The organism is Streptomyces sp. NPDC040622, from assembly GCF_055593965.1.
Map to the genome: position 1 here is coordinate 137,849 of NZ_JBVIXD010000008.1, position 57,671 is coordinate 195,519.

The window sequence follows — 57,671 nt, forward strand, 5'->3', positions numbered from 1 at the left end:
CCGGACCTGTCTGCCGTCCTCGACGAGCGCGCGGACGAACCGGGTGGTCCCTTCGAGGTAGCGCCGGTGGATCTCCTCGGCGCGGGCGCGGTCGTCGTCGCCGCCGTGGAAGGCCATGACGCCGACGCAGACCGGGCCCGGGGAGGCCGGGGGCGCGCTCGCCGAGGGCGCGGGCAGGGCGAAGGCGAGGTCCGGATAGACCTCGTCGCGCGCGGTGTCCACGCCCATCGCCCGCAGCGCGTCGCGGGACAGGGTGTCCCGGTACGAGCGGTACGTGGCGAGCCGCGCCGAGCGGCGCACCAGGGCCCGGGTCGCCCGGCTCCCGATCGGGGCGGCGCCGACACCGGCCAGCGCGACGCGGGTGCCGAACAGCCGGCCGGACGCGCAGAGCAGGAACAGCGCGTACGGGAAGCCCCACGGCCGCAGCGGCAGTGTGGCCTCCAGAACGCCCATGCCCGGCACGATCACCACGTCGTGCCGGCGCACCCAGGCGGCGGTGCGGAAGACGTCCACGAGTTTGCCGACGCCCTTGCCCGCGACGGCACCCGCACGGGACGCGGTCCGGTACTCGCCGCGGTACCAGTGCAGCCGCGTCGCGGGGATGCCGAACCGGGAGGTGACGGCCTCGGGTCCGCCGCACAGGGCGTCCACGACCGCCTCGGGGTGCTCGGCGCGGAGGTAGCCGAGCACGGCTTCGAGTGATCCGTCGTTGCCGAGGTTGCCGGAGCCGAGCAGGCCGAACACCCCGACGCGCACCGGGGTTTCGTCCGCTGACGTCATGCCCGCTCCCCTTCGCGGCCCGCGACGAGGGCGTCCACGGAGACGGTGAGGCGGTCCGGGTCGACCGGTGCGCGGTCCTCGACGCGCTCGCCGGCGCCCGGCCGGGCGCGGCTGGTCATCCAGGCCGCCAGGTGGCGGTAGCACGCGCCCCGGTCGGCCGCGGACAGCGGCGCCCGCCGGACCGCGGAGACGAAGCCCCAGACGTACTCGGCGAGCAGCCGGGGCGTCGGGTGCAGCACTCCCGCCCTGCGCGGGTCCAGGTTGACGCACCGGGAGCGCTTGGAGGGGTTCGCGCGCTCGGCGCGGGTGGGGTGGTCGCGGCGGAAGTACAGCAACTCCGGCACCTGGTGGAAGGGCCCGTGCAGGGTGATCTCGGCGACGAACGTGCGGTCCGCGTGGTGGTAGCTGTCGTGCGGCTTCACGCGGCGCAGCACGTCGGCCCGCATCACGCCGTAGAAGTCGTCGCCACCGGGCTCGAACAGCAGACTGCGGAAGCGCTCCGGCGCGCGCGGCGAGTCGGTGGCGAGCCCGTAGTCGTAGGGGACCTTCACCTTGCCGTCCTCGTCGATGACCGCCTGGTCGCTGTGGGCGAGGACCACGTCGGGCCGCTCGTCGAGCGCCTCCACGCAGCGCCGCAACAGGTCACGGGCGTACAGGTCGTCGTGCGACGCCCACTTGAAGAGCTCGCCGCGGCACTCGGTGAACACGTAGTTGTGGTTCGGCGCGGCGCCGATGTTCCGGGTCAGCCTGATGTACCGGATGCGCGCGTCCTTCGCGGCGTACGCGCGGCAGATGTCCTGGGTCCCGTCGGTCGAGGCGTTGTCGGAGATGACCAGCTCGAAGTCCTCGTAGGTCTGCCCGAGCAGGGCGTCGAGCGATTCGGCCAGGTACTCCTCGCCGTTGTAGACGGGCAGGCCGATGCTCAGCCGGGGTTGGGCGGTCATGACGTCCTCACTTCGGGAAGGGAATTCCGGTGGCGCTCGCGCAGGGCGGAGCGCAGTTGCAGCCACCACACGGCCGAGCCGCAGACGGTCGCGGCGGCGACGCCCCAGGCCGAGCCGACCGTGCCGGCCACGGCCGCCCCGCCGAGCCCGCCGCCGACGTAACAGGCCGAGGCGAACAGCTGGCAGCGCAGGCTGCGCCGGGCCGCGGCGAGCGCGCGCAGCCCGGCCGCCGCGCCGCTGCCGAGTCCGGCGCCCGCGACGCCGAGCGTGGCCGGCACGATGAGCTCCGAGGCAGCGCCCCAGACACCGCCGAGCACGAACTCGCCCGCCCGGTCCGGCATCAGCAGCAGCGCCGTGCCCCAGAGCAGGGCGGCGGCGGCCTGCCCGCCGCCCAGGAGGAGGCAGAACCTGGCGAGGCGGTGCGGGGAGCCCCGCAGCACTCGGGCCGCCTCCGCGACGGTGACCAGCGAGAGGCCCATCAGGACGGCGAGGAACGGGCCGAGGAGCAGCTCGGCGCCTCGGACCGCGCCCACCGCGCCGACCCCGACGATCGCGCCGAGCCCGTAGGCGCGCAGCTGGCTCGCTCCGCTGAGGCTGACGTTCTCGACGAGGTACCGGTAGCCGAGGTCGCGCTGCTCGCCCAACCACCCGCGGGCCCGGGTGAGCCGGGGCCGGAGACCGGACTGGAAGCAGCCGTAGCCCGCGGCCACCGCGGCGGACGCGCCCCAGGCGAGCACGAAGGCGCCGACGCTGCCCACGCGGGCCGCCACGACCATGGCGGGAATGAGCGCGACGCCCCACACCAGGTCGTTGGTGAACGCCTTGCGCCCGGCGCCCGCCGCGAAGAACGCGAAGCGCCAGGCGTCCTGCAGCAGCAGCGCGGGCAGGGCGATACCGAGGCAGACGAACGCGGGGCCCACCCGGCCGCCGAGACCGAGGCCGACCAGCAGGCACACGGCGCCGAGCACGGTACCGACGCCGAGCGCGGCACCCGACGAGCGGGCCGCGGCCGTGCGCCAGGAGGCCTCGGGCACGCCGCTGAAGCGCACCACGAGGGGGTCGGTGGCCAGGCCCCGGGCGACGTTGAGCACCACGCCGTAGGTCAGCCAGGCCAGGCTGAACACGCCGAACGCGGTGACGCCCAGCGAGCGGGCCACGTAGATCCCCACCGCGAAGTTGGTCATGCTGGAGGCCGCCTGGTCGGCGAGCCCCCAGGAGAGCCGGCCGGCCATGGCCCGCCTGGCCGTCCGCTTCTCCCCCTCGGCGGTCATCTGCGTCATGCCTTGATCAGCCCGGCGCCGTGCAGGGCGTCGGCCGCGCCGGCGACGGTGTGGAACGGCAGCCCGGAGCGCTCGGCGACGTCCAGCAGACTGTGCTCGCCGTCGGAGAGGTTGAGCACCCAGAGCATGGCCATCTGGGCCTGCTTGGTGTCGCTGCGGCCGCCGAGCGCCTCGTACAGCCCACGGCGGCCCAACTGGGGCTCGCCGTAGGGGCTGAGGTTGAGGTACCGGCGGTTGCGGTCGAGCACGGCGAACGCCTCGCGGCAGACCGCGAGGGTGTCCGTCATCGCCTCCGGGGAGACGAAGTCCGGGTTGTCCGCCGAGGTGTGGTACTCGGGGTAGCCGGCGTACGGGGTCCTGCTGAGCGAGCCCACGCCGAGGTCGAACCCGGGCGAGCAGTACTGCCGCTCGTCGTAGCCGTACGGGGTGAACTCGTTGACCTGGTGCGGGCGTTCGGAGGCGGCGAGGACGTGCCGCAGCACCCGGTCGATCTCCGCGTCGCCGCGCCTGCTCTGCTTGTACGTCAGGTGGCCCGAGTCACCGGCGCAGGCCAGCACGAGTCCGTGTTTGACCTGCTCGATGCGCTCCTTGTTGCGGGCGAGCCAGGTGATCGCCCCGATGGTGCCGGGCGCGTAGATGAACCGGTAGGTGTAGTACGGCGTCACCTCCGCGAGTGCCCGGGCCAGGAACGTCGCCACCGCGATGCCCGCCAGGTTGTCGTTGGCCAGCGACGGGTGGCAGACATGGCAGGAGACGATCACCTCGTCGGGGACCTGCCCGGGGACCACGTGCTCGGCGTAGGTGAGGTGGCCGTCGGCGAGGGTCGAGTCGATGCGCACCTCGTAGTCGCCGTCCGGCAGCGCGTCCAGGGTCTCCTGGGCCAGGCAGAATCCCCATTCCGGCTTGTAGTAGCTGGTGCGGTACGGCACCCAGCCCGGGTGGTCCGGCAGGGTGTGCAGGTGGCCGCGCAGCTCGGCAAGCGGCACGGTCGCCGACACCGGGACGCTGTAGCCGAGCACGTGCAGGCTGGACGCGGCGAAGTCGACGACCCGCTTGCCGGTGGCGTCGGCGACGTACGCGTCCCGGATGTTCCACTCCTGCGGCACCGTCCAGTCGAGCACCTGCGTGCCGGTCGCCACCTCGTGCACCTGGAGCGGGACGTACTCGTCGACGATCTCCAGGGTGGCGCGCACGCCGTCGCCCGTGATGCTCCGGCAGAGCGGGTACAGCCGCTCCACCAGCGCGTGCATCTCCTCGCCGACTGCGGTCATCCGCGCCACCGAAGGGTGTCGTCGACGGCGCCGGCCTCGGACGCCGCGCGCAGCACGGCGAGGCGAGTGAAGCGCTGCTCGAAGCCCTCGCGGGTCAGCCCGTGCTCGCGGTAGGCGTCGGCGAGTTCGACCGCGCCCCGCTTGACGGTCCACTCGCAGTCGAAGCCCTCCACCGCGGCGCGGAACCGTGCGAAGTCCACCCGGTAGGACCGCGGATCGGCACCGGTCTCCCCGGTGATCACCACCTTCGAGCCGGGCACCGCGTCGGCGACCTGTTCGGCGATCTCGGCGACCGTGACGTTGTTGGTCTCGCTGCCGATGTTGAACGCCCGGTCGTGCACCGCTTCCCTCGGCGCGGTCAGCGCGGCGGTGAAGGCCCGTGCGATGTCGGCGGCGTGCACCAGCGGGCGCCAGGGCGTGCCGTCGGACATCACGAGCACCTCGCCGGACAGCAGCGCGTGGCCCACCAGGTTGTTCAGCACGATGTCGGCGCGCAGCCGGGGCGAGTAGCCGAAGGCGGTGGCGTTGCGCATGAACACCGGGCTGAAGTCGCCGTCGGCGAGCGCGTGCAGGTCGTCCTCCACCCGCACCTTGGACTCCGCGTACGGCGTCACGGGGCGCAGCGGGGCGTCCTCGCCGACCAGGTCGCCCCCGCCGGCGGCGCCGTAGACGGAGCAGGTCGACGCGTACAGGAAGCGCCGCACCCCGGCCTCGCGGGCCAGTCGGGCCAGGCGCACGGACGCGTGGTGGTTGATGTCGTACGTGAGCTCGGGCGCCAGCGAACCCAGCGGGTCGTTGGAGAGCGCGGCGAGGTGGATCACGGCGTCCACCCCGGTCACGTGCTCGGCCGTGACGTCGCGCAGGTCCACCCGGTGCCCCGACGGGTCCGCGGGCGGCGGGCCGAGCACGCAGTCGGCGAACAGGCCGGCGTCAAGGCCGACGACCTCGTGCCCGGCGGCAGCGAGGACCGGGGCCATCACGGTGCCCAGGTAGCCCTGATGTCCGGTCAGCAGTACGCGCAAGGTTCATTCCCCCAGATCGAAAGTGCCGAGATTGAGCGTGAGTTTGGTGACGGCGAAGGCCTCGGCGTAGCGCGCGTGGCATTCGATGCCGCGGATGCGTGCGAGGCCGAGGAAGGCCTCCCGGTCGTACCAGGGACGGTGCCGCTGCGAGGGGTAGTGCTCCTGCAGCAGCCGCACCTTCTGTTCGGCGGTCTCCGGCGACAGCGGCTGGTACGCCGAGGGACGGCCGAGGTCGCCGTCCCACTTGACGATCTCGTAGCCGAGCACCAGGTGGTCGCGGAACGCGGTGGGCAGGAGCTGCGCCAGGCCGCGGTGGTCCTGGTGCGCGTCGTCGGTGCGCGGCGCGATGACCAGGTCCGGGTCGGTCCGCATGCGCAGCTCCTCGACCGCGGCCTTGGCCTCCTCCCAGTGCGCGGGCATCCGGCCGTCCGGCAGCTTGAGCACGGTCAGCCGCAGGTCGGCGCCGGGGCAGAAGGCGGCGAGCGCGGCCTGCTCCTCCTGCTCCCGTTCGCTGCCGCCGCCGGAGAGCACCAGCGCGTCGACGCGGAGGCCCGGGCGCGCCCGGCACATCGTCAGGAGCGTGCCGCCCGCGCCGATGGCGATGTCGTCGCAGTGCGCGCCCACCGCGACGATCCGTTCCAGGGGTCCTGTCCCGAGCCGGATCACGCGCGCGCTCCGGCGGTGTCCCGTTCCCACACGGCCCACGGGCGCTCGCCTCGGGCGTAGGCGGCGTCCAGCGCGGCCCGCTCCTTCACGGTGTCGGTCGGCTTCCAGAAGCCGCGGTGCTGGTGCGCCACGAGGCGGCCCCGCTTGGCGAGTTGGCCGCAGCCGTCGGCGACCAGGTCCCCGTTCTCGGGGATGTGGTCGAAGACTTCCTGGCGGAGCACGAAGTAGCCGCCGTTCTCCCACAGCGGCATGTCGCTGACCGCGGTGATGCCGCCGACCAGGCCGTCCTCGCCCAGCTCCACGCAGTGGAAGGAGGACTGCGGCGGCACGACCATCATCGACGCACCGGCGTCACGTGCGGCGAACCGGTCGATCATCTCCGGCAGCGGGGCGTCGGTGAGCACGTCGGCGTAGTTGGCGAGGAACATCTCGTCGCCGTCCAGGTGCTGTCGCACCCGGCGCAGCCGCTCCCCGATCGGCGACTCGATGCCGGTCTGCGCGAACGTGATCGTCCAGTCGGATATGTCGGTCGAAAGGAGCTCGGTCCGCCCGCCCCGCAGGACGAAGTCGTTGGACGTCGTCTCCTCGTAGTTGAGGAAGAAGTTCTTGATGTGGTGGGCGCCGTACCCGAGGCACAGGATGAACTCCGTGTGCCCGTAGTGCGCGTAGTAGCGCATGACGTGCCAGATCAGCGGCCGGGGGCCGACCATCGCCATCGGCTTGGGCACGTCGTCGGAGGCTCCGCTGCGCATCCGCATCCCGTAGCCGCCGCAGAACAGAACGACCTTCATGAGGTGACCTCGACAATACTCAGTTCCGGGATGGGGAAGACGAGCCGGCCGCCCCACTCGTGCACGAAGGACAGCTGCTCGACGAGCTCGGCCCGCAGGTTCCACGGGAGGACGAGGACGTAGTCCGGCCGGTCGGCCGCGATCTGCTCCGGCGCCAGGATCGGGATACGGGTGCCGGGGGTGAACCTGCCGTGCTTGTAGGGGTTGCGGTCGACCGTGTACGCGAGCAGGTCGGGCCGGATGCCGCAGTGGTTGAGCAGGGTGTTGCCCTTGCCGGGGGCGCCGTAGCCGACGACCGTCTCGCCGCGCTCGGCCGCCTCGATGAGGAACTTGAGCAGGTCCCTGCGCACCTTGGCCACGCGGGCGGAGAACTCGGTGTACCCGGACAGGTCCTGGAGGCCGGCGGCCTTCTCCCGGTCGAGGACCTCGGCCACGCGCCGGCTCGGCTCGCCCGCCACCTCGGCCGGCCGGGCCCACAGCCGGATGGAGCCGCCGTGCGTGGGCAGCAACTCGACGTCCACGAGGGCGAGTCCGCCGCTCGCGAGGGCTCGGATCGCGGATGCGACCGTGTAGTACTGGAAGTGCTCGTGGTAGATCGTGTCGTACTGGTTCTCCTCGATCAGGGTCAGCAGGTGCTGCACCTCGATGGAGACCCAGCCGTCGTCGGCGACCAGCGCGCGCAGCCCCTGCGTGAACCCGACCACGTCGGGGATGTGCGCGTACACGTTGTTGGCCACGACCAGGTTCGCCGGGCCGTGCTCGGCGCGGACGGCCGAGCCGGTGTCCGGGGAGAGGAACTCGGTGACCGTGGGCACGCCCGCGTCCCGTGCGGCCGCACCGACGTTCACCGACGGCTCGATGCCCAGGCAGCGGATTCCCCGGTCCACCACGTGCTTCAGCAGGTACCCGTCGTTGCTCGCGACCTCGACCACGAACGCGTCGGGGCCGAGTCCCACCCGTTGTGCCGCGTCGGCGACGAACGTGCGCGCGTGCTCCACCCAGGAGGTCGAGAAGGAGGAGAAGTACGCGTACTCCGTGAACGTCTCCTCCGGCTTGATCAGCGGCGGTATCTGCGCGAGCCAGCACTCGGTGCAGACCCGCAGGTGCAGCGGGTACGCGGGCTCGGGCAGGTCCAGTTGGTCCGCGGCGAGGAAGCTCTCGCACGGCGGTGTCGCCCCCAGATCGACGACGCTCCCCAGCGCCGCCGAGCCGCAGAGTCGGCATCGTGTCATCTAGTTCCCCCCATATCTGCTCGCGCGTGTCCCCCACCGCGAGCCAGTGCTTCCTTTTGCTGCCGGCGGCGGGCTGTCCCCGCCGCCGGACCGACCCGCGATCGCGGTGCGGTAGCCATCCACCAGACGCTCGAGCCCGACGGCCGGGCTGAACCCCTGTTCGTATCGGCGCCGGGCCGCCCGTCCCATCTCCCGGTTGAGGGCCTGCTCGGACGTGATCCGGCGCAGACAGGACGCCAGCGAGGCGGCCTCGCCCGGCTCGTGAAGCAGCCCGGTCACCCCCTCGTCGACGAGTTCGACGAAGGCGCCGTGAGCGGCGGCGACGGTCGGCACCCCGGCCGCCATCGCCTCCACGACCACGAGGCCGAACGCCTCGAGCCACGTCGAGGGCGCCACCACGGCGACCGAGCGTGCGATGGCCTCCTGGCACTGGGCCGTGTCGCACAGGCCGATGGAGCGCACGTCGTCACGGCCCGCCGCCCAGGCGGTCACCTCTTGCTCCAGCGGCCCCGTGCCGGCGATGACGAGCGGCACGCCCACACCGCCGCCCGCCGCGAGCTCGTCCCACGCGGCCATGAGCAGCCGCACGCCCTTGGCCTCCGCGAGGCGGCCGAGATAGAGCAGGTGCTCGCCATCGCCGGACCGGCGGGCCGGTGGGTCGGGCACGAAGTTGTGCTTCACCGCGAGCCGTTCGGCCGGCATCCCGGCTCGCACCAGGACGTCGCGCTGCGCCGCGGAGATGCAGAAGAACCGCTCCACGCCGGTCCACCAGCGGCGCCGGTTGGCCGACAGACTCACCGCGAGCGGCACCGTCGCCAGGCGGGAGTTCCGGTAGCAGCCGTGCCGCACGGCGGGCAGGGGCGTCGAGCCGACGCACTCGGTGCACGGCTTGCCGTCCCGCTGCAGGGTGCCTGGCGGGCAGATCTGCGTGTAGTTGTGCAGCGTGGCGACGGCGGGCACGCCCGCGTCCGCGCAGGCGGCGAGCACCGAGGGCGACAGGAGCGGGAAGACGTTGTGGACGTGCACCACGTCCGGCCGCTCGGTGCGGAGCCGGCCGGCGAGCTCCTTGCGGACCGCCGCGTTCCACGGCACCCGCAGCGGCACCGCGACCTTGCCCGGCAGGGACAGGGCGCCGATGTCGTCGCTGCGCCGCTCGAACAGCTCGACCCGGTGTCCTGCCGCGCGCAGCAGGGCCACCTCCTGGTCGACGACCTTGTTCTCGCCGCTCGGCTGGGCCGAGGCGTAGCGGTTGTGCACCACGAGGACGTGCATGCTCAGATCACTTCCGATCTCCGCGCCCAGCGCGGGACACGTCGTCGGGAGGCCGGGGGCGCCGGCAGCTGCGCCGCCGCGGCGGGTGCCGCCAGGAGCGAGGCGGCCACGGCCAGATGCAGCAGGTACGGCGAGGCGTCGCCCAGACCTGCCTCGGTGTACGACGCGATCGCGCAGTAGCTGATCAGGAAGATCGCGCAGGCCCGCTGCAGCGACGGCGGCCGCAGCAGCGCGACGCCGCCGAGCACCACGATGATCGCCGCCACGATCGCGGTGCCGGTCAGACCCTGCTCGTGGTAGACGGCGAGCCAGCTGTTGTCGATGGGCAGCCCGCCGAACGACTTGTCGCCCAGGCCCATGCCGAACAGTTGCTCCGTGGTCGAGCGGGGCGCCGCGAGGAGGGCGTCCCAGACCTTGGCCCGGCCGGTGAGGTTGGAGAAGTTCTCCTCGGTCTGCCCGCGCAGGAACCACGCCTGCAGCGCGGCACTGAACGCCACGGCGCCGACGACGGCGATCAGCACCGCCCAGGCGAAGAACCGCCGGGCGGCGGCGCTGGTCAGGACCAGCGAGCCGATCGCCAGCGCCAGGCCGATGAGCAGACCGAGCGTGGCCGTGCGGGTGTGGGTCAGGGCGAGCAGGACGAAGGACGGCACGATGACGACCGTCGCGCTGCGCCGGTCGGTCCTGCGGCCCAGGAGGAGCAGCACGGTGAGCCCGATGATCACTGCGGCGTACTGGCCGATCTGCGGCGGGGTGAGCGGCCACAGTGCGCCGACCAGGCGTCCGCCGTAGAGCTCGGGCATGGCCGCGCCCGGCGCGATGACCAGGCCGGCGGCCACCGACCCGAGGACCACGAAGTACAGCCGGATGTGGTGCCGTACGAACGTCAGGCCACCGTCCCACCAGCGGCTGAGCAGCCACAGTGTGCAGACGAAGAGAGCCAGTCTGCCGCAGCGGAACAGCGCGCCGAGCCCTCCCTCCAGGTCCGCGCTGGAGATGACGCTCGGCACGAGCAGCAGGGTGAGCAGGAACACGAAGGCGCTGGGCCGGATGCGCAGCCGGAGGTTGACCGCGAGGGCCAGCGCGAACGCGCCGACCAGCGCGCCCATGGTCGCCATCTGGATCAGGGAACGGGGCAGCGGAATGATGGTCTTCGCCCCGGCCGAGCCGAGGGTGTTGAGGATCAGCAGCCCCCAGGCCGTTCCGACGATCTTCGAGGTGTGGTCGGGGCGCTCCGTGTGATCCGTGTGAGCTGCGTGATCTGTGTGCGTCGTGCGAGCCGTGTGAGTCGTGTGCTCTGGGCGCATCTCACCCACCGTCCCGTGCGCGGAAGGTGCTGTCCGCGTCCTGCCGGTACGGCGTGGCCTGCCACTGCCCGGAGTCGAGCACCCGGCTCGGGTCGTGGGCCACGAACTTCCACGGTCCGACGTAGACGTTGTCGTGCCAGCGGTTGTGCTGCTCGCGGGTGATCGCCTCGGCCACCTGCTCGCCCTTGTACGGCGACCAGTCGGGATAGGTGCCGTAGTTGGCGAGTACCGCCATGCGGTCACACTTCGACGTGCAGTCGACGACGGACTTGTCCAGGGCGAAGCGGTTGTCGTGGATGTCCACCCGCTGGGTCTTCCACCGGCAGTCGGCGTACAGCGGTGCCTTGGCGATCGCCGGCTTCGCGCAGCGGTCGGTCTTCTTCACCAGCAGCGTGCAGTCGCCGGAGGAGGTGTTGGCCGGGCTGTTGCAGAACCGGTCGGCGTTCTCCCACAGGGTGATCCCCGACCAGTTGTTCTCCAGCACGTTCCGGTAGATCTCGATCTTGTCCGTGCGGGCCTCGACGCGTGGTTCACCACCGGACTCGGACAGGTAGACCGTCGCGAAGGGGAAGTTGTCACCGCGCTCGGCGTACTTGCGGCCCTCGACCCAGTTGTTCTTGCGGATCGTGTTCTTCCTGATGACCGCGTTGTAGCTGGTCTCGTAGATCAGCGCGGCACCGTCGTTGGACTCCAGCACGTTGCCCTCGATGCGGAAGTCGTTGTTGTTGGTGTCCGCCCACAGCCCGGTGCCCCGGTTGTCGTGCACCCAGTTGCCGCGCACGTCCGCGCCGTCGACGGCCCAGAACTTGATGCCGCCGGTACAGCCGCAGCCCTTGCGCTTGCGCTCCCAGTCGCCGGTGTTGTTGCCGACGATCTCGTTGCCCTCGACCACCAGATCGGTGATGCGGCCGTGGGCCTTGTAGGCGTTCATGCCGTACTGGCCGTTGTCGCGCAGGCAGCTGGCGCGAACCTGCTGGCGGGCGCCGGCCATCAGCCCGGCACCGGAATTGTGCTGGATCGTCGCGTGGTCGATCACCCACCCGTCGGCCGAGTCGTGGTTGACCACACCCTCGTCCGGCGGGGCCACGAACCGTTGCACCGTCAGGTGGCGGATGGCGACGTCGTGGGCCGCACCGCCGAACGCGTACTGGTTGGTCTTCCGGCCGTCGAGCACCGCGCCCGGCGCGCCGAGGTAGCGGTTGCCCTTCTTGGGGACGACCTGGGCGTAGCGGTCCGGGTCGAGCCTGTGCTTGCCGGGTGCGAGCCAGAACGTGGTGTTCGACGGGCTGCTCTTGGTCTTCGCCGCCAGGTCACCGACCACCTTGGGGTTGACCTTCACGGCGCCCGCCGGTGCCTTCGCGGGTCCGGCCCCGGGCTTGGCGCACACCCGGGCCACGGACCGGGTGGCTGACGTGGTCGGGGCGGTGGTCGGCTCCGCCGCCGGGGCGCCCGACGTGCTCTCACAGCCGGTCGCCGCCAGCAGGACCAGCGCCAGCGGTGCCGCCGGTATCGCCCAGTGCCGCCACTTGATCCCCACTCGTGCCCCCTAGCCCTGGAACCTGAGTACGGTGGTGAACCCCTGCGCGCCGTCGGCGAAGCCCGTGCCGACCAGCGTCGTGGTGGGTTCCTTGCGCCCGAATCCCTCGGAATACCAGCCGAGCGGCGGGTTGCTCTCGCCCCGGTGCGCCCGCCATGCCAGCTCCCCGGGCAGGTCGAGCACCGCGGAGCGGTCCTCGCCGTCCCGGGACCAGGTGAGCGCCGCCCGGTTGCCCGCCAGGTCCGCGGTGACCGCCGGACCGAGGTGGAACGCCAGGCGTACGGCGCCCCGCGAACCGTGCACCTCGTCGACCACCGTCAACTCCCGGCTTTCACGATCCAGTTCCACGCGTCGGCGGTGCACGGCGGGCTCGTATCCGTCGTGCTCGGCACACCAGCGGGCCGTCCCCCCGTCGGGGGCCTCGGACGCGTCGGAGGACTCGGACGGCTCCGCGACCAGGACCCTGGTGCGGGCATGCCGGGTCCACAGGAACGGGCCGCCGGAGACCGACTGGTCCCCGCCGTCCCATTCCAGGGTGTTGTGACCGAGGGTCGAACGGAAGTACTGCCGCCACTCGGGCTGCCCGTGGTAGCAGAACGTGCCCGGGTCGGCGAGCACGTCGACCCCGTCGTGCCGGACCTCCACGGACAGCGCGTCCGCGTGGGCGTGGGCGGCGATGGACAGGAATCCGTGCGGACCGCCGTCGCAGCGGCACCAGATCTCCCCCGGGCCGCGCAGGATGGTCATCCCGGCGTCGGCGAAGTGCGCGGGACGGCTCGCCGGGCGGGACACGGCCGGTGCGGACCCCTTCGTCGGGTAGGGCCGGATCAGCGCGGCGAGGAGCGGGGTGCGCACGTCGGTGCCGTTCACCGCGGGCCACCAGGCGAGCCTGCCGAACACGGCGTCCCCGGTGGCGAGGAGTGAGCCCCATCGGTCGGTGCCGGGGCCGTCGAGGACCAGACCGTGACCGTCGTCCGCGTCGCCCTGGCGCGGCGGCCGGAGCCGGCCGTCCACGACGGCGGCGAGCGCGTCGGTCATCCGCAGCAGCACGAGCCGGACCGTCGCGGGGACCGGCACGCCGGAGGCGTCCGCCTCCGCGACCGCGGCCAGGCCCAGCTCAAGGACGAGTCCGTGGTACTCCGTGGCCAGCTCGCGGTTGAGTCCGGACAGGTAGGTGTTGCCGCGCAGTTGGCGGTCGAGGGAGCGCAGCGCGTCGGCCCGCCAGCGGGGTGATGAGGGGAACCAGCCGAACGCGCAGGCCGCGGCGAACTGCCCGGCGGCCTCGGCGATGACGTGGTTGTTCGCCGAGGATCCCCTGCTGGGGAAGGCGGCCAGCCAGCGCTGGTGGTGCCAGATCTGGTTCACCGCCACCGGGTTGTCCTCGAAGAGGGCGGCCGCGCCCGGCCAGCCGTCGAGCAGCCGGCGGACCCAGACCCAGGACAGGAGCCGGATCCCCAGCTCGATGCCGCTGATCCAGTGCACGCCGCGCAGCGGCGCGTTGGCCGCCCACCACAGGCGCAGGTGCTCGGCCACCCGCTCGGCGTACCGCTCGTCTCCGGTGATCGCGTAGGCGGCGGCGAGCACGGTGAGGTAGTGGTGCCGGGAGAGCTCCCAGATCTGCTTGATGTCCCCGACGACTTCCTCGTTCCGGTACGGCACGTCGAAGGCGTAGCCCCACGGCGCCCGCCGTCCGGTCTTCGGGTCGAACCACCAGTCCGGGTCGGCCAGATCGTCGCGGACCACCCCGAAGTACTCGACGTGCCCGGCCATCAGCCGGTCCGCCTCGGCGACGAGCCGCTTCGCGGCGTCCTGCGGTATCGCGGCGATCGTCCCTGCGGGCAGGGTCGCGGTGAACCGGGCGCCGGTGACGCTCGGGCAGTGCGGCCGTGCCGAACGCCACCATCGTCTGCGCGCGGCGTCGGCCGCCCGGCCGCCGACCTCCCGCGGCCCCATCCGGGACAGCCGCCGCACGTACCAGCTCGGGCTCAAGGTCATCGCGCCCTCGCCAGGGTCACCGGCGCGCCGCCGGCCACGCCGGCCTGCACGGCGAGGGTGGCCGCCGTGGTGGCGACCAGTGACTCCAGCGGCACCGGCATCGGGCCGCCGGTCCGCACGGCCCTGATGAACGCGGCCAGTTCGGCGTTCTGGCCCTTGTCCCGGGCCTTGGGCAGCCGCGAGCTGACCCAGCGCTTGCGGCCGTACACCGAGGCGCGGACGAAGTCGTCGAGCCGGAGCACCTTGCCGTCCGCGACGAGGTCCAGCGTCTCCTTGGGGAAGGCGGCCGAGCCGGTGGTGACGTAGCTGAGGGTGGCGGTGGATCCGTCCGGGTAGCGCAGTACGACCTGGAGGTCCTCGTTGCCGGACGAGCCGACCGCGTACACCGAGACGGGGTCTGCGTCCAGGAGCCAGCTCGCGGTGTCGATGAAGTGCCCGCCCTCGCCGGCGAACCGCGTGCCCTCGGTGCCCTGTTGGAGGTACCAGCTGCCGTGCTGCAGCCGGCCCGCGTTGATCAGGTAACGGAGGTTCGCGGGTCCTGTGCGGGTGCCGAACTGCTTGCGTGCCTCGTGCAGCAGCGGCGCGAACCGGCGGTTGAAGCCCACCTGCAGCCGGTCGTTGCCGGTCTCCTCCACCGTGGCGAGCACGCCGGCCAGCTCGTCCTCGGTGAGAGCCAGCGGCTTCTCCACGAACACCGTCTTGCCGGCCCGCAGGGCCTTGCTGGTGAGTTCGGCGTGCGAGCTGTGCCGGGTGACCACGAACACCGCGTCCACGGACGAGTCGCCGAGCACGGCGTCGAGATCGGTGGTGGCGGCGGCGAAGCCGAACTTCCGCTTGGCGTTGGCCGCGGACAGCGCCGTCGTGGTGACGACCGTGGACAGCTCGACGCCGTCGCGCCCGGTCAGGTGGGGCAGCAGCATCGACGTCGCGTAGTTGCCCGCGCCGACGAACGCCAGGCGCACCGGCGTCCTGGCGGCCCGGGCCGGCGCGGACGCGCCGCCTCGGCGCACCGCGGGCACGGCCACCGACGGCGCCCGCGTCTCCTTCTCCGCCGTCTGTTCGGGGTAGCGGAACAGCACGGCGACCGCCTTCAGATCGCCGTCCTTGAGCCGCTGGTAGGTGTCGACGGCGTCGTCGAAGTCGGCTATGTGGGAGACCAGGGGCTCCACGTCGACGCGGCCGCGGGCGACCAGGTCGAGGAAGCATGCCAGATTGCGGCGCTCGGTCCAGCGCACGTACCCGATCGGGTAGTCGCGCCCCTCCAGCTCGTACGCGGGGTCGTAGCGCCCGGGACCGTAGGAGCGCGAGAACCGGACGTCCAGCTCTTTCTCGTAGTACGCGTTCCACGGCAGGTCGAGGCGGCACTTGCCGATGTCGACGACCCGGCCGCGGTCCCTGCACAGCCGGGCGGCCAGCTCGACGGGCTGGTTGCTGCCGCCGCCGGCGGCCAGATACACCTGGTCCACGCCGTGACCGCCGGTGAGTTCGACGACGGCGGCCTGCACGGCGGCGGACTCGGGATCGCCGCAGGCCGCGGCGCCCAGGCGCTCGGCGAGCTCGCAGCGCGCCGGATCGGGGTCGACCCCGACGACGCGGACGCCCGATGCGGTGAGGAGCTGCACGACCAACTGACCGATCAGACCGAGGCCGATGACGAGGGCCACCTCGCCGAGCTGCGGCTCGCCCTGGCGTACGCCCTGCATCGCGATCGACCCGACGGTGCCGAAGGCCGCGTGCCGCGGCGCGAGGCCGTCCGGCACCGGGGTGTAGAGGTTCTTCGGCACCCAGTTCAGCTCGGCGTGCAGCGCGTGCTCGTTGCCCGCGCAGGCCACGAGGTCGCCGACCTTCACGTCGTCGATCCCGATGCCGACCTGCTCGACCACTCCGCACAGCGAGTAGCCGAGCGGTGTGTACGAGTCCAGCTTGCCCATCACCTTGCGGTAGGTGGCGGGCACCCCGTTGGTGGCCACGCTCTGCATGACCTTGGCCACCTGGTCGGGCCGGGAGCGGGCCTTGCCCACCATCGACATCCCGGCCTCGGACACCTTCATGAGCTCGGTCCCGGTGGAGATCAGCGAATAGGCGCTGCGCACCAGCACGCCGTCCGGCTTGCACCCCGGCACCGGCACGTCGAGCAGCGCCAGTTCGCCGCTCTTGTAGTTCTGCACAACTTGTTTCACCCGAGCTCCTCTTGATTTTCTACGCTGTCAAGCTGCCCGGCTCCGGCCGGAGCCGGAGGTCGCGCCGCGATACCAGTACTCCAAGGTCAGGACATGCCAGAGGTGCTTGGAGAAGTCCCGTTGCCCCGCGGCGTCCTCGGCGACCATCCGGGCCAGGGCGTCGCGCCGCAGGAACCCGGAGTTGACGAGCACGCCGTCGTTCACCACCTCACGCACCAGCGGCGCCAGATCCCGGCTCATCCAGGCCCGCAGCGGGGCGCTGAACAGGCCCTTGGGCCGGTACACGATCTCCCGGGGCAGGATCGAGGTGGCCGCCTCCTTGAGGACGGCCTTGCCCTGCCGTCCGACGATCTTGCGGTCGCCGGGCACCGCGAACGCCGCCCTGACCACCTCGACGTCCACGTACGGCACCCGCACCTCGGTGGACGCGGCCATGCTGGAGCGGTCCGTGTAGGCGAGGTTCAGGCCCGGCAGGAACATCCGGGCGTCGCCGAGGCACATGCGGTTGACGAAGTCGTCGAGTTCGTTGTCCTCATAGATGTCCGCGTGCTCGGTCAGCACGTCGTCGACCGTCCCCGCCAGGTCCGGATTGATCAGGGCGAGCAGCTCGTCCTGGTCGTACATGGTGTAGCTGCGCCGGAACGCGGTCTCCTCCGGCAGGTCGGCGAAGGAGAGGAACCGCTTCGCGAAGCGCACCGACCGGTACCCCCGGCGGGCCGTGGCGACCGGCAGCCGGTCCACGGCGCTCGACAGACCGCGCCGCAGGGGCCGCGGGACGCGCTGGTAGCGCAGCGCGAGCAGGTTGGCCAGGTGCTTTCGGTACCCGGCGAACAACTCGTCGGCGCCCATGCCCGAGAGCATCACCTTGACCCCGGCCTCCCGGGCGGCCTGGCAGATCAGGAACGTGTTGATCGCGGCGGGGTCGCCGATCGGCTCGTCCAGGCTGTACGTCATCTGCGGCAGCAGGTCGAGCACGTTGGGCGCGATCTCGATCTCGTGCAGGTCGACGCCGAACCGCTCGGCCACCTGCCGCGCGTAGCGCAGGTCGTCGGGCATCGCCTCGAACTTGGCGTCCTCCGCGCGGAATCCGATCGTGTAGGCGGAGATCCCGGGCCGGTCGCGGGCCGCGAGGGCGGTCAGATAGCTGGAGTCGAGACCACCGGAGAGGAAGGTCGCCACCGGTACGTCGGAGAGCAGGTGGCGCCGGGTCGACTCCTCGACGACGGCGGCGATGTCCGGCAGCTCGCCGCTGAGGGCCCGCTCCCGGCCCTCGCTGGCGACGTCCTTCAGGTTCCAGAACCGGCCGCTCTCCACCCGGCCGTCGGGCCGGCACCTCAGCCAGCTCCCCGGCGGCACCTTCTCGGCCTCGCGGAACGCGCAGCGCGAGTCCGGCACCCAGTAGTACAGCAGTGAGGCCACCAGCGCCGCGTGGTCCACCTCCAGCGAGCCGCCGGTGACGGCGGCGAGTGCCTTGAGCTCGGAGGCGAACACCAGGCCGCCGCCGCGCCGGACCACGAACAGCGGCTTGATGCCCAACTGGTCGCGGACGAGCACCAGTTCACCGGTCCGCTCGTCGAAGATCCCGAACGCGAACATGCCGCGCAGCCGGGACAGGCAGTCGGTGCCCCAGCGGCGCCAGGCCTCAAGGACCACCTCGGTGTCGGAGGTGCCGCGGAAGCGCACCCCGGCGGAGGCCAGCTCGGCGCGGAGCTCGGGCGCGTTGTACAGCTCGCCGTTGTACGTCAGGGCGAGGCCGTCCGAGACCATCGGCTGGGCGCCGGTCTCGGACAGGTCGATGATGGCGAGACGGCGGTGCCCGAGGTGTACTTCGCCGTCACCGGCGGGGTGGCCGTACCGGCCTGCCCCGTCCGGTCCGCGATGGGCGAGGGTCTCGGTGAGCCGGTCGGTCACGACCTTCCCGTCCGGCCATCGGTAGGTGCCTGCGATGCCACACACGTCTTACCGCGCCTCCTGGTCGGTGTCCGGGACTCGTACGGCCCAGGTCGGCCGTTCCGTTTGCGACTGGCCCCTGTCGTTCTGCCGGGCCAGCCGCTCGCTGTGGCCCCTCAGCGCGATGTGCAGCCCGTCCCACAGCGTGCCGTCGGTCCTGTCCCGCGGGTCGGGGTCGATCAGCACCACGCCGATCACCGGTATGCGCTGGTCGGCGAGTTGCCGTGCCACGGTGTGCAGCCAGGAGGCGCTGCCGTGCCCGGCACGCACGACGAGCACGGTCTGCCCGCCGAGGTACTGGAGGTCGGTCCATGCCGTGCCGGGCGCGACCGAGCCGACGCCGATCCTGCGCGTCTGGTGCGGCAGGGCCGCGGCGCGCTCGCCGCTGACCACGTCCGGGTCCCCCGGCCCCCGCCGGACGTTGGCGAGCTGGGGCCCCGGCAGACCGTCTATGACGGCGACCGGCTCCTGCTCCGCCAGCGCCCTGGCGACGCTCAGCGCGAGCACGCTCGTGCTGCGCGCACAGCCCAGTTCCAGCAGTGACACCGCCTCCGCGGAGCCGCGCACGCTGCGGGTCAGGGTCGTGACGAGCCGTTCGTGTGCCGCCCTGGTCCGTCTGCGCCGCCACGGCACGGTCGGCAGCCGGGATGCCCGGCGCAGCTCGGCGATGACCGAGGCGCCGAGGTTCGACGCGATCTCCCGGCGCAGCACGGGGCGGTCCGCCACCACCGCGCCGACCGCGGCCACCGCGAGCCCGAGGACGAGCCCGAGGAGGAGCCCGATCCCGGCGTTGGTGACGACGGCCTTGGGCAGCGAGTGCCGCACCGCGCGCGGGGCGTCCACGATCTGTGTGCCGGTGATGAGCTTGGGCGTGCCGATGCGCGCCTCCTCGGCGCGCTGGTCGAAGTCGGCGATCCGCGAGTTGAGCTCGGCCCGGCGGGCGAAGAGCGACTCGATGCTCGCCGCCTCCTTCGAGTCGCTCTCGGGGGACCGTCCGCCGATCGACTCGTTGACCTTGGCGAGCTCGTCGCGCATGCGGTCACGCTGGTCGCGCAGGGCCTTGGCCTCGGCCTTCGCCGCCTCCTGCATCCGCCGCACGTGGTCGGCGACGAACGCGTCGGCCAGCGCCTTCGCGCGGGCCACCGCCTGCGCGTCGCTCTCGCCCGTCACGTCGATCTGCAGCAGGTTGTTCGTCAGGCCGGTTCCCCGGTAGTCCCGCAGGAAGTCTTCGGGCTTCTCGGTGGACTTGAGGGACCGCAGGGCCTGGTCGGCGATCCGCGTGGTCCCCAGCAGCTCGACGTCGGTACGGATCAGCGTTCCGGTGTCGTTCGGCTGGTCGTCCTGGTGCGCGATCAGCACCTTGGTCACGGCTGCGGGCGGCGGGGGCCGAAGGACCGCCACCGCGGCGCCGAGGAACAGACCCAGCAGCGCCAGGGAGCACCAGAGGCGACGGCGTCTGCGGACCGCCACCACCAGTGCGTGCAGGTCGAAGAGCGGAGTGGCGGCAGTCGACTCCGACGCCTTGCTCGTCGTCACGCTGAACCTCCCCTCGCGTCGTCGCCGATGGCCATCGCCGGTGTGGCGTGGCGTGCGGGCCGGTCGGCGGACCGCGTCTCACGGGCCCGTACCGGTCCCGCGACGACGATGCCGACGACCTCGTGCCCCGCGTCCGCGCACGCCTCGGCGACGCCGGTCAGCTCCTGCGCGGTCCAGGTGCCCGCGCTGAGGACGACCAGGGCGCCGGATTCGGCGCCGCGGTCCGGCACCAGCGGCCGGGACACCAGGACGTCCACCACGCGCATCGTGAGGTGTCCCCTGCTCGACGAACTCGGTGAAGGGTCGTTCTCGGCCTCGGTGACGAGCCGCTCCGCGGCCCGGCGGGCGATCTCGTCGCCGTCCGGGACGACGACCACCAGCGGGCGCGGGGAGGGCAGTTGGGTCCGCAGGCGGGCGCACACCCGCCGGTAGCGGATCTGTCGGCCGGCCTCTCCGCCGGACGGCTGCGGGCTCGGCAGGTCCCACCGGGTGTCGAGGCCCAGGAACCGGCGGACCAGAGCCCTCGGGCCACTGCCCTTGGGCCGGTGCGCGGACCGTTCGCCCGGCACGTCGACGGTGCCGAGGAGCGTCGAGCCCAGCGCCGCAGCGATCTCCGGTTCGGTGCGCAGTCGGCGGCTCATCCGTGCGGACGTGAGGTGGCCGATGACCGCGAGCAGGAAGAACAGCACGGCTCCCGCGACGACGAGTTGGGTCTTCGTCGGCGGAGCCTCGCCGGTCGGCCGGGCCGCCGGGCCCATGACGACCATGCCGGCCTTGTTGGTCGCCGGGTCGGCCTCGTCCAGCTTCTTCATGGCCTCCTGCAGCGCGGTGCGCAGCTTCTCCAGCTCGGTGCGGGCCTGCACGCCCTCCACGGTCTGGCCGGGGTCGGCAGCGTCGGCGAGGTCGCTGATGCGCCGGTTGGTCTGCACCACCTTCTGCCGCAGCGCCTCGGGCCCGGTCTCCGCGTCGTCGGGGTCGGTGTCCTCGCCCGCGATGCGTGCGGCGAACGTGACGAATTGCTGGGCCACTTCGTCGGAGAGCCGCTGGGCGCGCTCCGGAGTGTCGGCCGTGCCCGAGATCTTGATGATGTTCCCGTCGGCGGCCTTGGCCGTCACGTCCTCCCGCAGCTCGGCCGCGCTGACGCCGGACCAGTCGAGCGCGCCGGCCGTGCGGTCGACCACCGCGGAACTGGCCGCGATCTCCGCCTGGGTCAGCAGCTCGCGCTCCTCCCACTGCCCCGCGAGCAGCACCGATGTCGACGTGGTGTAGCTCGGCGGGAACAGCAGGGAGGCGCCGTAGCCGACGAGGGCGCCGAGCACCGCGACGATGGCGAGCAGCCGCCAGCGCCGACGGAAGATCCGCCCGATCGTGACCAGGCGTATCGTGTCGTCACTCAATGGTGCTGCCTCCTCCGTGCCCGGGCCGTGCCGCCCGTGGACACCGGAGCGTGGTCACGGCAGGCAGCGGTGTAGGCGGCGAGCAGCGAGCGCTGGGAGTTCTGCCAGGAGAGCGGTCCGCTGATCCGCTCCTGGCCGACCTTGCCCATCCGGGCCCGCTGCTCGGGATCGTCCAGGAGCAGCGCGATGAGCCGGGCGAACTCGGCCTCGTCGTTGGCGGGCGCGTAGACGGCGGCGTCGCCGGCGGAGACGCGCGCCTCGCGGAGGTCGAAGGAGACGATCGGCCGGCCCATCACCATGTACTCGAGGACCTTGTTCATGGTCGACACGTCGTTGAGCGGGTTGTGCGGGTCGGGAGACAGGCACACGTCCGCGGTGGAGAGGTAGCGCACCAGGTCGGCGTCCGGGATGCGCCCGGTGAACTGCACCTGCTCCGCAAGCCCCAGCTGCCGGGACAGCTCCACCATCGCGTCGAAGGTGTCGCCGCCGCCGACGAACACCGCATGCCAGTCGGTGCGTCCGACCTCGTCGCGCAGCTTCGCCAGGGCCCGCAGGGCGTAGTCGACGCCGTCCTGAGGGCCCATGACACCGAGGTAGCACAGCAGGTGGGGCTTGCCGCGCTTCAACTCCGGCTCGGGGGCGACCGGTTGGAACCGGTCGACCTGCGGTGCGCTGCGCACCACGAAGACGTCCTGAGGCCGCTGACCGCCGCGGATGACCGCGACGTCCCGGTAGCTCTCGTTCGTGGCGAGCACGACGTCCGCGGCCCGGTAGGTCCGCCGTTCCAGCGCGCACACGGCGCGGTAGAGCAGGTCCTTGCCGCGGTCGAACCGGGAGAGGTACAGCTCGGGCACCAGGTCGTGCTGGTCGAAGACGAACCGGGCGCCGCTTCTCTTCATCCACAGCGCCGGCAGGAAGAGCAGGTCGGGCGGATTGCAGGCGTGCACCACGTCGACCGGGCCGACCTTGCGGGCGAGGCGGACCGTGTGCCACAGCGCCGATCCGTACTCCCGCAGGTAGCCGGCCGGACCGCCGGTGGCGGCGCTCAGCGGGTAGCGGTGTATTCGCACCCCGTCGATCACCGCCTCCGGCTCCGTGTCCCGCTTCTCCCCCCGGGGGCAGATGACGTGGACCTCCCAGCCCGCGTCGCGCAGGGTCGTGCACTCCTGCCAGACCCGCCGGTCGAAGGGCACCGACAGGTTCTCCACGAGGATCAGCGCGCGTCGGCCCGGCCGGTCGGCGCCGGCCGTGTCGTCAAACGATGTGTTACCAAGCAAGGCCCATGTACCCCGGTTCGGTTCGTCGCGCATCTGCGTCGGGAAGGTGGATGAGGTCGATCAGTGCGGGTCCTTCGCCGTGGGGCAGCGCCGCGAGAACGGCCGGGTCCCTCGTCCCGACCAGGCACACCTCGGCGTGGTCGAGCACCTCGTCGACGGAGTCCGCGAGCAGCTGCGCGAGGTGCGGCAGCCGGGTCTCGATGTACTCGCGGTTCGCGCCGAGCAGCCGGGAGAGGCTCACGTTGGCGTCGTAGATCCGCAGGTCGTATCCCTTGCCGAAGAGCTTCTCCGCCAGCTCGACGAGCGGGCTCTCGCGGAGGTCGTCGGTGCCGGGCTTGAAGGAGAGGCCGAACAGGCCCACGCGGCGCTTGCCGGTGCGCTCGACCAGATCCACCGCGCGCTGCAGGTGGTCGGAGTTCGAGGGCAGCACGTGGGACAGGATGGGCACCGAGATGTCCGCCCGCTGCGCCGCGTGGACGAGGCTGCGCAGGTCCTTGGGCAGGCAGGAGCCACCGAAGGCGAAGCCGGGCCGCAGATAGGCGGGGCTGATGTTCAGCTTGCGGTCGGCCAGGAACACGTCCATCACCTGGTGCGAGTCCACCCCGAGCGCCTGGCACACCGCGCCCAGTTCGTTCGCGAAGCCGATCTTGAGTCCGTGGAAGGCGTTGTCCGCGTACTTGATCGCCTCGGCCGTCGGGACCGGTACCCGGAACACCTCGCCGGGCAGTCCCTCGTACAGCGCCGACACCACGTCGCCGCTCGCCGGGTCGAGCTCGCCGATGACGGTCTTGGGCGGGTCGAAGAAGTCCCGCACGCTCGTTCCCTCGCGCAGGAACTCCGGGTTGACCGCGACCCCGAAGTCGACGCCTGCCGTGCCGCCGACGTACTTCTCCAGGATCGGTACGAGGAGGTTCAGGCAGGTGCCCGGCAGCATGGTGCTGCGGAAGACGACGGTCTGCCGCCCGCCCCGCTCGGCCACCACGGCACCGATCTCCTCGGTGACCCGCTCCAAGTACGTGGTGCACAGGCTGCCGTTGGGCTCCGAGGGCGTGCCCACGCAGACGAGGGACACGTCACTGTCCATGATCGCCTCACGGACGTCGGCGGTGGCGCGTAACGCCCCGGTCCGCACGACCTCGGCGATGAGTTCGCCGATCCGCTCCTCGACCACCGGGGCCTTGCCGTCGTTGACCAGGTCGACCTTCACCTGGTTGACGTCCACGCCGATGACCTCGTGGCCCATGCTGGCCAGGCACGCGGCCGACACGCAGCCCACGTAGCCGAGCCCGAAAACGCTGACTCTCATGCCCCGTCACTCCCCCCAAGCAGGCCCTCACGGCCTGCGGTCCGCGCGTCGGCCGGTCGCCGAACACCGCGCATCAGTAGGCCCCCTGGCCGTAGAACACCGCACGCAGCGTCTTCCACAAGATCACTGAGTCCAGGGCGAGCGACCAGTCCTCCACGTACCGCAGGTCGAGACGGACGGCCTCTTCCCACGGCAGGTCGCTGCGCCCGCTGATCTGCCACAGGCCGGTGAGGCCCGGCTTCACGAGCAGCCGCCGCCGGATGTCCGGGCCGTAGGCCGCGGACTCCTCGGGCAACGGGGGCCGCGGGCCGACGAGCGACATCGATCCGGTGAGTACGTTGAACAGCTGCGGGAGCTCGTCGATCGAGTACCGGCGCAGTACCGCTCCCACCCGGGTCACCCTCGGATCCCTGCGGAGCTTGAACAGCAGCCCCGCGCCTTCGTTGCTGTCGGCCAGCGCGGCTCGTACCCCGTGGGCCCCGGAGACCATCGTGCGGAACTTGAAGATGGTGAACTCGCGGCCGTCCTTGCCGACTCTGCGCTGGCGGTAGACCGCGCCGCCGCGGCTGTCCACCATCACGAGCAGCGCGACGATCACCATCAGCGGCGCGAACAGCATCACGAGCAACGCCGCGCCCAGCCGGTCGACGACCTCTTTGACGGCCCGGCGGCCCCCGGTGAACGCCGGCATGCTGACTCTCAGGAGAGGGATCCCGAGCACCGCGTCGACGTGCAACCTCGGTCCGGCCACCTCCATCAGGACGGGGGCGACGACCATTTCGGCCTCGCTGCCCTCGAGGTTCCAGGCCAGCCGCTGCAACCGGTCAGGGGACCAGTGGGCGTCCGGGGTGACCGCGACGACGCGGTACCCGTCGCGGCGCACGTGGTTGGCCACGTCCGCCAGCCGGCCGACGACCGGCACTCCGTCCAGGTGGTCACCGTCGAGCACGAGGCCTTCGGCCGTGCACACCGCCTCCACCCGCCAGCCAAGGTGCGGGAACTTGCGGGCCCGGGTGATCAGGTCGCGCACGGTGTCCGGGCTGCCCGCGGCGAGCACCGGACGCAGGCATCGTCCCTCTTTCCGCTGTTTGTGCAGCCAGAGGCGCAGCAGATACCGCGCGGTCATGGTGACGAGCGCGATCGCGGGGATCGCGACGAAGATCCAGAGTTTGATGTTGCGCGAGGTGAGGGCGATCCCGCCGAGTGCCAGGACGACGGCCGCCGCGAACAGCGAACGGCCGAGCCGACGGAACTCCTCGGCGCCCTGGCCGAGTACGGCCGGAGCCCAGGACCGGCTCACTCCCAGTGCTCCCAGCACCAGCAGTTCGGTGCCGAAGGCGAGGATGACCCATTTCTCGTGCCAGTTGGCCGCGTCGCGGGCGCCGAAGAAGTTGCCGATGGAGGCCACCACGAAGGCGGTGGCCACGGTATCGCTGGCTATGACGGTACGTCGGTACCGCTGCTCCCAGTCGATTGCAGGCTTGCCGATGGACCCGTTCGCCAAACGCTCGCGCGCCGACGGAAACGGGCTGACTAATCCCCCCTGCCGCACAGAACCCCCCAGGTCCCCAGTGGTACGACGTGGTCGCCTAACACTGCCCCTCCCCCCGGGAGACCCCCGTCTCCCGCACTGTTTCTCCCCCCGGAGGGCCCCGCCCTCCGCGCCGCGCTGTTCCTCGCCACGGAAGGCCCCCGCCTTCCGCGCATGACGTACCGGTTGATTCGACGCTGGTTGAACAGCCCACCCTGCGGCAATGCACTCACATGTCCTGCCGGACCCTCGACGTACGCGGGAACCCGTGGAAACCCCGGATGCTCCCCGCACCCGAGGCCCCTGCCGGGGCCCTGGAACCGATCACCCCCACGCCTCGCGCCGGGGACGCAAATGATGGCTTTCCGTGGCGCCGAACCCATAGATCATTAATGGTCGCGTTGTGCACGAACAGCTGAAGCACGGTCAATCTAGACCATCGGAGCCAGCGTGAAGAGGGTATGTGTGTAATTTGTGCTCAAGCTTTGAAGCATGTGCACCGGCGGGGTATTGCACACGGGCGCCGCGACGGCGAGAGCATGCCGTGTGACCTGCGACGACGGGAGTTCTCGCGGTGACGGGCACGGGCGACCGCGAGGTGTCCCGGCACCGTGAATTCGGCCGCTCTCCGGCCTTGTTCGGCTGATTTTGACCCCTGCGGAGTCGCGGAGTCCCGTGCCGGACGCCGGGGCGCACGCCGTAGTGCGCGGGAACTCCCGAGAACTCACGGGAACTCGCGTGAAGAAGGGAAACATTCGGCGCCACTCCGCGGATTCGCCACTCTGTTCTACCCGCGTCCGGAGCACGCAGGTCCGACGCCCCCCTGCCCCCGGGCTAGCCCCCAGAGCTCACGGAGGAAAGCCGCGTTCCGGACGCGTGCCCCGCCGACCCGGTGCGAAGTCCGGTTCGCGTCCGATAAGCGACGACGGGAGAGCGACTCCGGACAGGAGCCAATTCGCGCCGTTCTGAAGGCCGGACAGGCCGTGCGAGCGGGGGATTTCGCGTCCGCACACACCCCGGGTGACGGACAGGAATCGCCTCGGGACCCCCGTTGTCGCCCACGATCAGGTACCTGACCTCCACTCACCCCCGCCCCCTCCACCGGACCACCACATTCCGCCCCGATGCCTTACTCTTTCCTCACCATTCACCTCTGGACTCCCAACGCCGGTCCGCGTATCCGCAGGACAAAGGCATATGCCAGAAGCACCACCGCATCGTGTGTTGCCAAATCCCTTACGGGCCACCATCGGCTGTGCGAAAGTCATTAGCGGTCCACCACCCGTCAAGTTGGTCGCACCGCACCTTCACCGGAGCACCTCATGCCGCCCCATGTCTTCGCGGACCACGCAGCCGCCCAGCCGCCCGAGCGCGGCCCGGTCGACGCGCTGATCTCGCAGACGCGCCGGCTCCGCGGCGAAGTCGACGCCGTCCGGCGCGACGCCGTGACCATTGACCACGCGGACCCCGCGGGACGCTGGCAGCGAGCCCTGTGCGACCTGGCGGTGCACCAGCTCAACGACCTCGACGACCACCTCGCCCAGCTGCGGGACGGGCCGCCGCGGGCGGACGAGGAGTGCGCCGCACCGGCCGCCGCGGCGTCCGACGAACCGCGCAGGGGGTCGCTCCTGAGCCGGGTGGGCAGCGCCGAGTGGAACCTCCTCACCGACGAGGCCAACTGGTCCGGCGAGCTCTACGAGATCCTCGGACGCGACCCCGCCGCTCCCCCGCTCTCCCTGGACGAACTCCCCTCCCTGGTGCACTGCGACGACCAGCCCCTGCTGACCACGATGGTCACGGACTGCCTCATCGACGGAAAGCCCATCGACGGCGAGTTCCGCGTCCAGCGCCCCGACGGGCGGCTGCGGCAGGTCCACATGATGGGCGAGCCCGTGCTCGCCACCGACGGCTCCACCGCCTCCATGTGGGCGGTCCTGCGCGACGTCAGCGAACTGCGCCGCAGCCAGCGCGTGGTGCACGAGAGCCGCGACTCGCTCCGGCGCCACCGCGACATCGCACAGACCGAGCACCGCCTCGCGGTCGAGCTCCAGGAGGCCGTCCTGCCGCCGTGGCGCGACTCGCTGCGGTTTCCGGACGGCGGCCCCGGCCGACTCGACCTGGCCGCCCAGTACCTCCCCTCCGCCACCAGCTCCCTCATCGGCGGCGACTGGTACGACGCGATGGAACTGCCCGAGGGCCAGACCCTGTTGAGCGTCGGGGACCTCACCGGGCACGGCGTCGCCGTCACCTCCGGCATGGCGATGCTGATCGGCGCGCTGCGCGGCATGGCGGTCGCCGGCGCCCCGCCGGGCCGGCTCATGGGCTGGCTCAACCACTTGCTGGACGCCACGGTCCAGCCCGCGCTGGGCAGCGCCGTCTGCTGCCACTACGACCCCGCCACGCACCGCCTCACCTGGGCGCAGGCCGGACACCCCGCCCCGCTGCTGTTCCGCGACGGGGCGGGGCGCACGCTGAAGCCGCCGCGCGGCGTGCTCCTCGGCGCCACCTCCGGGGCCACCTACGAGCAGACCGAAGAGCAACTGCGGCCCGGCGACCTGCTGTTGCTGCACACCGACGGTCTGGTGCCGCGGCGCGACAGGGACACCGCGACCAGCCTGCTGCTCTCCCTCGCCCCTCACTTCACCGGGGCGCGTACGGCACAGGAGTGCGTGCGGACCATCGTCGAGGAGTTCGGCGAGGCTCCGCGCGAGGACGACGCCTGCCTGCTCGTCGCACGGGTCTGAGAACACCGGGCCCCTGGGCGCACCCACACCGCCCTGCACGCCCCGGCGCCCCTGAGGGCCGCGCGGTACTGGATCTCGTGCTCCGATGCGTTACGCCCTGGCGGTCCTCCCCGCTCCCTTGCCCTTCGGCAGCGCGAGCTTGATCTCCTCGCGGAGCTCCTGGATCCCCGGGTAGCCGGAGAACTGTGAGGTCAGCCGGTACATCTCGCGCAGCCGGTCCCAGGTGCGGTGCGAGGAGTTGGCCCGCATCGACACCAGCGCCAGGCGCGCGTACCGGTCCGCCTGCTCGGGATCGTTGGCGATGAAGCAGGCCGAGGCCAGCGAGATGTAGTCGAAGATCTGCGACCGGTCACGGTTCTTGGCCCGCAGCTCGATCGCCTCCTTGGCGTGCCGCTGCGCGTCGTTCGCCGCGGACGCCTCGTGGTCGGCCAGGGTGCGATAGGCCAGGGCCTGCATGCCGTGCAGGTCCGCCTCGTCGAACATCTGCATCCAGCTCGGCGGCGGCACGTCCCCCTTGTCGGACACGAAGAGATCCTCGGCGATCCCGAGGGTGCGCCGCATGGCCTGGCCGCGTCCCATCGACGCGTGTGCCCAGGCCTCGATGGTGTACAGCATCGCCTGGGTGCGCGGCAGCGCTTCGTCGCCGGCGCCGGACTTGGCGAGCTTCATCAGGTCCAGGGCGTCGTCCGGCTTGCCGAGATGCACCATCTGGCGCGCGGCTCGGGACAGTGCCTCCCCCGCGCGCGGGCGGTCGCCGCCCTCGCGGGCCGCGTGCGCGGCGATGACGAAGTACTTCTGGGCCGTGGGCTCCAGGCCGACGTCGTGGGACATCCAGCCGGCGAGCACGGCGAGGTTGGCAGCGACGCCCCACAGGCGCCGCTGAAGATGGTCGGGGTGCCGGTAGGAGAGCATGCCACCCACCTCGTTGAGCTGGCCCACCACCGCCTTGCGCTGCAGCCCGCCGCCGCGGGCCGCGTCCCAGGCGCGGAACACTTCGACCGAGCGCTCCAGTTCCTCGATCTCCTGGGACCCGATGGGGGCGGCCTCGTAGCGGTCGAACCCGGCGGGGTCGGCGTGCAGGGGATCTTCGAAACGGGGTGCGTCGGCCGCGAGGGCCGGGTCGGCGTGCAGCCAGTCGTGCATGGCGCTGCTGAGTGCGGAGCCTGCGGCAAGCGCAGCGCCCGCGCCCACCAAGCCGCGTCGGTTGAGCATGAGGTCCATTCCCGTGAATTCGGTGAGGACCGCGGCTGTCCGCTCGGGCGCCCACGGCACGCCGTCGGGGTGCTCCACACTCCCGTCGCCACGCCGCTTCCCTGCGCGCCCGTGCCGGACCAGACCAAGATCCTCAGTGGTCACGACACGGCCGAGACGCTCGGTGAACAGGACCGCAAGCACCCGTGGCACCGGATCGCGCGGGATCTCTCCCATGTCGATCCACCGCCGCACCCGCGAGGTGTCGGTGGCCAGTTGGGGGTGGCCCATGGCCGCCGCCTGCCTGTTCACCAGTCTCGCGAGCTCCCCCTTGGACCAGCCGGCCAGGCCGAACAGGTCCGACAGGCGGGTGTTGGGTTGTCCGTTCACGTCAAGCCCCCAGGTTCTCGGCTGAGTTGACAGTAACCCTCTGTCAGTTGCTGAGCGACTATTCGCCAGGGTTCGCCAGGGTGCGCCACATGGTGTGCCAGGGGACACCGGGTGTCAGGTAGGAATGCGCCACCCCGACCCGGTCGCCGCAAGGCACTCCCCAGGGTGCACCCGAAGTGATCGGGCCGGGAGGCGCACGCAACTCACAGGCACACGAAGGGATCTGTATCGCCCATGTACGCAGCATCGTCCTCCGTGTCCGCCCCGCCCCGGCCGCTGCACCCGCGCCCCCCGGTCCACCGGGGACGCGAGGTGTCCCCCTCCTCGGGGACCGGCCCGTATCTGGAGCCGGTGCGTCCCCCGGGCGCCCCGCTCAGTGCCGGTCGTACGCCTCGCGGGCCGGGACCGGGCTCGCAACCGCTCAGCGGGAGACTCGACTTGTCCGGCCCCCAGGGGGCGCAACTGCGCACCGCGATCGCTTCGGTGCACCGCATCTGTCCGGAGTTCAACCCCGTACAGGTACTCCGCCGGAGCGGGCGCACGGTGCTGCTCGTCGGCACCACGGGCCGCAGTACCGCCGTCGCCAAGTGCCTGCTCGATCCTTCGCCCCTCTGGGCCGAGCGGATCCGGCACGAGATAGCGGCCTACCGCTCGTTCGTCCGGCACCGCCCGCCGGTCCGGGCGCCGCGGCTCATCGCCGCCGACCCCGCCGACTGCACGCTGGTGATCGAGCGCATGCCGGGACGGGTGGCGGCCCTGCACCGGCACCCCATCGAGGCGCCGCCGCGTGCCGACATCCGCACGGCACTCGGCGCCGTCTGCCGCCTCAACCAGTGGCGGCCGCCGGCCGAGATGTTCGGCAGGCCGATGGAGTACGGCAGGAAGATCTCCCGCTTCCACGAGCTGGGCCTGCTGACCGACCGCGACATGGGCGACCTGCAGAAGCTGCTGCACGGCATCGCGCACTCGGTCACGCACCAGGGCAACGGGACCCAGGCCATGTGGCAGTTCTGCCACGGCGACGCCCTGCTGTCGAACATCCTGCTCTCGCCCGCGGGACCCGTCATGGTCGACTGGGAGCACGCCGGCTGGTACCTGCCGGGGTACGACCTGGCGACGCTGTGGGCCGTCCTCGGCGACGCACCGGTGGCGCGACGCGAGATCAGTCAGCTGGCGCAGTCCGCGGGTCCGGCCGCGCGCGACGCGTTCCTGGTGAACCTGATGCTGGTCCTGACCCGCGAGATCCGGACGTACGAGTCGGCCGTGCAGCGTTCGATGCACGACTCGGCCCCGACGGCCTCCGGCCCGGCCCATCCCGGTGCCGTGCCGTCCGGTGAGGAGCAGCGGCTCCTGCTGAGGCGGCTGCACGACGACTGCCAGCTGGCCCGCCGAGCCGTGCGCGCGGCGGTCGGTACCCGCTGACGGGGGAAGGTCCGCGGTGCGCTCGGGACAGTGGCGCACCGCGGACTTCCGTATGCCTGCGGCTACTGCCTCGGGTCTGTGTCCCGGTGGACTATGACGTGGAGAACTGCACGGCGTCCACGTCGAAGGAGTTGTCCTGGGGCGAGGTGAAGACCAGGTACAGCTTGTGCGTTCCGGCCAGCGCCTCGACCGGGACGGCGGGGGTGGACTGGTAGGTGTCCCAGCCTCCGGTGTTGGGCACGGGCGTCGTGGCGAGCAGCTTGCCGTCGGGCGCGTCCGCGCGCAGCTCCACGGATCCGACGCCGTAGGGCGAGGACAGCTTGTAGGTGACCTTGCCGATGCCCTCCACGCTCATCGGGCTGTACGCGATCCAGTCGCCGTTGCTGATGTCGCCGATGCGCTTGCCGTTCTCGGCTCCCTCCTGCGACACGATGCGGGTCCCCGACTGGTCGTCCCGGTACTCGGCCTGCTTGTGCTTGGGCTGCAGCACCGAACGGCCGTACCCGCTCAGGGCTCCGACGCCGTCGCCGCCCTTGTCGGTGTACTTCGCGTTGAGGACGTAGGTGAGGTCGGCGCCCTCGGGGTGGCCGCCGAGGTCCCCGGTGTCGACCGTGCCTTCGCAGCCGGGGATGTCGGTGGTGGGGTGCTCGTGGTCGTCGTGGCCGAGTGCGGGGTTGACCGTCACCTTGGAGCAGTCGACGGTGCCGTCCTCCGGATCGGTCACGGTGACCTTGTACGGGATCTTGTCGCCGAAGTCGATGAGCTTGCCGTCGACCGGCGTCTCGATGGTCACCTTGGGCGCGGTGTTGCCCGCGGTGACGGGGACGTTGGCGTAGCCGGACTTGCCCGAGGAATCGGTGACCTTCAGCTGGGCGTTGAAGTCCCCCTTGGCGGTGTAGGTGTGCGAGGGACCGGCGTCGGTGGAGTCGTAGGTGCCGTCGCCGTCGAAGTCCCAGGCGTAGGTGAGGGGGTCGCCGTCGGGGTCGGTGCTGCCCGCGCTGGAGAAGTCGACCCTCAGCGGGACGGGACCGTTGGTGGCGGACGCCTTGGCCTTGGCGAGCGGGATGCGCTGTCCCTGGGCGTAGTCGATGCGGTAGAGCCCCGAGTCGTTGTTGCCGCCGCCGAACTCGCTGCCCCACTCCAGGACGTACAGCGATCCGTCGGGCCCGAAGGTCATGTCCATGGGTTTGGCGAACTTCGCCGTCTTCAGGAAGTCGTTGATCTTCAGGAGCTTGCCGTCCCGGTCGAAGCGGACCTCCTTGACCGAGTCCCGCGCCCACTCGTAGAAGAAGCTCGCGCCCTCGAAGTAGGCCGGGAACTTCGTCGTGGAGGGGTTCTTCGCGTCGTAGTGGTAGACGGGGCCGCTCATGGGGGCGGATCCGCCGGCGCCCATCTCGGGGAACTCCTCGGACTCCCCGTAGCCGTACCAGATCTCGGGCTGCTGGATCGTCGGCAGGTCCTTCAGACCGGTGTTGTTGGGCGAGGGGTTGGCGGGCCTGGCGCAGTCGAACTTGGCGCCGGCCTTCTGGGTGTCGGGGTCGTAGGGCGCATACGCCTGGTTGTTGCCGTGGCAGAACGGCCAGCCGTAGTTGCCCGCCTTCTTGATGACGTTGTACTCGACCAGGCCCTCGGGGCCGCGCTCGGTCGTGGGGCCGCCGCGGTCGGGACCGTAGTCGGAGGCGTGCACGTATCCCGTCTTGGGGTCGACGGTGAAGCGGAACGGGTTGCGGAAACCCATCGCGTAGATCTCGGGGCGGGTCTTGGCCTTGCCCTTGGCGAAGAGGTTGCCCTGGGGGACGGTGTAGCCGCCGGAGTCCTTGGGCTTGATGCGCAGGATCTTGCCGCGCAGGTCGTTGGTGTTGCCGGCGGTGCGGGCCGCGTCCAGCATCTGCTTGCCGGGGCGCCAGTCGAGCGGGGCGTAACCCTGCCACGCCGGGTCGAGGTTGGGCGGGGTGTCGTCGCCGACGCCGAGGTAGAGGGTGCGGTCGGGGCCGAACTCGACGGCGCCGCCGGTGTGTCCGGGCTCGGGGAAGGTGCGGTCGCGGTAGGCGGGGACGTCCAGGAGCTTCTTCTCGCTCGCGAGGTCGAGGGTGTTGTCCTTCTTGACCGTGAAGCGCGAGAGGCGGTTGACGTCGTCCTTGGCGGAGGAGGGCGCGTAGTAGAGGTAGATCCAGCGGTTGTCGGCGAATGTGGGGTCGAGCTCCATGCCGACCAGGCCGTCCTCACCGCCGGTGTACACGTCGAGCTTGCCCGCGGTGGAGGTGGCGTGGGTCTTCGGGTCGAAGATCTTCACCTCGCCGCTGCGCTGGATGTAGAAGACCTTGCCGTCCTTGGCGACGTCGAGCTCCATGGGGTCGGCGGTGTTGTCGTCCAGGGCGGTCTTCTCGTAGCCGGACCAGACGGTGCCGCCGCAGTCGCCGGGCCGGTCGCCCGCGGCCCACTTGATGCCGCCGAGGACGTGCTCGCGGAAGGCGGGTTCGGTGTAGGAGGCCTTGTCGTGGCCCATGGCGGTGGCCCAGACCTTGCCGCCCTCGGCGTTGCGGCACCAGGAGATGGGGTGGTCGGCGCCCATCTTGGAGCCGCCCGGGTCGTACGTGGTCTCGTCGGCGGTGACCAGCACGTGGACGTCGCCGCGGGGGTTCTTGTCGAAGTTGTACCACTCCTCGGAGCGCTCCCAGCGCTCGGGCAGGCCCTTGGTGGAGGGGTGGGCGCGGTCGGCGACCTTGGCGGTGCCCTTGAGGACGCCGGGCGAGTGCGCGGGCATGTGGGCACCGGCGTTGATGAGGTCGTCCCACCAGGGGAAGGAGTCCTCGACGCCCATGTCGAGGGTGTTGTGCAGGGCGACGACGCCCTTGCCGCTCTTCACGTACTTCTTCAGGGCGTCGCGCTGGGCGTCGGTGTCCCAGACCATGCCGGAGTTCTGCAGCATGATGATGACGTCGAAGTCCTTGAGCCTGGCGTCGTCGAAGACGGTGGCGTCGTCGCTCTGGACGACCTCGAAGTTCTCCGCGGCGGCCTGCTCCTGGACCATCGTGACGCCGGCCGGGATGGAGTCGTGGACGTAGCCCACGGCCTTGGTGAAGAGCAGGGCACGGAAGGCGGGGGCCTTGCCGGCCGCCGTGGCTCCGGTGCCGGGCAGGAAGGCCACGGTGAGGAGGAGCGCCGCGACCAGGGCGACGGCTCCTCTTCGTAGACCTCCGAGACCCTTTATGTCACGAGCATGACAGCCCATGAGGTGGTCCTCTCTGTGGGGCGCTGGGTGGACGGGCGTGCGGGTGCCGGTTGCCGGAAACTCAGAGGGCCGCGAGGGTGCGGCGCAAGAAGCCGAGGCCGTCCGTGGCGAGCGCGTCCTGACTGCCGGCCAGCGGCCGCCAGACGGAGGCGGCCACGGCGATGGCGTCGTTGTGGGCCGTGAACGACTCGATGCACAGGGTGCCCCGGTACTCCGCCGCGCGCAGGGCGGTCAGGAACCCGGGCCAGTCGAGGTGGTCGGCGCCGGGCGCGCCCCGGTCGTTGGCGCACACCTGCACGTGGACGATGCGGCCCGCCGCCGCACGCACGGCCGCGGGCAGGGAGTGCTCCTCGATGTTCTGGTGGTACGTGTCCAGGGCGATGCCGATCGACTCCTCGGGGAGGCCTTCGAGGGCCGCCAGGGTCTGGTCGACGGTGTTGAGCAGGCTCGTCTCGTAGCGGTTGAGGGGCTCGACGGCGATGCGGACTCCGGCACGGGCCGCGTACGCGACGACCGGGGCCAGGTGGTCCCGCCACTCCTCGTAGGCCGCCGCGCGCGCGGCCCTGTCGATGGGCCAGGTGCGGCCGACCGGCGCGTACACGGGGCCCGCCAGCACGGGGGCGCCCACCGCGTGGGCCGCGTCGACGCAGCGGCGGAGGTAGTCCTGTGTGGTGCGGGCGGTGACCGGGTCCGCGCGCACGAGGTTGCGTCCGTCGGACATGACCGCGACGACGGCGGCGGGGGTGATTCCCGTGGCGTCCAGGAGTTTGCCGACGGCCGCCGGGTTCCAGTCGTCGGGGCTCTCCAGGGGGAGCTCGGCGCAGTCGAAGCCCCAGTCGGCGAGCCGCGGGAGGGTCTCGGCGAGGGCGTCGGTGGTCACGGGCGAGTGCCAGATCCACGGGTTGGCGCCGACCTGCCAGTCGTACGGCTGCTGTCGCGCGGAGACGGCGGTCACTTCTTGCCTCCCCAGTCGCCGGGGAATCCCGGCAGCCGCGCGCACCCGCACATGGCGTAGTGCAGGGGCGGCATGCCGTCCTTCAGGTAGGTGTCGAGGTTGTCCTGGGTCACGGTGGGCTGGGGCAGCTTCCACTCCTTGGGGACGTCCTGGCCGGCCAGGACGCGCAGCGCGGCGATGACCGGGGTGCGCCACTGGAAGGTCGGGTAGGTGGGCGCGATGGCGGTGAGCTTCTTGTCCTTCCAGGCCTGCAGGAAGTCCTGCTGGTCCTCGCCGGTGATGGGCGGCACGTCGACGCCCGCGTCCTCGAAGGCCTCCACGGCAGCGACGGCGGTGGCGCCGGAGTCCATCCACACGCCGTCGATGGAACCGTGCCGGGAGATCGCGTCGGCCACGACGGACTTGGTCCTGGCGGGGTCGCCGTCGGTGAACTTCACGTCCGCCACGTCGAGTTCGCTCTTGTCGAAGGCGAGCTTCGCCGCCGACCAGCGGGTCTCCAGGACGTCGACGCCGGGCGAGATGCGCAGCGCGAGGATCTTGCCCTTGGGCCGGACCTCGTCGACGAGGAAGTCGGCGGCCACCGCACCGTAGCCGTACCCGCCGATCGGGTTGACGAAGGTGACCGCGCAGTCGCTCTCCACACCGCGGTCGAAGACGATGACGGGCAGCTTGCCGCAGGCCTCCCGCACGGCGGGGGTGAGGGTGGCTGTGGTGTTCGGCGAGACGATGAGCGCGTCGCAGTCCTTGTTCCCGGCGAGCTCCTGGATGTCGGAGATCTGCTTGTCGTCCTTGCCCTGCGCGTCCAGGACGGTGAAGTCGGAGATCTCCTCATGGAGTGTGACCTCGGCCTTCATGTTCTTCAGGCCGACCTGTCGCCAGGGGTTGAACACCCCGGCGTTGGAGAAGCAGAGGTGGACGCCGCCCGAGTCCTTCTTCTTGTACTGGGCGGTGCTGGTCATCTGCGGTTCGAGCATCTGCTCCCAGGGTTTGCCCGCCGGGCCCTTCGGGGTCTCCTCGGCGAGCGCCAACTGCCGTTTGTACTCACCCTCGTCGAAGAACTTCGACGGCTTGCCGCCGCCGGATTCCTCGTTCGCGCTCGCCGCGGCGGGCGCGTCGGGCGGGGTGTCGCTGGAGCACGAGGCGAGCAGGGCGCCCGTCAGCAGGACGGCGGCCGACGCGAGGATGCGTCTGCGGATCATGAGGGTGTCCCTCCGGAGGAGTGGGTACGGCGGCGGCGCGGCCGGGACCGGTCGGCGGCCCCGATGCCGACGGCTGCGATGACGATGACGCCCTGGACGGTGGACTCCAGGGCGCCGGAGACGCCCCGCAGGTTGAGCAGTGTGAACAGCGCCTGCAGGGAGAAGGCGCCGGCCATCGCGGCGACGACACTGCCGCGCCCGCCGCCGAGGGCGACACCGCCGAGCACCACGGCGGTGATCGCCTCGAACTCGTAGCCCCGGCCGGCCTGCGCGGACACCCCGGAGAAGCCGCCGACCAGGACCGCGGCGAGCGCCGCGGCCGCGCCCGAGAGGACGAAGGCGATGATGCGGGCACGGTGCACCCGCACGCCCGCGAGGGCGGCGGCGCGTTCGCTGTCGCCGGTGGCGATCAGGGTCCGGCCGAAGTCGGACCGCATGAGCAGGACGGCGAGGAGACCCGCCGCCAGGCAGGCGAGGACGGCCCAGGGCAGCCAGCCCATCGCGGTGCCGCGCCCGAGCTGCCGGAAGTCCTGCGGGAGCTGACCGTGCGGGGAGCCGCCGGTCCAGTAGAAGACGGCGCCCTCGAGGATCAGCATCATGCCGAGCGTGGTGATGAACGAGGGGACCCGCAGCCGGGTGGTGATCAGTCCGTTGACCAGCCCGGCCAGAGCGCCCGCGAGGAGCATCCCGGCCGCGATCAGCACCCAGGGCGCGTCCGGGAACGAGCCGTAGACCTCGGCCGCCGCGACGACCCCGGCGGTCACGATCGCCCCGACGGACAGGTCGAACTCGCCGCAGACGATGACCAGGTACTGGCCGGCGGCGAGGATCACCAGGGGCGCCGCCCGCTTGACGAAGGCGAGGAAGCGGTCGGGTTCGTAGAAGCCCACATCGGTGAGGGCCAGCAGGACGAGCAGCGCCGCGAGGAGTGCGTAGACCGGCGCGCCGGTGCCGAGGGAGCGGACGGCGCGCTGGTACGTGCCGCGGGTGGCCGTGGCCGTGGTCATGCGGGCCTCCTGCTGCCCCGCCGGGCGTAGAGGGCCACGGCGGCGATGATGACGACGCCGCGGACGACGTTCTTGAAGAACGGGTCGACGCCGAGCTGGTTGAAGACGGAGTCGAGGACGGCGAGCACGAGGACGCCGCCGAGGGTGCCCACCACTCCCCCGCGTCCTCCCGCGAGTGCGGTGCCGCCGAGGACGACGGCGGCGATCGACTCCAGGTCGTAGCGCGCCTCGGTGCCGGCCCAGGGGGCGCCGGCGCCGAGCCGCGCGGCCAGGAACAGTGCGGCGGCGCCCACGCACAGCGAGCACAGGACGTGCGCGGCGATGACGGTGCGCCGGGTGCGCACTCCGGAGAGGCGGGCCGCGTGTTCGTCGCCGCCGGTGGCGTACAGGTGATGGCCGAAGCGGGTGCGGCGGGTGATCAGCCAGAGGGCCGCGGCGACGGTGAGCAGCAGGAAGAGGGAGACGGGGACGGGACCGACGCGGTCGTAGCCCACGTGCTGGAAGGAGGCGGGGACCTTGCCCGCGGGTCCGGTGTAGTTGTCCTCGATCCAGCCGCGCAGGATGAACGCGACGCCGAGCGTGGCGATGAAGGCGTTGACCTTGAGACCGGTGACGATCAGGCCGTTGGCGAGGCCGACGACCGCCGAGAGGGCGAGGACGGCGAGGACGGCGGTGACGACGCCGCCGTCCTCCATGGTGGTGGCGGCGACCAGCGTGCCGAGGCTGATGAGGTAGGCCACCGACAGGTCGAGGGAGCCGGTCAGGATGACGGCTGTCTGGCCGACGGCGACCAGGCCGAGGGCGACGCAGTTCTGCAGGATGCCGACGACGTTGGCGAGGGTGAGGAAGTCCCCGCCGCGGGCGGCGACGACGATCCAGCCGAGTGCGGTGACGACGGCCGCGGCGAGCCAGATGCCGACCGCGGGGTCGGTGAGGCGGCTGCGGCGGCGGGTGTGCTGCTTCAGGGTGGGCGGCGGCGCGACGGCGGTGCCGGTCATGCGGCTCCTTCCTCTGCGGTCGGGTCGGGCGCCGGACGGGTCCGCGGGGATCCGGTGGCGAGGCGCATGACGTCCTCCTCGGCGGCGCCCGGCGGGAGTTCGCCGGCGATCCGCCCCCCGGACATGACGAGGATCCGGTCGCTCATGCCGAGGAGTTCGGGCAGCTCGGAGGAGACGATGAGGACGGCGAGGCCCTCGCGGGCCAGGTCCCGGACGAGGGTGTGGACGGCGGCCTTGGCGCCGACGTCGACACCCCGGGTCGGCTCGTCGAAGAGCAGCACGCGCGGCCGTGCGGCGAGCCATTTGGCGATGACGACCTTCTGCTGGTTGCCGCCGGAGAGGTACTGGGTCTGCTGGTCCTCGCCGCGCGCGTGCAGGCGGACCCGTTCCAGGAGCGCGGTCAGGTCGCGGGCGGCGGGCGGGCGGTCCCGGGCGGGGACGGCGCGGGTGACGAGGAGGGCGTTGTCGCGCACGGACTGGCGCAGGGCGAGCCCCTCGGCCCTGCGGTCCTCGGTGACCAGGGCGATGCCCGCGCGGATGGCTTGGCGCGGGGAACTCGGGCGCAGCGCGGCGCCGTCCACGGTCATGGCGCCGTCGGTGAAGGGTGCCGCCCCGAACAGGGCCCGTGCCAGGGAGGTGCGGCCGGATCCCTGCAGGCCCGCGATGCCGGTGACCTCTCCCGCGCGCAGGGTCAGGTCGATGCCGGCCAGGTGTCCGTTGCCGCCGTCGCGCACGGTGAGGCGGACGTCGCCGATGTCCTCGGGGCGGGCGCGGGGCGGGTAGTAGGCGTTCAGTTCCCTGCCGACCATGGCGCGAACGACGGCATCGGTGTCGGTCTGCGCGGTGGGCACGGTCATCACGTGGCGGCCGTCCTTGAGCACGGTGACGCGCCGGGACAGGTCGAAGACCTCGCGCAGGCGGTGCGAGATGTACAGGATGCCGAGCCCCCGGTCCGCGAGGCGGCGCACGAGGGCGTGCAGGAGGCCCGCCTCGTGGTCGGCGAGCGGCGCGGTCGGTTCGTCCATGACCAGCACGCGCACGTCGGAGGCGAGCGCCTTGACGATCTCGACGGTCTGCCGGCGGGCGACGGAGAGGTCGCGGACGTACGTGCGCGGCGTGATGCCGGACACGCCGACCTCGCCGAGGAGTTCGGCGGTACGGGCCTCCATCGCGCGGCGGTCGACGAGGCCGCGGCGGGTCGGTTCCCGGCCGAGGAAGACGTTCTCGGCGACGGTGCGGTGCTCCAGGAGCGCGAACTCCTGGTGGATGATGCCGATCCCGGCGGCCTGGGCCTGCGCGGGATGGCTGAACGCGTGCTCCGTGCCGTCGAGCGTGATGGTGCCCTCGTCCGGGACGTGTTCGCCGGCGAGGACCTTCATCAGCGTCGACTTTCCCGCCCCGTTCTCACCGACGAGCGCGTGCACCTCGCCCGCGGCCAGATCGAGTGAGACCCCGTGCAGCACCCGTACCCCGAGAAAACTCTTGGAGACACCGCGCATCGTCAGCATCGTCCGGTTCACCTGGCTCGCCTGCATCGCCTGCACCCTCGGCTCCATCGGCAGCGGTCTGCAGAGCAATGTGATGAGCGGGCTTTGACCTGTCAAGGGCTCAAGCACGTTTACTTGGCAGCGAGTTGACGGGTACTTAGGTCGATCGTCGAACAGCATCGGCCTTGTGAGCAGTAAAAGTCGTCCCTAGGGTGGCGTCATGCCTGGAGCGCCGGATCACCTCCCCGCAACCGTGCCGTCCTCTCCCGGAGAGGTGCTCGCGCTGCTGCGCACCGGGGCGGCGGCGACACGTGCGGACATCGCCCGTCTGACGGGGCTCGCGCGCTCGACCGTGTCGCAGCGCGTGGACGCCCTCATCGCGCACGGCTTCCTCGCGGAGGAGGCCGACGGCAACTCGACCGGCGGCCGCCCGCCGCGCAGGCTCCGGCTGCGCACCCGTGAACACGCCGTGGCGGGCGTCGACCTGGGCGCCTCGCACTGCCGGGTGGCGCTGATGGACATCGGCGGCGAGACGCTGGCGCTGCGCGAGGACCCGCTGTCCATCGCGGACGGCCCGCAGGCGGTTCTCGGCCACGTGGAGCGGACCCTGCACGCCCTCCTCGAGGAGTCGGGGCGGGACGCGGGCGGGCTGCAGGCGATCGGCGTCGGTGTGCCGGGGCCCGTCGAGTTCTCCACGGGCCGGCCGGTGGATCCCCCGATCATGCCGGGCTGGCACCAGTACCCCATCCCCGAGTTCTTCGCGGACCGCTTCGGCGCCCGCGCCCTCGTCGACAACGACGTGAACGTGATGGCGCTCGCCGAACAGCGCCGCGCCTTCCCCGACACCCGCTACCTCCTCTACATCAAGGTCGGCACGGGCATCGGCTGCGGGATCGTGGCCGACAGCCGCCTGCACCGGGGCGCGCAGGGCAGCGCGGGCGACATCGGGCACATCCGCGTCGGCGAGGGGGACGACCCGTGCCGGTGCGGCAACACCGGGTGCCTGGAGGCGGTCGCGGGCGGCGCGGCACTCGCCCGCAGGCTGTCGGCGCTGGGCCTGGAGGCGACCTCGGGGAGCGACGTCGTACGCCTGGTCAAGTCCGGCAACCGCGACGCGGTGCGCATGGTGCGCGAGGCCGGCCGATCGGTCGGCGAGGTCCTCGCGGGCCTGGTCAACTTCTTCAACCCGGACACGGTGGTGGTCGGCGGGGCGCTCGCCGCCGTCCACGACCAACTGCTCGCGGGCGTGCGGGAAGCGGTGTACCGCCGCTCGCACCCGCTGGCCACGCATGTGCTGCGCATCGAGCCGAGCCGGACCGGGGAGAACGCGGCGGCGATCGGCGCGGGCATCCTCGCCGTCGAGCACGCGCTGTCGCCGCGCCAGGTGGACCGGGTCCTGTCGGGCGCCGCCCGCTGACGCACAAGCGCCGCCCGCTGACACCCGAGCGGCGCTCACTGCCCCAAGGGTCCCGTCGGCACCGGGGTTCACACGCGGGCAGCACCCCGAGGGCACGATCCGGAAGCGCGGGCGGCAGTATCGGCCACACCGTCATCTTGCCCTGCCGCTCGCCGACTTGTGACCGTAGCGTCAGGGTATGTCCGCAACCGATACTGAGCAGATCGACCGGGCCAACGCCTCCGGACGCACGCCTGCCGTGTTCGTGCACGGCCTGTGGATGCTGGCGGGCAGCTGGGACCACTGGCTCCCGCACTTCGAGGCCGCGGGGTTCTCTCCGGTCGCGCTGACGTGGCCCGGCGAGCCGCCGACGGTGGCCGATGCCCGGCAGCGGCCCGAGGCCGTCGCGGGCAGGAGCGTCGGGCAGATCGCCGACCATCTGGCGGGCCGCATCGGCCTGCTGGAGCAGCGGCCCGTCGTGATCGGGCACTCCGTGGGTGGTCTCCTCACCCAGATCCTCGCCGGGCGCGGCCTCGCGGCCGCCTCGGTGGCGATCGACCCCGCCCCCTTCCGCGGTGTCCTCGCGATGCCCCTTTCGACCGTGCGCTCCCTGATCCCGATGATCGCCAACCCCGCCAACCGGAAGCGCGCCAAGCCACTGACCTACGAGCAGTTCCGCTACGCCTACGCCAACGCCGTCAGCGAGGAGGAGGCCCGGTCCATCTACGACCGGTACGCCGTGCCCGCGCCGTGCGCCCCGCCCATGCAGGCGGCCCTCGCCAACCTCAATCCGCGTACCGAGGTCAGGGTGGACTGCCGCAGCCCGGAGCGCGGGCCCCTGCTGATCGTCTCGGGCGGCGAGGACAACGCCATCCCCTGGGCGCTGGCCAGCGGCGCGTACAAACGGCAGAAGCGGAATGCGTGTGTGACGGAGATCGTCGAACTGCACGGCCGGGACCATGCGCTGACCCTCGACAGCAGGTGGCAGGAGGTCGCCGACGCGGCGCTGCGGTTCGTACGGCGTTTCGTCTGAGGCGCGCCGTCCTTGCGTCGCCGCGCCCTGCGCTCGCGCCGCCTACCCGTTCCTGAGCGCCCCGGCAATCAGCGTCGTCACCGATGACAGGTGCTCCGGCGGGCACGAGCAGTCGCCGGTGAGAACGAGCGTGGCGTCCGGGGGCACGGGGATGCGGACGCGGTGCGGGGTGCGCCTCACGGGGGTGAGGTGCAGGTCGGCCCGCGCGCAGCCGAGGACGGGCGGCACGTGCTTGGCGACCACTTGGACCACGGCTGCCGCTGTGGCGGCCGCGGCGCAGGCCGCCACGAGCGCGTGCAGGTGATCGAGCCTGGCGTGCGCGGCGGCCAGGGACGCGGTGAGGGCGAGTCGGTCCTCGGTGGCGCGGAAGCGGAGCGTGCGCTCGCGTTCGTAGGCGTTGACGCTCTCCTTGACGGTGAGAAAGCGGTCGCCGGGGTCGATGCGGACGGCCCGCACATGGACGGTCGGGGCGGGCATCCACTGGGCCCGCGCGCCGAAGCAGCGACAGCGCACCCGGGAGCCGTCGTAGCCGCGCAGGGTCAGGCCCGCAGGTGTGGGGTGGCCGGTGCGCAGCCACTGTCGGACGAACTTGGCTACGTCATCGGCCGATTCGGAGACGAGGTCGTTCAAGGACGTGCCGTCCTCGACGCCCGGCAGCAGTCTGACCGCCGGCTGATTCGCGGCGAGGACCTCGGTGTCGGCGGCGACGAGCAGCACGGGTTCTGTCAGCAGAGCGGTGATCTTGCGGAAGAGGACCAGTGCCTCATCGCGGATCACGGAAGGTCGCCGTAGTACTCACGCCCGGTGCTCTGCTCGGTGTCGGCCGGTGGCCGCAGGTGGATGACGACGCGGCAGCCGACGTCCCAGCGGGCGATCGTCTTCTCCAGCTCCACGCGGGCGTAGCCGAGGTTCTCCGCGGCGATGGCGCCGAAGACGTTCGACGTCATCATGCACATCGAGGGGCGGCCCACGACCTTTTCCCCGAAGGGACACACCCGGTTGCCCAGGATGATGCGCGTGTCGTCCTCGTCCACGACGAAGAAGTCACCGCCGAGGCGTCTCTTGAGGTCGACCATCACCTGGGCGACCTGACCTCGGTCGAGGCGGTCGACCGAAAGCGCCTTGGTGTACTGGCGGTTGATGTCACCGCCGATGGTCTGGCCGACGAGGCTGACGTACCCCGCCGCCTCCTCCAGACCGACGACGTCCTCGAGCACGCGTGCCAACTCACGAATGAGACTGCGCATGAACACATCGCGGTCGAGGGCGACAGTTGCTTCGGACGGTTCCATGGTGCCCCCTCGCGGTGCGGCCGCCGGCGAACGGACCTCACCTTGTGTCACGCCATGATTGCGTGAGGTCATGAGCGCTGTCGACCGGTTTCGTCACGTCGGTGCGGATCACGGCGTTTCAGGGTTTGCGGTTTGCCGGGTTTTCGGCGGTTCGATCCGCGGGGCAGCCCGTTCTCCGCGCCGCCGGGCGTCATCCTTCCGGGCCCCTCTCGTACGCGGGGCGTTCGCCCAGCGGTCGGCCGCACACCGGCCGCCATGAGTGCGGCCATGAGATCGGGTCCGCGCGGGAAGACTCGGGCGCAGCCCCGGACCCCGCCTTCGACGGCGGCCCCAACCGGCAGTCCCGTCGGAGACCGGCGCCCCGCGCCGCTAGGGTTAGGCAGTGCTGCGGTCCGGTCCGGTCGCACGCAGCCGATTTCCCCAGTGCAGAGGTGACGTGACCGCATGAAGCGACCTGGACAGCTGTGGAACATACCGCGCACGGTGAACCGGCTGACCGCATCCCTCGCCACCGCGCGCCACGCGCGGGAGGCCGCCGCGCCGCGCCTGCTGCGCAAGGCCGCCCAGAGTGAAGCCGTGTGGCTGGGCGTCGCGGCCGTGCTCGGGGCGTCGGGCGGCAGGAGCGCCCGCCGGGCGGCGCTGCGCGGCATCGGGTCCGTGGCGATCGTCGCGGCCATCAATCAGACCGTGGCCAAACCGGCCGCCCGCCGCAGCCGTCCTGTCCTGGACTCGCTCCCCGCGCTCCCGGGGGTTCTCGCTCCGCGTCCGAGCGCCGCTTCGCTGCCCGCCAGCCCGATGGCGACCGCCGCCGCCTTCGCCTCCGGCGTCGCCCTGGAGTCACCCCGGCACGGCCTCGCCGTGCTGCCGTTCGCCGCGGGGCTCGCCTACGCGCGCGGCCAGGAGACGCTCGGGCACCGGGGCCGCGCAGCGGCCGGCGTGCTCGTGGGGGTGGGCGCCGCACTCCTGACCTGCCGCTGGTGGCCGGTGAAGCCGGAGGCGGCGGCCGCCGCCGCCCCGCCGCGCAGGCCCGCGCCCGCGCTCAAGGACGGCAAGGGCCTGCATCTGGTGGTCAATCCGTCCTCCGGCATCGCCTGGACCAAGGACACCGCCGAGACGCTGCGCGCACTGCTGCCCGAGGCCGCGATCACCGTCTTCGAGCCGGGTGACGACCTCGTGGCCCTGCTCGACGCGGCGGCCGTGCGCGCCGTCGAGGACGGCGGGGCGCTGGGCGTGTGCGGCGGGGACGGCACCGTCAACGCGGGCAGCGCGGTGGCCGCCGACCACCACGTGCCCCTCGCCGTCTTCCCCGGCGGCACGTTCAACCACTTCGCCGTGGACCTCGGCAACCAGACGCTGGCGGACGTCGCCCGCGCGATCCAGGCGGGCGACGCCGTCACGGCGGACGTGGGCCGGGCGTCCTCGCCCCGGAGCGCCGTCCCGCAGGACTCCCCCGCCGACCCCGCCGGACCCGGCTCCCGCGCCGCCACCGATTCCCCGGGGGGCGACGGGGAGCATCAGCTCTTCCTCAACACGTTCAGCATCGGGGTCTACTCGGAACTCGTGCACGCCAGGGAGCGGCTGGAGAAGCGCATCGGCAAGTGGCCCGCGCTGACCGTGGGGCTCGCCAAGGTGCTGGCCACCGGAAGCCCGCTCTCGGTGGTCATCAACGGCCGCCCCCGCAGCATCTGGCTGCTCTTCGCGGGCAACGGCATCTACCACCCTGCCGGGTTCGCCCCGACCTACCGCACCCAGCTCGACGACGGACTCCTCGACGTCCGCGCCGTGGACGCCGGCACCCCACTGGCCCGCACCCGGCTGCTCCTGGCCGTGCTGACCGGGACGCTCCACAGCTCCCGCGTCCTGACGACCGCCCAGGTGCGCCGTCTGGACCTGGAAGTTCTGCGGGGCGAACCGCACTTCGCCTACGACGGCGAGGTCACCGACGCCACCTACCGGCGCCTGGTGCTCGACAAGCTGCCCAAGGCCGTCACGCTGTACCGCCCCGCCGACCAGGACCAGTGGCTGCGCTGAGTGGCTGTAGAAAGGCCGCTCCAGTCGGCCCTGGTCGGCGCGGTCCGTAACGGCCACGGTCGCGCCGAGACCGATCATCGCCGACCCGCCGGTGCCGCCGACCATCGACATGCGCCTGCGCGAGCGGCCGAACCATGCCCGGGCGGCTGAGGCCGTCAGCACCCCCGGACTTTCGACCTAGGCCGCAGGGTTCGACCAGGCCGCAGAGGGCGTACCGGCCCGCAGGGGAGGGCGCGTCAGTCCTCCCCCACCGCCTGGCGGTCGGTCAGGGCGCGGGCCTTGGCGTTCTCGATGTGGCGGCGCATCTTCTTCGCCGCACCCTCCGCGTCGCCCGCCGCCAACGCCTCGTGGACGGCGGCGTGTTCGCGGGCCGGGGACTCCGCCTCGGAGGAGCCGAGCTCGGTGAAGAGGCGGAAGCGCTGGACATGCCCGCCCAGGGAACGGTAGGCGGACTCCAGGAACGGGTTGTCGCACTGGGCGGCGATGCGCAGGTGGAAGCGCTCGTCCGCGGCCCAGTAGGTGCGCACCGAGGCCGAACGGGGCTCGGTCGCACACCGTTTGAGGTCGGCGATGCTCGTCTTGAGCTCGTCCAGGAACTCCGGTGTGGTGCGGCGGGCCGCCTCGTGGACCATCGCCGGTTCCAGGACGAGCCGGGCGTCCATCAGTTTGATCAGCTCACGCTCGGTGAAGAGCGGTGCGACCCGATAGCCCTTGAGCGCCTCACGGCGCACCAGACCGGTGTGTTCGAGGCGCGCGAGGGCTTCGCGGAGCGGCGTCTGACTGACGTTGAGCTCGCGGGTGAGGGCCCCGATGTTGAGGGACTGCCCCGGCGACCAGAGACCGTCCATGAACTGCCCGAGCAGCACCTCGTACATCTTGTCGGCCAGGGGTTGCCGGGCTGACGGGCGGGTCGTAGCCATCGTGCCTCCTTCGAAGCCCGACCTTAGCGCAGCTCCGCATCCCTCTTGATCACGGCACAATCCTATACTATTTTTCGTATCGCTATAGTATAGCGATGGATCAAGGAGGATCCCGATGCGTGATGACGACGCGTGTGTGCTGCTGACCACGGCGTATCTCGAACCCGGCGGAGAAGTCGACCTGCTGGTGCGGGAGGCCGGGTTCCGGACCGTCTTCGCTCGGCCCGCGGACCGGGAAGCGCAGGGACTCTCGCTGAGCGAGGCCCTCGCCCGCGCGAGCGCCGTCGGCGTCGTCGCGGGGACCGACCCCTTCACCGCCGATGCCCTGGCCGCCTCCCCCGGCCTGCGGGTCGTCGGCCGCTGCGGCGCCGGGTACGACAACGTGGACGTCGCCGCAGCCACCGGGCGCGGCATCGCCGTCACCCACACCCCCGGCGCCAACCGGCAGTCCGTCGCCGAGCACGTGCTCGGCCTCATGGTCGGCTGCGCGCGCGGCATCCCCCAGAGCGTCGCCGACGTGCGGGCCGGTGGCTGGTCGCAGCCCAGCGGCCGGGAGCTGGCCGGCGCGACGCTCGGGGTCGTCGGTCTCGGCGCGATCGGGCGGACCGTCGCCCACCTGGGCCTGGCCCTCGGCATGCACGTCATCGGCCACGATCCGCATCTGGATCCCGTGTTGCTGGAGGGAAGCGGAATCAGCGCGCTCCCGTTGGAAACGGTGCTGGGCGAGGCCGACTTCGTGACCCTGCACCTCGCGCTCGACGCGTCGACCCGGCATCTGATCGACGGCACCGCGCTGCGCCGGATGCGACCGGGCGCGTATCTGATCAACACGGCCCGGGGCGGCATCGTCGACGAGCGGGCGCTCGCCGAGGTCATCGCCGAGGGGCTGCTCGCGGGCGCCGCCCTGGACGTGACGGAGCACGAACCACTGCCGTCGGACTCGCCGTTGCGGGCATTCGAGAACATTCTGGTCACCGGTCACATCGCGGGCGCCACCGGGCAGGCGAGGTCGCGCTCCAGCCTCTCGGCCGCCCGGCAGGTGGTCGACGTGCTGCGCGGCCGCACGCCGCAGCACCTCGTCAACCCGGCGTGCCTCCCGGCCGGGGCGGAGGTGCGGTGATGGGCACGGAAGGACGACGCATACCTGAGCGGCGTGGAACGATCCCCACGGCGCCGGTACCGGGCCCGGTCCTCGCTGCGCCGGGTGGTGCCGGGAAGGCGGCGCCGGGGCTGCGGGTGCCGAACGGCCCACGGGTCGCGGCCAACCTGAAGTGGCTCTTCACCGAGCTGCCATTCGAGCGGCGCTTCGACGCGGCGGCCGACGCGGGCTTCGCCGGGGTCGAGTACGCCGCGCCCTACCCGTATCCCCCGGCGCGGCTGCGCTCGCTGCTCGACGGCGCGGGGCTGCGGCAGGTGCTCATCAACTCCCCCGCCGGGGAGCCGGGTTCGGCGACGCGTGCCGGGACCGCCTGCCATCCGGGACGGACCGCCGAGTTCCGTGCCGGGATCGAGCGCGGCCTGGAGTACGCGACCGAGCTCGGGGCGGGACTCCTCCACGTCCTGGCGGGCATCGTGCCGCCCGACGTCAGTGACGAGCGTGCCTTCGCCACGTACGTCACCCACCTCGACCGGGCCGCCGACCTGGCGCACGGCACCGGCGTCCGACTCGTCGTCGAGGCGCAGAACCAGCGGGACGCCCCCGGCTACTTCCTCGGCACCCAGGCACGGGCCGCGGCCGTCGTGGAGGCGCTCGGCCACGGCCGGGCCGGACTGCTCCTGGACCTGTACCACGCGCAGGTCACCGAAGGGGACCTGGTGCGGACGCTGCGCGCCCACCTGCACCACACCCTGCACCTGCAGATCGCCGACCCGCCCGACCGCACCGAGCCGGGCACCGGCGAGGTCCGCTGGCCGCGCGTCCTCGACGAGCTGCGCCAGGCCTCCTACGACGGGTGGATCGGCTGCGAGTACCGGCCGGCGCACGGCACGGTGGCGGGGCTCGGCTGGATCACGGAGGTGACCGCGTGAGCGCCCCCTTCTCCCTCACGCCGCGTCCGCGCATCGCGCTGATCAGCGCCACGCCCGCCGCGACCGGCCCGGCCGTGGCCGGGCTCGCCGACGGCTTTCCGCGGGCCGAGCCGTGGAACCTGCTCGACGACACGCTGTTGACCGACGCCGACGCGCACGGCGGACTCACCCCCGCCCTGGAGGCGAGGATGCGGCGGCTCATCGACCACGCGGTGGCGGGCGGCGCCCGGGGCGTGCTCCTGACCTGCTCGCTGTACGGGCCGGTGGCCGAGCGCGCCGAGGCAACGGTGCCCGTGCTCGCGGCGGACGCCGCCGTCTTCGCCGCGGCCCTGGCCGGCGGCCACCGCCGCGTCCTGGTCCTGGCCTCGTTCGACGCGGCCCTCGACGATTCCCTGGACCGCTTCCGGGCCGCCGCGCGCGCCGCGCACTCCTCCGTCGAGGCCGTCGGGCAGGTCATCGCCCCCGGTGAACTCCCCGAACCGGCGGGCGCGGACGCCGTACTGCTGGCCCAGTACTCGCTCGCGCCCCGGGCCGACGAGCTGTCGGCCGCGCTGGGGCTGCCGGTGCATGCCGGACCGCACGCCGCGGCCCGCGCGCTGCGTGCCGCTCTCGAAGACGCCGTACGCGAAGACACCTCACGCGAAGGCGCCGTACTCAAAGAAGGGGGTGCCCCGTGCTAGGAGTGATCACCGACGACGTGACCGGGGCCAGTGACGTGGCCCTGGCCCTGCGGGAGAGCGGGTTGCGGACCGTCCTGTACTTCGGGGTGCCCGGACGCGAGGTCGAACCGCCCGGCGGGCACGAGGCGGTGGTCATCGCGCTCAAGAGCCGGATGGCTCCCCCGGCGCGGGCGGTGGAGGACTCGCTCGCCGCGCTGGACCGGCTGCGCGCGCACGGAGCGCGGCAGGTCTACTTCAAGTTCTGCTCGACCTTCGACTCCACCGCCGAGGGCAACATCGGGCCGGTCCTCGACGCGCTCGCCGACGCTCTGGAGGCGCCGACCGTGCTGCTGACGCCGAGCTCGCCGCAGCACGGACGCACCCAGTACGAGGGGCATCTCTTCGTGGACGGCGTGCCGTTGGCCGAATCGCCCCTGCGCGACCATCCGGTGACCCCGATGACGGACTCCTCACTCCCCCGGCTGCTGCGCGCCCAGACCGGCCGCTCGGTGGAGCTGCTGCGGTGGGGCACCGTGCGCGAGGGCGTCAGGGCCGTGCGGGCGGGCGTCGCCGGTGCCAGTACCGGCGCCGGTGCAAGTGGGCATGGCGGCCGCTATCTGCTGGCCGACGCGATCACTGACGACGACCTGCGCACGCTCGGCCGTGTCGCCGCCGACGCGCCGCTGTCCGCGGGCGCGGCCGGTCTCGCCGCAGGGCTCGCCCGCGCTCTCGCGCGGGGCGCTCAGGGCGTGCACGAGGACGACGATCCGCTCGATGCGTGGCCCGCCGCCGTACTGAGCGGAAGCTGCTCGGCGCGCACCCTGGAGCAGCTCGACGCGCTGCGCGCCCTGGGCCGTCCCGCGCACCGGCTCGATCCGCGCGCCGCCCCCGACCCGGCCGACCTCGCCGGGCGCGCCCTCGACTGGTACGACGCGCTCCCGCCGGGCGCGGCACCGGTGTTCCACTCGTCGGCGCCCCCCGATCAACTGCACTCCATTCAGCAGGCGTTGGGGGCCGCACGGGCCGCGGCCGTGCTGGAGGAGGCCACCGGGCGCATCGCCGCGGGGCTCGTGGCGCGCGGGGTGCAGCGCCTGGTCGCGGCGGGCGGTGAGACGTCGGGGGCGGTGGTGGCGGCGCTGGGCGTCACCGGTGGCTGGATCGGCCGGGCCGCCGCGCCGGGCGTCCCGTGGATCCGCCCGACGTCGGGGCCGCCGCTCGCCCTGCTGCTCAAGTCAGGGAACTTCGGCGGCCCCGACTTCCTCGCCGCCGCCTCCGCACCGCCCCCGGACCACTCCCCCGTCCCGCACGGACCCGACCGAGGAGCTCGACCATGACCTCGCACACCTCGCACACCTCACACCCCGCCGGGCGCGCGGCGCTCGTCGCCACCGCCCGTCACCTGGCCGCCCGCGGCCTCGTGCACGGCCGCACCGGCAATGTGTCGCTGCGCACCGGGGACGGCACGATCCTCATCACACCGACCGGGGCCGACCTCGCGCAGGTCGGCCCGCGGGAGCTGTCCGTCATCGACGACGACGGCGCCCACCTCGACGGGCCGCCCCCGTCGAAGGAGGCGTTCCTGCACGCGGCGGTGTTGCGGGCCAGGCCCGGCGCCCGCGCCGTCGTCCACACGCACTCCCCGCACGCCGCGGCCCTGTCGTGCCTCAACGGCCTCGACGCGGACGACGCGCTGCCCCCCGCTCACCGCCTATGGCGCGATGCGCGTAGGGCGGCTCGCGCTGCTGCCCTACTCCGCACCGGGCGACGTCCGCCTCGCGGAGGCCGCCGAGGACAAGGCCCGTACGCACGCGGCGCTGCTGCTGCGCCACCACGGCCCGCTCGTCGCGGCCGCGGGACTCGACGCGGCCCTGGAGGCCGTCGAGGAACTGGAGCAGACGGCACGGGTCCACCTGCTGCTGCACGGCACGGATCACGCCCGGCTGACCGAGCGGCAGCGCGCGGACCTGTCGCCCCGACTCCCCCGCGACGTCGTGCTGTTCAGCGCGCTGGCCATCAAGAAGGCACTGGACGACACCGTGCTGGAGGCGTTCACGGCCACCAGCGGCATCGGCGTCGACGGCGTCTACGAGCCCACGAACGTGCTGGTCGACCGGATCGGCGCCGGAGAGCTCCCCGACGTCATGGTCGGCGTGACGGGTGCGCTGGAGAAGCTGGCCGCAGCCGGGGTGCTGGACGCCTTCTCGCTGCGCCCGCTGGCCCGGGTGGGCATCGGGGTGGCCGTGCCGCCGGGCGCGCCCGGCGTGGACCTGTCCAGTACCGACGCGCTCGTGCGGGCGCTGACGTCCGCACGGTCGGTGGCGTACTCCCGTACAGGGGCCAGCGGAGTCGCGTTCGCGGGGCTGCTCGAGCGCCTGGGCATCGCGGACGAGGTCAACTCCCGCGCCACGGTGGTGCCGAAGGGCTTCACCGCGCTCGCGGTGCTAGACGGGCGCGCGGACCTGGCCGTGCAGCAGCTGAGCGAGCTGCGCTTCGTCCCGGACGCGCACGTCGTGGGCCCGCTCCCGCAGGAGGTGCAGCACTACACCGACCTGTCGGTCGCGCTCGGCGCGCACGCCGCGAGCCGCCCGGAGGCCGGCGCGCTGCTGCGGCACCTGACCGCGGGCGCCGCGCGGGAGGCGTACCTGGCAGCCGGTCTGGAAGACCCGAACCGATGAACGCGATCCTCGCCCTCGTGGCGTTCATCGGGGTCATCATCGTGTGGAACGTGGCGTTCAGGCGGAACATCGGCGAGGCCATGATCCTCGGGTTCCTCGCGAGCGCGGCGTTCGGGAGCACGGACGCGCCACGCGTGGCCTGGGAGTGTCTCGTCGAGGGGCTGAAATCGGAGATCACGTTCGCGGCGCTCGCGTTCGTCTTCGTCAGCGAACTCCTCACGCGCACCGGTCTGGTGCACCGGATGATCGACATCCTCAGCTCGCTGCTCGGCCGCCGCAAGGGCGGTTCGGCGTACGCGGCGACGGTCGCCTCCGGCCTGTTCGGCGCCGTCGCCCACAACGGCGCGGCGATCGTCGCCACCGTCGGGTCGCTGGCCATCCCGTGGATGAAGCGGTCGCGGGCCAGCGGCGAGACGGCCGCGCTCGTGCTGTCCGGCAACGCGGGGGTCGGCGCGACCTTCCCGTTCAGCGGCGCGTTCTTCGTGCTCCTCGCCGCGCCGACGGTCGTGCCGGTGCTCTCCTCGCGCGACGTCGTCGCCACGCTCTTCGTCACCGGAGCCTGGATGGTGGCGATGCGGCTCGTCATCGCGTACGTGATCGTGCGCAGGCGGGGTGTCGGCACCATGGCGCCGAAGGACATCCGGCCGCTGCGCGAGTCGTTCGGCGCGGGCTGGACCTCGCTGCTGGTCCTGGCCGCCGTAGCCGTGCCGGTACTGCTCACGACGTCGCCGGGCAGCGACTGGGCGACGGACCGGCTCGGCGGTCTGGACGCCGCCGACGCCGTGCCGCTGCTGGTGTGGCTGCCGGTGATGATGCTGATCGCGGGGCTCCTGGTGGAGCGGCGGGCCCTGCCGCACGGCGGCGGCGCATGGTGGCGCACCCTGGGCGAGATCGGTCCGAAGCTGGGCCTTGTGGGCGTGACGATGGTGTCCGCGTTCGCCGCCTCGGAGGTCCTGGACCGCCTCGGTCTCGGCGAACAGCTGGCGCCGTACCTGGAGGACCTTGAGGGTGTGCCACCGGTGGTGGCGGCGCTCGTGGTGGGCCTGGTCATCGTCATCGTCGCGGGACCCCTCAACACCACGTCCACCCTCGCGGCCGTCGGGCCCGTCGCCTTCGCCGCGCTCGTCGCCGCCGGGATCCCCGCGCACGTGGCGTTCGCCGCGGTCATCGTGTGGGCGTCCTCCGAGGGCTGTTCGCCGCCGGGCGCCGCGCCGTTGTACGTGGCCGCCGGCATCGCCGACATCAATCCCGCACGCATCTTCCTGCCCGTCGCCCTGTACTACCTGGTGCCGTCATATCTGTTCGGCGTCCTGATAGCGGTGGGCGCGCTGTGGATCCCGGGCTGAGCCGCGTGCGGGGAAACGGAGACCCTTCCATGCAGAGCTTGTTGCGTACGTTCCTCTCGGGCGCGACCCGCGTCCTGCTCGTCGCCTTCCTCCTGGGCGGCTGCGCCGTGGTGGCGGGCCAGATCGTGGCCCTGGCCGCGGGTGACCGGCAGTTGATGGAGCTGTTCGGCGGCGACGTGACCGACGCGGTGTGCGTCGTCGCGGGCGCGGCCGGGCTCTGTTCGTTCCTGCACCTGTACGTACGGAAGGAGGGGGCCGGCGGGAGCGCGAAGGATGCGCCGGAGGAGTAGAGCGGCTCGGACCGTGCTCCCCCCGGACCCTTGCCGTCAGGCCGGTGCCGTCAGGCCGGTCCCGTCACGCCGGTGCCGTCACGCCGTTGTCAGTGGCGGCTGGGAGGCTGGACGGCATGGAGAGCGACGATGAACAACTGCTGCGCGGACGCGTCTACGGCCAGGACCACGACCACCCGGGCCCGCGACCGGGGCAGCGCTACGCCGAGTTGGTCGGCGGCCCGCTGGACGGGCTGCTGCTCGACATCACCGGATGGACGCGCGCCGAGATCGACACGGGCGTCGCGCTCCCGACCGAGCTGGGGCAGTACGGCGCCGGGGGCCGGGCCACGTACGACCCGCGCCCCCGCGATCCGGACCGCTTCGACTGGTCGGGCGACGTCCCTTGACGGCCGCCCGGCCAGGTCGTCCCGCCCCGTCCGCGCACCGGGACCCGAGCGTCATCGCCCCGGCCCGCGCCCGCCGAAAAGAACTCGGAGGTCACGGGCGCCGCTGTTAGCATGACGGTCATGGCACGAGGTATCTGGTCGCAGAAGGTTCGCTCCGCCCGCTGACGGCGGCGCCTTCTCCCTGCTCAATCAGCGCTCGCCGTCCCGGTTCCCGCCGGGCGGCCCCTTCCGCTGCCCGGCTCCCCTGCGAGCTGCGGAGCACCCTTGAACCTCACCACCCCCGAAGCCATGTCCCCGTCCGCCGAGGCGGGCGGCAGCGCCCACGTCCGCGCCGAAGGCATCACCGTCACCCGCGGATCCCGCACCGTGCTGGACGATGTCTCGGTCACCGTCTCCGCCCGGTCGCGGATCGCCGTCGTCGGCGAGAACGGCCGCGGCAAGACGACGCTGCTGCACGTCCTCGCCGGGCTGATCACCCCTGATGAGGGCGCCGTGCACCAAACCGGCACTCTAGGCCTGGCCCGCCAGGAACTGTCCGCGCACAACGGGCAGACCGTCGGCACCCTGACGTCCCGGGCGCTGGCCGCTTCGCTCGCGGCCCTCGCCGCGCTGGACGAGGCGACGCTTGCCATGGCCGACGGCGACCCCACCGCCGACAGCCGGTACGCCGTCGCACTCGACGCCGCCACCCGGCTCGACGCCTGGGACGCCGAACGCCGCGTCGACGTCGCCCTCGAAGCGCTCGGCGCCTGCACGGACCGCGACCGCCCGCTGTCGAACCTGTCGGTCGGGCAGCGCTACCGGGTCCGGCTCGCGTGCCTGCTCGGCGCGCACCACGACGTCCTGCTGCTCGACGAGCCCACCAACCACCTCGACGCCGACGGGCTCGCCTTCCTGACCCGCAGGCTGCGCGAGCACGACGGCGGCCTCGCCGTGGTCAGCCACGACCGGGCGCTGCTGCGCGACGTCGCGGACCGGTACCTCGACCTCGATCCGGCCCGCGACGGAAAGGCACACCTCTACGCGGGCGGGTACGACGCCTGGCAGGACGCCAGGCATCGCGCGTACGAACGCTGGGAGCAGGACCACGAGGAGCAGCAGGAGGAACACCGACGGCTGCGGGACGCCGCCGCCAAGGCCCGTGACCGGCTCTCCACCGGCTGGCGGCCGGACAAGGGGACCGGAAAGCACCAGCGTCAGACCCGCGCGCCGGGGGTCGTCCAGGCCGTCAAGCGCCGGCAGGACGCCCTGGAGGCGCACCGGATCGACGTGCCCGAGCCGCCGCCCGCGCTGCGCTGGCCGGACCTCGCGGTACGGCGGGGCGCACTCCTGGTGCGGACACACGGCGTGGCGGTCGAGGGACGCCTCGCCGGCCCGGTCGACGTCACCCTCGACGGCGGCGACCGGCTGCTCGTCACGGGATCGAACGGCGCAGGGAAGTCCACACTGCTCGCCGTCCTCGCCGGTGCGCTCACGCCCACGGACGGGCACGTGCGGACGGCGGCGGGAGCCCGCGTCGTCCGCGTCACCCAGGAGACGGCCGAGTCGGACCCGGAACTCACCGCCCGTGAGACGCACGCCCGGCACGTGGGACGGCTGATGGCCCGCGGAGCGCTCCACGAGAGCGACGTCGTGCCGCTCGGGTCGCTCGGCCTGCTGGACCGGGACGCGCTGCGCACCCCGGTCGGGCAGCTGTCACAGGGGCAGCAGCGGCGCCTGGACCTGGCGTTGGCGCTGGCCGTGCAGCCCGGGCTGATCCTCCTGGACGAGCCGACGAACCACCTGTCGTCGACGCTGGTGGACGAGTTGACCCGGGCGATCCGCGGCACGAGCGCGGCGGTCGTGGTCGCGACGCACGACCGGCAGCTGCTGCGGGACCTGGCGGACTGGCCGCGTCTGGAGATCGGGGGTCCCGCCGTGCGGCGATGACCGGTCCGCCCCGGGTGAGCCGTCGAACTCCTGGGTCACCCTCAGGTTCCTCGGTCACCAAAAAGTGCGTTCTTCCACGTCAGCCCTCGCTCTCCTACGGTTCCCCAGTAACCGCAGGAGAGCGGGGGCGCCTCGGTCTCCTGTGCCAGCGAGCCCGCCCACGGGCTCCCCGACGAGGAGGCAATGCGCATGTCCGTCACTCTCATCGATCCCCCGGGCCTGGTGGAAGTCGGCGTCTACCGGCAGGTGGCCGTCGCGTCCGGTTCGCGGCTGGTCTTCATCGCCGGGCAGGTCGCCTGGGACGCCGACGGCACCACGGTCGGCGAGGGCGATCTCGCCGCCCAGGTCGAACGGTGCTATCTCAACGTGGGCACCGCGCTGGCCTCGGTCGGCGGGTCCTTCTGCGACGTGGCGAAACTGACCGTGTACGTCGTGGACTGGACCCCCGACAAGATGCCGCTGTTCCTGGAGGGCGTCGCCCGGGCCGCCGCGAAGCTCGGGGGCACCCCCGTGGCACCGGGGACGCTGATCGGCGTCGCGGCCCTCGACGTACCCGCGCATCTCGTCGAGGTCGAGGCCACCGCGGTGCTCGACTGAATCCGCGGCGCGGGGCGGAATCCGGCCCGTCGCCACCCGTGCGTGCCTCCCGAACCGCTCCCGCGCCGGACTCCCGGAGCACTCCCCCGAACAGGTGGATCTCCCCACCGCTCAATGGTCCATTCCACTGACGCGCCGCAGGCGGTGGGGCCACCTTCGGCGAAAACCCGCCACTGACCCGCCGGGACCGGCGCTGACATGGGAAATCCCTTCTCCTGGGCATGATTGACGGATCGTCGGCGAGCCGGTACCACTGACGCACGCCCGGCCCCGCACGCCCCGTCACGCTTCACCGGCCCAGGAGTTCCAGGAGGCTGCTTTGCGAGCATCCGACACCGCCCGTACCGCGTCCGCGCGCAGACGCACCGTCAGGACGGCGGGCGCTCTCGCGTCGGCCGGTCTGCTGGTACCGCTGCTCGGCGCGGCCCCGTCGTCCGGCGTTCCCCGAGACGCGTCCCCGGAGCGGTTGCAGGGCGCCTTCGCGGCCGCCTCCGCCAAGTACGACGTGCCGCAGAGCGTGCTGCTCGGCGTCTCGTACCTGCAGTCGCGCTGGGACGCGCACGGCGGCGCGGCCAGCGTCACCGGAGGCTTCGGCCCCATGCACCTCACCGACGCGCGCGCCGCCCTCGCCTCGGCCCCGCACCACAGCGAGGGCAAGGAGGACCCGCGCGGCGACACCTCCCGCCCGGCGGCGCCGCCCAAGACCGAGGTGCCCGAGGAGTCAGAACTCCCCGCCCGGCTCAAGACGTTGCCCCGCGCGGCCGGGCTGACCGGCCGCTCCGCGCAGGAACTGCGCACCGACCCGGCAGCGAACGTCGAGGGCGGCGCGGCCCTGCTCGCCGCCGCCCAGCGGGGCCTCGGCAAGCCCCTGAGCAGTGACCCCGCCGACTGGTACGGCGCCATCGCCCGCTTCTCCGGAGCGGACGACCGGGCCACGGCGGCCACGTACGCCAACGACGTGTTCGCCGTGATCCGCGACGGCGAGCGGCGCACGACGGACGCCGGCCAGCGCGTGACGCTCGCACCGGAGCCGGGTCTGAAGCCCGACGCGGCGCAGGTGAAGCGCATGGGTCTGCGCAGCGCGCCCGCGGGTGAGACGGAGTGCCCGAAGACCGTGTCGTGCGAGTGGATCCCCGCCCCGTACGAGGAGTTCAAGGACCCCGACGGCAATCCCGACTACGGCAACC

Annotated in this window: 45 protein-coding genes and 2 pseudogenes (2 of these 47 running past the window's edge); 17 read left to right on the forward strand and 30 right to left on the reverse strand. The window is 72.3% G+C overall.

Going from position 1 to position 57,671, the window contains the following annotated elements:
- From ACZ592_RS23895 to ACZ592_RS23985, 19 genes are all read right to left on the reverse strand, one after another.
- Positions 1 to 780, reverse strand: the 5' portion of a protein-coding gene (locus ACZ592_RS23895) for a polysaccharide pyruvyl transferase family protein (protein ID WP_471583648.1). It extends 459 nt beyond the left edge of the window; 780 of the gene's 1,239 nt are visible here — the first part of the coding sequence; its start codon is at positions 778 to 780; the stop codon falls past the left edge of the window.
- Positions 777 to 1,724, reverse strand: coding sequence for a glycosyltransferase family 2 protein (locus ACZ592_RS23900; protein ID WP_471583649.1), 948 nt, complete (start codon positions 1,722 to 1,724; stop codon positions 777 to 779). Before ACZ592_RS23900 ends, ACZ592_RS23895 begins: the two co-directional genes overlap by 4 nt.
- Entirely contained in the window at positions 1,721 to 2,995 is a 1,275-nt protein-coding gene (locus tag ACZ592_RS23905; RefSeq protein ID WP_471583975.1) for a hypothetical protein, read from the reverse strand. Before ACZ592_RS23905 ends, ACZ592_RS23900 begins: the two co-directional genes overlap by 4 nt.
- A gap of 5 nt (positions 2,996 to 3,000) precedes the next feature.
- Complete coding sequence (locus ACZ592_RS23910) at positions 3,001 to 4,275, reverse strand: DUF4910 domain-containing protein (RefSeq protein WP_471583650.1); 1,275 nt, start codon at positions 4,273 to 4,275, stop codon at positions 3,001 to 3,003.
- Positions 4,272 to 5,297 (reverse strand): NAD-dependent epimerase/dehydratase family protein, encoded by a 1,026-nt coding sequence (locus tag ACZ592_RS23915; RefSeq protein WP_471583651.1) that lies wholly within the window; start codon positions 5,295 to 5,297, stop codon positions 4,272 to 4,274. Before ACZ592_RS23915 ends, ACZ592_RS23910 begins: the two co-directional genes overlap by 4 nt.
- Positions 5,298 to 5,300: 3 nt before the next feature.
- Positions 5,301 to 5,963, reverse strand: a complete 663-nt coding sequence (locus ACZ592_RS23920) for a PIG-L deacetylase family protein (protein ID WP_471583652.1) — start codon at positions 5,961 to 5,963, stop codon at positions 5,301 to 5,303.
- Positions 5,960 to 6,754: a sugar phosphate nucleotidyltransferase gene (locus tag ACZ592_RS23925; protein WP_471583653.1), complete on the reverse strand. Its 795-nt coding sequence runs from the start codon at positions 6,752 to 6,754 to the stop codon at positions 5,960 to 5,962. Before ACZ592_RS23925 ends, ACZ592_RS23920 begins: the two co-directional genes overlap by 4 nt.
- Positions 6,751 to 7,986, reverse strand: a complete 1,236-nt coding sequence (locus ACZ592_RS23930; RefSeq protein WP_471583654.1) for a class I SAM-dependent methyltransferase — start codon at positions 7,984 to 7,986, stop codon at positions 6,751 to 6,753. The genes ACZ592_RS23925 and ACZ592_RS23930 overlap by 4 nt, the downstream gene beginning before the upstream one ends.
- Complete coding sequence (locus ACZ592_RS23935; RefSeq protein ID WP_471583655.1) at positions 7,987 to 9,258, reverse strand: glycosyltransferase family 4 protein; 1,272 nt, start codon at positions 9,256 to 9,258, stop codon at positions 7,987 to 7,989.
- A 2-nt stretch (positions 9,259 to 9,260) separates the two neighbouring features.
- On the reverse strand, positions 9,261 to 10,565 hold the full coding sequence (locus ACZ592_RS23940) for an O-antigen ligase domain-containing protein (protein ID WP_471583656.1): 1,305 nt from the start codon (positions 10,563 to 10,565) through the stop codon (positions 9,261 to 9,263).
- Between the two features lies 1 nt (position 10,566).
- A complete protein-coding gene (locus ACZ592_RS23945; protein WP_471583657.1) occupies positions 10,567 to 12,102 on the reverse strand; it encodes a right-handed parallel beta-helix repeat-containing protein in 1,536 nt (511 codons plus the stop codon).
- Positions 12,103 to 12,111: 9 nt separating this feature from the next.
- Positions 12,112 to 14,097 carry a heparinase II/III family protein gene (locus ACZ592_RS23950; protein ID WP_471583658.1) on the reverse strand — a complete coding sequence of 662 codons (1,986 nt, stop codon included), beginning with the start codon at positions 14,095 to 14,097 and terminating at the stop codon, positions 12,112 to 12,114.
- Complete coding sequence (locus ACZ592_RS23955; protein ID WP_471583659.1) at positions 14,094 to 16,277, reverse strand: bi-domain-containing oxidoreductase; 2,184 nt, start codon at positions 16,275 to 16,277, stop codon at positions 14,094 to 14,096. Before ACZ592_RS23955 ends, ACZ592_RS23950 begins: the two co-directional genes overlap by 4 nt.
- A 27-nt stretch (positions 16,278 to 16,304) precedes the next feature.
- A complete protein-coding gene (gene asnB / locus ACZ592_RS23960; RefSeq protein ID WP_471583660.1) occupies positions 16,305 to 18,233 on the reverse strand; it encodes an asparagine synthase (glutamine-hydrolyzing) in 1,929 nt (642 codons plus the stop codon).
- Between the two features lie 3 nt (positions 18,234 to 18,236).
- Entirely contained in the window at positions 18,237 to 19,763 is a 1,527-nt protein-coding gene (locus tag ACZ592_RS23965; RefSeq protein WP_471583661.1) for a Wzz/FepE/Etk N-terminal domain-containing protein, read from the reverse strand.
- A complete protein-coding gene (locus ACZ592_RS23970) occupies positions 19,760 to 21,160 on the reverse strand; it encodes a Wzz/FepE/Etk N-terminal domain-containing protein (protein WP_471583662.1) in 1,401 nt (466 codons plus the stop codon). The genes ACZ592_RS23965 and ACZ592_RS23970 overlap by 4 nt, the downstream gene beginning before the upstream one ends.
- A complete protein-coding gene (locus ACZ592_RS23975) occupies positions 21,157 to 22,437 on the reverse strand; it encodes a glycosyltransferase family 4 protein (RefSeq protein ID WP_471583663.1) in 1,281 nt (426 codons plus the stop codon). Before ACZ592_RS23975 ends, ACZ592_RS23970 begins: the two co-directional genes overlap by 4 nt.
- Positions 22,427 to 23,743, reverse strand: coding sequence for a nucleotide sugar dehydrogenase (locus tag ACZ592_RS23980; RefSeq protein WP_471583664.1), 1,317 nt, complete (start codon positions 23,741 to 23,743; stop codon positions 22,427 to 22,429). Before ACZ592_RS23980 ends, ACZ592_RS23975 begins: the two co-directional genes overlap by 11 nt.
- A gap of 73 nt (positions 23,744 to 23,816) precedes the next feature.
- Positions 23,817 to 25,295 carry a sugar transferase gene (locus tag ACZ592_RS23985; protein ID WP_471583665.1) on the reverse strand — a complete coding sequence of 493 codons (1,479 nt, stop codon included), beginning with the start codon at positions 25,293 to 25,295 and terminating at the stop codon, positions 23,817 to 23,819.
- Between the two features lie 1,301 nt (positions 25,296 to 26,596).
- On the opposite strand from ACZ592_RS23985, the gene ACZ592_RS23990 reads away from it, so the two are divergent.
- Complete coding sequence (locus ACZ592_RS23990; protein ID WP_471583666.1) at positions 26,597 to 28,018, forward strand: PP2C family protein-serine/threonine phosphatase; 1,422 nt, start codon at positions 26,597 to 26,599, stop codon at positions 28,016 to 28,018.
- Between the two features lie 90 nt (positions 28,019 to 28,108).
- On the opposite strand, the gene ACZ592_RS23995 is transcribed toward ACZ592_RS23990, so the two are convergent.
- On the reverse strand, positions 28,109 to 29,599 hold the full coding sequence (locus ACZ592_RS23995) for a DNA-binding protein NsdB (RefSeq protein ID WP_471583667.1): 1,491 nt from the start codon (positions 29,597 to 29,599) through the stop codon (positions 28,109 to 28,111).
- 234 nt (positions 29,600 to 29,833) lie between these two features.
- Here ACZ592_RS23995 and ACZ592_RS24000 point away from each other — a divergent pair, with 234 nt between their 5' ends.
- Positions 29,834 to 31,021: an aminoglycoside phosphotransferase family protein gene (locus ACZ592_RS24000; RefSeq protein ID WP_471583668.1), complete on the forward strand. Its 1,188-nt coding sequence runs from the start codon at positions 29,834 to 29,836 to the stop codon at positions 31,019 to 31,021.
- A gap of 91 nt (positions 31,022 to 31,112) precedes the next feature.
- Here the strand turns inward: ACZ592_RS24000 and ACZ592_RS24005 are convergent, their stop codons facing one another.
- The 6 genes from ACZ592_RS24005 to ACZ592_RS24030 form a co-directional block, all read right to left on the reverse strand.
- Positions 31,113 to 34,253, reverse strand: a complete 3,141-nt coding sequence (locus ACZ592_RS24005; RefSeq protein WP_471583669.1) for a ThuA domain-containing protein — start codon at positions 34,251 to 34,253, stop codon at positions 31,113 to 31,115.
- A gap of 61 nt (positions 34,254 to 34,314) precedes the next feature.
- Positions 34,315 to 35,208: a sugar phosphate isomerase/epimerase family protein gene (locus ACZ592_RS24010; RefSeq protein WP_471583670.1), complete on the reverse strand. Its 894-nt coding sequence runs from the start codon at positions 35,206 to 35,208 to the stop codon at positions 34,315 to 34,317.
- A complete protein-coding gene (locus ACZ592_RS24015) occupies positions 35,205 to 36,407 on the reverse strand; it encodes a substrate-binding domain-containing protein (protein WP_471583671.1) in 1,203 nt (400 codons plus the stop codon). Before ACZ592_RS24015 ends, ACZ592_RS24010 begins: the two co-directional genes overlap by 4 nt.
- Entirely contained in the window at positions 36,404 to 37,414 is a 1,011-nt protein-coding gene (locus ACZ592_RS24020; RefSeq protein ID WP_471583672.1) for an ABC transporter permease, read from the reverse strand. The genes ACZ592_RS24015 and ACZ592_RS24020 overlap by 4 nt, the downstream gene beginning before the upstream one ends.
- Positions 37,411 to 38,412, reverse strand: coding sequence for an ABC transporter permease (locus tag ACZ592_RS24025; protein ID WP_471583673.1), 1,002 nt, complete (start codon positions 38,410 to 38,412; stop codon positions 37,411 to 37,413). The genes ACZ592_RS24020 and ACZ592_RS24025 overlap by 4 nt, the downstream gene beginning before the upstream one ends.
- On the reverse strand, positions 38,409 to 39,920 hold the full coding sequence (locus tag ACZ592_RS24030; RefSeq protein ID WP_471583976.1) for a sugar ABC transporter ATP-binding protein: 1,512 nt from the start codon (positions 39,918 to 39,920) through the stop codon (positions 38,409 to 38,411). The genes ACZ592_RS24025 and ACZ592_RS24030 overlap by 4 nt, the downstream gene beginning before the upstream one ends.
- A 199-nt stretch (positions 39,921 to 40,119) precedes the next feature.
- Here ACZ592_RS24030 and ACZ592_RS24035 point away from each other — a divergent pair, with 199 nt between their 5' ends.
- Positions 40,120 to 41,316 (forward strand): ROK family protein, encoded by a 1,197-nt coding sequence (locus tag ACZ592_RS24035; RefSeq protein WP_471583674.1) that lies wholly within the window; start codon positions 40,120 to 40,122, stop codon positions 41,314 to 41,316.
- A 178-nt stretch (positions 41,317 to 41,494) separates the two neighbouring features.
- On the forward strand, positions 41,495 to 42,328 hold the full coding sequence (locus tag ACZ592_RS24040) for an alpha/beta hydrolase (RefSeq protein WP_471583675.1): 834 nt from the start codon (positions 41,495 to 41,497) through the stop codon (positions 42,326 to 42,328).
- A 42-nt stretch (positions 42,329 to 42,370) separates the two neighbouring features.
- Here ACZ592_RS24040 and ACZ592_RS24045 read toward each other — a convergent pair whose 3' ends face one another.
- The gene (locus ACZ592_RS24045; RefSeq protein WP_471583676.1) at positions 42,371 to 43,105 is read right to left on the reverse strand and encodes a PAS domain-containing protein; all 735 of its coding nucleotides are present in this window, start codon (positions 43,103 to 43,105) and stop codon (positions 42,371 to 42,373) included.
- A complete protein-coding gene (locus ACZ592_RS24050) occupies positions 43,102 to 43,575 on the reverse strand; it encodes a methanogen output domain 1-containing protein (protein ID WP_471583677.1) in 474 nt (157 codons plus the stop codon). Before ACZ592_RS24050 ends, ACZ592_RS24045 begins: the two co-directional genes overlap by 4 nt.
- A 489-nt stretch (positions 43,576 to 44,064) precedes the next feature.
- Between ACZ592_RS24050 and ACZ592_RS24055 the strand changes: the two genes are divergently transcribed.
- A complete protein-coding gene (locus ACZ592_RS24055) occupies positions 44,065 to 45,651 on the forward strand; it encodes a diacylglycerol/lipid kinase family protein (RefSeq protein ID WP_471583678.1) in 1,587 nt (528 codons plus the stop codon).
- A 33-nt stretch (positions 45,652 to 45,684) separates the two neighbouring features.
- Here the strand turns inward: ACZ592_RS24055 and ACZ592_RS24060 are convergent.
- Both ACZ592_RS24060 and ACZ592_RS24065 read right to left on the reverse strand, forming a co-directional pair.
- Positions 45,685 to 45,810, reverse strand: a pseudogene (locus ACZ592_RS24060) (LysE family translocator); the annotation flags it as partial.
- A 77-nt stretch (positions 45,811 to 45,887) separates the two neighbouring features.
- A complete protein-coding gene (locus tag ACZ592_RS24065; RefSeq protein ID WP_471583679.1) occupies positions 45,888 to 46,571 on the reverse strand; it encodes a GntR family transcriptional regulator in 684 nt (227 codons plus the stop codon).
- Positions 46,572 to 46,686: 115 nt separating this feature from the next.
- Between ACZ592_RS24065 and ACZ592_RS24070 the strand changes: the two genes are divergently transcribed.
- From ACZ592_RS24070 to ACZ592_RS24125, 12 genes and pseudogenes are all read left to right on the forward strand, one after another.
- Positions 46,687 to 47,691, forward strand: a complete 1,005-nt coding sequence (locus tag ACZ592_RS24070) for a phosphoglycerate dehydrogenase (RefSeq protein WP_471583680.1) — start codon at positions 46,687 to 46,689, stop codon at positions 47,689 to 47,691.
- Between the two features lie 116 nt (positions 47,692 to 47,807).
- Positions 47,808 to 48,599, forward strand: coding sequence for a hydroxypyruvate isomerase family protein (locus ACZ592_RS24075; protein ID WP_471583681.1), 792 nt, complete (start codon positions 47,808 to 47,810; stop codon positions 48,597 to 48,599).
- Positions 48,596 to 49,279, forward strand: coding sequence for a hypothetical protein (locus ACZ592_RS24080; RefSeq protein WP_471583682.1), 684 nt, complete (start codon positions 48,596 to 48,598; stop codon positions 49,277 to 49,279). The genes ACZ592_RS24075 and ACZ592_RS24080 overlap by 4 nt, the downstream gene beginning before the upstream one ends.
- The gene (gene otnK, locus ACZ592_RS24085) at positions 49,273 to 50,592 is read left to right on the forward strand and encodes a 3-oxo-tetronate kinase (RefSeq protein WP_471583683.1); all 1,320 of its coding nucleotides are present in this window, start codon (positions 49,273 to 49,275) and stop codon (positions 50,590 to 50,592) included. The genes ACZ592_RS24080 and otnK overlap by 7 nt, the downstream gene beginning before the upstream one ends.
- Positions 50,589 to 50,855, forward strand: a pseudogene (locus tag ACZ592_RS24090) (class II aldolase/adducin family protein); the annotation flags it as partial. The gene otnK and the pseudogene ACZ592_RS24090, both read left to right, overlap by 4 nt.
- 121 nt (positions 50,856 to 50,976) lie before the next feature.
- Entirely contained in the window at positions 50,977 to 51,933 is a 957-nt protein-coding gene (locus ACZ592_RS24095) for a substrate-binding domain-containing protein (protein ID WP_471583684.1), read from the forward strand.
- The gene (locus ACZ592_RS24100; RefSeq protein ID WP_471583977.1) at positions 51,930 to 53,279 is read left to right on the forward strand and encodes an SLC13 family permease; all 1,350 of its coding nucleotides are present in this window, start codon (positions 51,930 to 51,932) and stop codon (positions 53,277 to 53,279) included. Before ACZ592_RS24095 ends, ACZ592_RS24100 begins: the two co-directional genes overlap by 4 nt.
- 29 nt (positions 53,280 to 53,308) lie before the next feature.
- Positions 53,309 to 53,569, forward strand: a complete 261-nt coding sequence (locus tag ACZ592_RS24105) for a hypothetical protein (RefSeq protein WP_471583685.1) — start codon at positions 53,309 to 53,311, stop codon at positions 53,567 to 53,569.
- Between the two features lie 116 nt (positions 53,570 to 53,685).
- Entirely contained in the window at positions 53,686 to 53,958 is a 273-nt protein-coding gene (locus tag ACZ592_RS24110) for a hypothetical protein (RefSeq protein ID WP_471583686.1), read from the forward strand.
- A 264-nt stretch (positions 53,959 to 54,222) separates the two neighbouring features.
- Complete coding sequence (locus tag ACZ592_RS24115; protein WP_471583687.1) at positions 54,223 to 55,887, forward strand: ABC-F family ATP-binding cassette domain-containing protein; 1,665 nt, start codon at positions 54,223 to 54,225, stop codon at positions 55,885 to 55,887.
- Between the two features lie 189 nt (positions 55,888 to 56,076).
- Positions 56,077 to 56,484 carry a RidA family protein gene (locus ACZ592_RS24120; RefSeq protein ID WP_471583688.1) on the forward strand — a complete coding sequence of 136 codons (408 nt, stop codon included), beginning with the start codon at positions 56,077 to 56,079 and terminating at the stop codon, positions 56,482 to 56,484.
- Positions 56,485 to 56,803: 319 nt separating this feature from the next.
- On the forward strand, positions 56,804 to 57,671 hold the start of the coding sequence (locus tag ACZ592_RS24125; RefSeq protein WP_471583689.1) for an N-acetylmuramoyl-L-alanine amidase. The gene runs 1,124 nt beyond the window's last position; 868 of the gene's 1,992 nt are visible here — the first part of the coding sequence; its start codon is at positions 56,804 to 56,806; its stop codon lies beyond the right edge, outside the window.

Coding starts and splice junctions, on each gene's coding strand:
- ACZ592_RS23950 (WP_471583658.1), bottom strand. CDS start 14,097: ATGACCTTGAGCCCGAGCTGGTACGTGCGGCGGCTGTCCCGGATGGGG.
- ACZ592_RS24040 (WP_471583675.1), top strand. CDS start 41,495: ATGTCCGCAACCGATACTGAGCAGATCGACCGGGCCAACGCCTCCGGA.
- ACZ592_RS23990 (WP_471583666.1), top strand. CDS start 26,597: ATGCCGCCCCATGTCTTCGCGGACCACGCAGCCGCCCAGCCGCCCGAG.
- ACZ592_RS24120 (WP_471583688.1), top strand. CDS start 56,077: ATGTCCGTCACTCTCATCGATCCCCCGGGCCTGGTGGAAGTCGGCGTC.
- ACZ592_RS24070 (WP_471583680.1), top strand. CDS start 46,687: ATGCGTGATGACGACGCGTGTGTGCTGCTGACCACGGCGTATCTCGAA.
- ACZ592_RS24105 (WP_471583685.1), top strand. CDS start 53,309: ATGCAGAGCTTGTTGCGTACGTTCCTCTCGGGCGCGACCCGCGTCCTG.
- ACZ592_RS24095 (WP_471583684.1), top strand. CDS start 50,977: ATGCGCGTAGGGCGGCTCGCGCTGCTGCCCTACTCCGCACCGGGCGAC.
- ACZ592_RS23935 (WP_471583655.1), bottom strand. CDS start 9,258: ATGCACGTCCTCGTGGTGCACAACCGCTACGCCTCGGCCCAGCCGAGC.
- ACZ592_RS23900 (WP_471583649.1), bottom strand. CDS start 1,724: ATGACCGCCCAACCCCGGCTGAGCATCGGCCTGCCCGTCTACAACGGC.
- ACZ592_RS24035 (WP_471583674.1), top strand. CDS start 40,120: ATGCCTGGAGCGCCGGATCACCTCCCCGCAACCGTGCCGTCCTCTCCC.
- ACZ592_RS23940 (WP_471583656.1), bottom strand. CDS start 10,565: ATGCGCCCAGAGCACACGACTCACACGGCTCGCACGACGCACACAGAT.
- ACZ592_RS24055 (WP_471583678.1), top strand. CDS start 44,065: ATGAAGCGACCTGGACAGCTGTGGAACATACCGCGCACGGTGAACCGG.
- ACZ592_RS24050 (WP_471583677.1), bottom strand. CDS start 43,575: ATGCGCAGTCTCATTCGTGAGTTGGCACGCGTGCTCGAGGACGTCGTC.
- ACZ592_RS24015 (WP_471583671.1), bottom strand. CDS start 36,407: ATGATCCGCAGACGCATCCTCGCGTCGGCCGCCGTCCTGCTGACGGGC.
- ACZ592_RS24020 (WP_471583672.1), bottom strand. CDS start 37,414: ATGACCACGGCCACGGCCACCCGCGGCACGTACCAGCGCGCCGTCCGC.
- ACZ592_RS24000 (WP_471583668.1), top strand. CDS start 29,834: ATGTACGCAGCATCGTCCTCCGTGTCCGCCCCGCCCCGGCCGCTGCAC.
- ACZ592_RS24030 (WP_471583976.1), bottom strand. CDS start 39,920: ATGCTGACGATGCGCGGTGTCTCCAAGAGTTTTCTCGGGGTACGGGTG.
- ACZ592_RS24100 (WP_471583977.1), top strand. CDS start 51,930: ATGAACGCGATCCTCGCCCTCGTGGCGTTCATCGGGGTCATCATCGTG.
- ACZ592_RS23925 (WP_471583653.1), bottom strand. CDS start 6,754: ATGAAGGTCGTTCTGTTCTGCGGCGGCTACGGGATGCGGATGCGCAGC.
- ACZ592_RS24025 (WP_471583673.1), bottom strand. CDS start 38,412: ATGACCGGCACCGCCGTCGCGCCGCCGCCCACCCTGAAGCAGCACACC.
- ACZ592_RS23980 (WP_471583664.1), bottom strand. CDS start 23,743: ATGAGAGTCAGCGTTTTCGGGCTCGGCTACGTGGGCTGCGTGTCGGCC.
- ACZ592_RS23910 (WP_471583650.1), bottom strand. CDS start 4,275: ATGACCGCAGTCGGCGAGGAGATGCACGCGCTGGTGGAGCGGCTGTAC.
- ACZ592_RS23905 (WP_471583975.1), bottom strand. CDS start 2,995: ATGACCGCCGAGGGGGAGAAGCGGACGGCCAGGCGGGCCATGGCCGGC.
- ACZ592_RS24065 (WP_471583679.1), bottom strand. CDS start 46,571: ATGGCTACGACCCGCCCGTCAGCCCGGCAACCCCTGGCCGACAAGATG.
- ACZ592_RS24005 (WP_471583669.1), bottom strand. CDS start 34,253: ATGGGCTGTCATGCTCGTGACATAAAGGGTCTCGGAGGTCTACGAAGA.
- ACZ592_RS23930 (WP_471583654.1), bottom strand. CDS start 7,986: ATGACACGATGCCGACTCTGCGGCTCGGCGGCGCTGGGGAGCGTCGTC.
- ACZ592_RS24110 (WP_471583686.1), top strand. CDS start 53,686: ATGGAGAGCGACGATGAACAACTGCTGCGCGGACGCGTCTACGGCCAG.